The 56,280-nt window shown below is 71.1% G+C and carries 55 protein-coding genes and 1 tRNA gene (1 of these 56 only partly in view); 18 read left to right on the forward strand and 38 right to left on the reverse strand.

Translation table 11 applies throughout. From position 1 onward, the window contains the following. On the reverse strand, positions 1-668 hold a 668-nt coding region (locus tag ABZZ74_RS35825; protein WP_356772221.1), incomplete at its 3' end, for a phosphoenolpyruvate carboxylase. A 308-nt stretch (positions 669-976) separates the two neighbouring features. On the opposite strand from ABZZ74_RS35825, the gene ABZZ74_RS35830 reads away from it, so the two are divergent. Then, positions 977-1,984: a fatty acid desaturase gene (locus tag ABZZ74_RS35830; protein WP_356772223.1), complete on the forward strand. Its 1,008-nt coding sequence runs from the start codon at positions 977-979 to the stop codon at positions 1,982-1,984. Then, positions 1,981-2,658: a TetR/AcrR family transcriptional regulator gene (locus ABZZ74_RS35835; RefSeq protein ID WP_208781217.1), complete on the forward strand. Its 678-nt coding sequence runs from the start codon at positions 1,981-1,983 to the stop codon at positions 2,656-2,658. Before ABZZ74_RS35830 ends, ABZZ74_RS35835 begins: the two co-directional genes overlap by 4 nt. 30 nt (positions 2,659-2,688) lie before the next feature. On the opposite strand, the gene ABZZ74_RS35840 is transcribed toward ABZZ74_RS35835, so the two are convergent. The 3 genes from ABZZ74_RS35840 to ABZZ74_RS35850 are packed head-to-tail and all read right to left on the reverse strand — an operon-like array spanning position 2,689 to position 4,109. Then, positions 2,689-2,862, reverse strand: coding sequence for a CsbD family protein (locus ABZZ74_RS35840; RefSeq protein ID WP_208781218.1), 174 nt, complete (start codon positions 2,860-2,862; stop codon positions 2,689-2,691). 54 nt (positions 2,863-2,916) lie between these two features. Beyond that, positions 2,917-3,297, reverse strand: coding sequence for a VOC family protein (locus ABZZ74_RS35845; protein WP_356772225.1), 381 nt, complete (start codon positions 3,295-3,297; stop codon positions 2,917-2,919). Continuing rightward, positions 3,297-4,109 (reverse strand): trans-aconitate 2-methyltransferase, encoded by an 813-nt coding sequence (locus ABZZ74_RS35850; RefSeq protein WP_356772227.1) that lies wholly within the window; start codon positions 4,107-4,109, stop codon positions 3,297-3,299. Before ABZZ74_RS35850 ends, ABZZ74_RS35845 begins: the two co-directional genes overlap by 1 nt. Before the next feature lie 89 nt (positions 4,110-4,198). Between ABZZ74_RS35850 and tamR the strand changes: the two genes are divergently transcribed. After that, positions 4,199-4,696, forward strand: a complete 498-nt coding sequence (tamR, locus tag ABZZ74_RS35855) for a MarR family transcriptional regulator TamR (RefSeq protein WP_208781221.1) — start codon at positions 4,199-4,201, stop codon at positions 4,694-4,696. Here tamR and ABZZ74_RS35860 read toward each other — a convergent pair. Next, positions 4,655-5,422 (reverse strand): response regulator transcription factor, encoded by a 768-nt coding sequence (locus tag ABZZ74_RS35860; RefSeq protein ID WP_133045890.1) that lies wholly within the window; start codon positions 5,420-5,422, stop codon positions 4,655-4,657. The two genes, tamR and ABZZ74_RS35860, sit on opposite strands and share 42 nt — an antisense overlap. Positions 5,423-5,677: 255 nt before the next feature. Between ABZZ74_RS35860 and ABZZ74_RS35865 the strand changes: the two genes are divergently transcribed. Then, complete coding sequence (locus tag ABZZ74_RS35865; protein ID WP_356772351.1) at positions 5,678-6,133, forward strand: GNAT family N-acetyltransferase; 456 nt, start codon at positions 5,678-5,680, stop codon at positions 6,131-6,133. On the opposite strand, the gene galK is transcribed toward ABZZ74_RS35865, so the two are convergent. Genes galK through galT form a run of 3 tightly spaced genes read right to left on the reverse strand, consistent with a single transcriptional unit; the run spans position 6,126 to position 9,300 of the window. Next, positions 6,126-7,280: a galactokinase gene (galK, locus tag ABZZ74_RS35870; RefSeq protein ID WP_356772230.1), complete on the reverse strand. Its 1,155-nt coding sequence runs from the start codon at positions 7,278-7,280 to the stop codon at positions 6,126-6,128. The two genes, ABZZ74_RS35865 and galK, sit on opposite strands and share 8 nt — an antisense overlap. Further along, positions 7,280-8,242 (reverse strand): UDP-glucose 4-epimerase GalE, encoded by a 963-nt coding sequence (gene galE / locus ABZZ74_RS35875; RefSeq protein ID WP_356772232.1) that lies wholly within the window; start codon positions 8,240-8,242, stop codon positions 7,280-7,282. The genes galK and galE overlap by 1 nt, the downstream gene beginning before the upstream one ends. After that, positions 8,242-9,300 carry a galactose-1-phosphate uridylyltransferase gene (gene galT, locus ABZZ74_RS35880; protein WP_356772234.1) on the reverse strand — a complete coding sequence of 353 codons (1,059 nt, stop codon included), beginning with the start codon at positions 9,298-9,300 and terminating at the stop codon, positions 8,242-8,244. Before galT ends, galE begins: the two co-directional genes overlap by 1 nt. A gap of 122 nt (positions 9,301-9,422) precedes the next feature. On the opposite strand from galT, the gene ABZZ74_RS35885 reads away from it, so the two are divergent. Continuing rightward, complete coding sequence (locus ABZZ74_RS35885; protein ID WP_356772353.1) at positions 9,423-11,102, forward strand: sodium:solute symporter family protein; 1,680 nt, start codon at positions 9,423-9,425, stop codon at positions 11,100-11,102. Positions 11,103-11,123: 21 nt separating this feature from the next. Then, positions 11,124-11,480 carry a hypothetical protein gene (locus tag ABZZ74_RS35890; RefSeq protein WP_356772236.1) on the forward strand — a complete coding sequence of 119 codons (357 nt, stop codon included), beginning with the start codon at positions 11,124-11,126 and terminating at the stop codon, positions 11,478-11,480. 18 nt (positions 11,481-11,498) lie between these two features. Here ABZZ74_RS35890 and ABZZ74_RS35895 read toward each other — a convergent pair whose 3' ends face one another. The 11 genes from ABZZ74_RS35895 to rsmI form a co-directional block, all read right to left on the reverse strand. Then, the gene (locus ABZZ74_RS35895; protein ID WP_356772238.1) at positions 11,499-12,215 is read right to left on the reverse strand and encodes a response regulator transcription factor; all 717 of its coding nucleotides are present in this window, start codon (positions 12,213-12,215) and stop codon (positions 11,499-11,501) included. A 206-nt stretch (positions 12,216-12,421) separates the two neighbouring features. After that, positions 12,422-14,233, reverse strand: coding sequence for a PQQ-binding-like beta-propeller repeat protein (locus ABZZ74_RS35900; protein ID WP_356772240.1), 1,812 nt, complete (start codon positions 14,231-14,233; stop codon positions 12,422-12,424). A 65-nt stretch (positions 14,234-14,298) separates the two neighbouring features. Beyond that, positions 14,299-16,134: a PQQ-binding-like beta-propeller repeat protein gene (locus ABZZ74_RS35905; protein WP_356772242.1), complete on the reverse strand. Its 1,836-nt coding sequence runs from the start codon at positions 16,132-16,134 to the stop codon at positions 14,299-14,301. A gap of 183 nt (positions 16,135-16,317) precedes the next feature. Then, complete coding sequence (locus tag ABZZ74_RS35910; RefSeq protein WP_356772244.1) at positions 16,318-18,123, reverse strand: ABC-F family ATP-binding cassette domain-containing protein; 1,806 nt, start codon at positions 18,121-18,123, stop codon at positions 16,318-16,320. 131 nt (positions 18,124-18,254) lie between these two features. Continuing rightward, positions 18,255-19,448 carry a peptidoglycan recognition family protein gene (locus ABZZ74_RS35915; protein WP_356772246.1) on the reverse strand — a complete coding sequence of 398 codons (1,194 nt, stop codon included), beginning with the start codon at positions 19,446-19,448 and terminating at the stop codon, positions 18,255-18,257. A gap of 169 nt (positions 19,449-19,617) precedes the next feature. Beyond that, positions 19,618-20,517, reverse strand: coding sequence for a 4-(cytidine 5'-diphospho)-2-C-methyl-D-erythritol kinase (locus tag ABZZ74_RS35920; protein ID WP_356772248.1), 900 nt, complete (start codon positions 20,515-20,517; stop codon positions 19,618-19,620). Next, positions 20,514-21,464, reverse strand: coding sequence for a 16S rRNA (adenine(1518)-N(6)/adenine(1519)-N(6))-dimethyltransferase RsmA (gene rsmA / locus ABZZ74_RS35925; RefSeq protein ID WP_356772250.1), 951 nt, complete (start codon positions 21,462-21,464; stop codon positions 20,514-20,516). Before rsmA ends, ABZZ74_RS35920 begins: the two co-directional genes overlap by 4 nt. A gap of 28 nt (positions 21,465-21,492) precedes the next feature. After that, positions 21,493-22,911, reverse strand: coding sequence for a ubiquitin-like domain-containing protein (locus ABZZ74_RS35930; protein WP_356772252.1), 1,419 nt, complete (start codon positions 22,909-22,911; stop codon positions 21,493-21,495). A gap of 120 nt (positions 22,912-23,031) precedes the next feature. Beyond that, the gene (locus ABZZ74_RS35935; protein WP_356772254.1) at positions 23,032-23,934 is read right to left on the reverse strand and encodes a TatD family hydrolase; all 903 of its coding nucleotides are present in this window, start codon (positions 23,932-23,934) and stop codon (positions 23,032-23,034) included. 47 nt (positions 23,935-23,981) lie between these two features. Continuing rightward, a complete protein-coding gene (locus ABZZ74_RS35940) occupies positions 23,982-24,419 on the reverse strand; it encodes a hypothetical protein (protein ID WP_356772256.1) in 438 nt (145 codons plus the stop codon). 243 nt (positions 24,420-24,662) lie between these two features. After that, entirely contained in the window at positions 24,663-25,523 is an 861-nt protein-coding gene (gene rsmI / locus ABZZ74_RS35945) for a 16S rRNA (cytidine(1402)-2'-O)-methyltransferase (protein WP_356772258.1), read from the reverse strand. Between the two features lie 97 nt (positions 25,524-25,620). Between rsmI and ABZZ74_RS35950 the strand changes: the two genes are divergently transcribed. The 3 genes from ABZZ74_RS35950 (at position 25,621) to ABZZ74_RS35960 (ending at position 30,867) form a co-directional block, all read left to right on the forward strand. Next, entirely contained in the window at positions 25,621-27,360 is a 1,740-nt protein-coding gene (locus ABZZ74_RS35950; RefSeq protein ID WP_356772260.1) for a phospholipid carrier-dependent glycosyltransferase, read from the forward strand. A gap of 110 nt (positions 27,361-27,470) precedes the next feature. Beyond that, positions 27,471-29,096 carry a penicillin-binding transpeptidase domain-containing protein gene (locus ABZZ74_RS35955; RefSeq protein ID WP_356772262.1) on the forward strand — a complete coding sequence of 542 codons (1,626 nt, stop codon included), beginning with the start codon at positions 27,471-27,473 and terminating at the stop codon, positions 29,094-29,096. A 94-nt stretch (positions 29,097-29,190) separates the two neighbouring features. Then, entirely contained in the window at positions 29,191-30,867 is a 1,677-nt protein-coding gene (locus ABZZ74_RS35960) for a penicillin-binding transpeptidase domain-containing protein (RefSeq protein ID WP_356772264.1), read from the forward strand. A 73-nt stretch (positions 30,868-30,940) separates the two neighbouring features. On the opposite strand, the gene ABZZ74_RS35965 is transcribed toward ABZZ74_RS35960, so the two are convergent. Continuing rightward, a complete protein-coding gene (locus ABZZ74_RS35965) occupies positions 30,941-31,288 on the reverse strand; it encodes an SsgA family sporulation/cell division regulator (protein WP_356772266.1) in 348 nt (115 codons plus the stop codon). A gap of 181 nt (positions 31,289-31,469) precedes the next feature. Here ABZZ74_RS35965 and ABZZ74_RS35970 point away from each other — a divergent pair, with 181 nt between their 5' ends. The 6 genes from ABZZ74_RS35970 (at position 31,470) to ABZZ74_RS35995 (ending at position 36,355) form a co-directional block, all read left to right on the forward strand. After that, positions 31,470-32,528 carry an energy-coupling factor ABC transporter permease gene (locus tag ABZZ74_RS35970; protein WP_356772268.1) on the forward strand — a complete coding sequence of 353 codons (1,059 nt, stop codon included), beginning with the start codon at positions 31,470-31,472 and terminating at the stop codon, positions 32,526-32,528. A gap of 1 nt (position 32,529) precedes the next feature. After that, positions 32,530-33,291 (forward strand): cobalt ECF transporter T component CbiQ, encoded by a 762-nt coding sequence (gene cbiQ, locus ABZZ74_RS35975; RefSeq protein WP_356772270.1) that lies wholly within the window; start codon positions 32,530-32,532, stop codon positions 33,289-33,291. Between the two features lie 39 nt (positions 33,292-33,330). Next, a complete protein-coding gene (locus ABZZ74_RS35980) occupies positions 33,331-34,098 on the forward strand; it encodes an ABC transporter ATP-binding protein (protein WP_356772272.1) in 768 nt (255 codons plus the stop codon). Further along, a complete protein-coding gene (locus ABZZ74_RS35985; protein WP_356772274.1) occupies positions 34,095-34,550 on the forward strand; it encodes a MarR family transcriptional regulator in 456 nt (151 codons plus the stop codon). Before ABZZ74_RS35980 ends, ABZZ74_RS35985 begins: the two co-directional genes overlap by 4 nt. Positions 34,551-34,655: 105 nt before the next feature. Continuing rightward, positions 34,656-35,114, forward strand: a complete 459-nt coding sequence (locus ABZZ74_RS35990; protein WP_356772276.1) for an organic hydroperoxide resistance protein — start codon at positions 34,656-34,658, stop codon at positions 35,112-35,114. Positions 35,115-35,188: 74 nt separating this feature from the next. After that, complete coding sequence (locus ABZZ74_RS35995) at positions 35,189-36,355, forward strand: serine hydrolase domain-containing protein (RefSeq protein WP_356772278.1); 1,167 nt, start codon at positions 35,189-35,191, stop codon at positions 36,353-36,355. 43 nt (positions 36,356-36,398) lie between these two features. On the opposite strand, the gene ABZZ74_RS36000 is transcribed toward ABZZ74_RS35995, so the two are convergent. From ABZZ74_RS36000 to ABZZ74_RS36030, 7 genes are all read right to left on the reverse strand, one after another. Next, a complete protein-coding gene (locus tag ABZZ74_RS36000; protein ID WP_356772280.1) occupies positions 36,399-36,674 on the reverse strand; it encodes a DUF1876 domain-containing protein in 276 nt (91 codons plus the stop codon). Between the two features lie 93 nt (positions 36,675-36,767). Then, positions 36,768-37,613: a DMT family transporter gene (locus ABZZ74_RS36005; RefSeq protein WP_356772282.1), complete on the reverse strand. Its 846-nt coding sequence runs from the start codon at positions 37,611-37,613 to the stop codon at positions 36,768-36,770. Continuing rightward, a complete protein-coding gene (locus ABZZ74_RS36010) occupies positions 37,610-38,107 on the reverse strand; it encodes a YbaK/EbsC family protein (RefSeq protein ID WP_356772284.1) in 498 nt (165 codons plus the stop codon). Before ABZZ74_RS36010 ends, ABZZ74_RS36005 begins: the two co-directional genes overlap by 4 nt. A 42-nt stretch (positions 38,108-38,149) precedes the next feature. Beyond that, positions 38,150-38,710, reverse strand: a complete 561-nt coding sequence (locus tag ABZZ74_RS36015; protein ID WP_356772286.1) for an isochorismatase family protein — start codon at positions 38,708-38,710, stop codon at positions 38,150-38,152. 128 nt (positions 38,711-38,838) lie between these two features. Further along, positions 38,839-39,327 carry a hypothetical protein gene (locus ABZZ74_RS36020; RefSeq protein WP_356772288.1) on the reverse strand — a complete coding sequence of 163 codons (489 nt, stop codon included), beginning with the start codon at positions 39,325-39,327 and terminating at the stop codon, positions 38,839-38,841. A gap of 158 nt (positions 39,328-39,485) precedes the next feature. Next, on the reverse strand, positions 39,486-41,696 hold the full coding sequence (locus tag ABZZ74_RS36025) for an MMPL family transporter (RefSeq protein ID WP_356772290.1): 2,211 nt from the start codon (positions 41,694-41,696) through the stop codon (positions 39,486-39,488). 127 nt (positions 41,697-41,823) lie between these two features. Further along, the gene (locus ABZZ74_RS36030; RefSeq protein ID WP_208780143.1) at positions 41,824-42,417 is read right to left on the reverse strand and encodes a TetR/AcrR family transcriptional regulator; all 594 of its coding nucleotides are present in this window, start codon (positions 42,415-42,417) and stop codon (positions 41,824-41,826) included. Positions 42,418-42,581: 164 nt separating this feature from the next. On the opposite strand from ABZZ74_RS36030, the gene ABZZ74_RS36035 reads away from it, so the two are divergent. Next, entirely contained in the window at positions 42,582-45,809 is a 3,228-nt protein-coding gene (locus ABZZ74_RS36035; RefSeq protein WP_356772292.1) for a S41 family peptidase, read from the forward strand. 157 nt (positions 45,810-45,966) lie between these two features. Here ABZZ74_RS36035 and ABZZ74_RS36040 read toward each other — a convergent pair whose 3' ends face one another. The 4 genes from ABZZ74_RS36040 to ABZZ74_RS36055 form a co-directional block, all read right to left on the reverse strand. Next, the gene (locus tag ABZZ74_RS36040) at positions 45,967-46,203 is read right to left on the reverse strand and encodes a hypothetical protein (RefSeq protein WP_356772294.1); all 237 of its coding nucleotides are present in this window, start codon (positions 46,201-46,203) and stop codon (positions 45,967-45,969) included. A gap of 88 nt (positions 46,204-46,291) precedes the next feature. Continuing rightward, positions 46,292-47,176 (reverse strand): SDR family oxidoreductase, encoded by an 885-nt coding sequence (locus ABZZ74_RS36045; RefSeq protein WP_356772296.1) that lies wholly within the window; start codon positions 47,174-47,176, stop codon positions 46,292-46,294. Continuing rightward, positions 47,173-48,090: an alpha/beta hydrolase gene (locus ABZZ74_RS36050; RefSeq protein WP_356772298.1), complete on the reverse strand. Its 918-nt coding sequence runs from the start codon at positions 48,088-48,090 to the stop codon at positions 47,173-47,175. The genes ABZZ74_RS36045 and ABZZ74_RS36050 overlap by 4 nt, the downstream gene beginning before the upstream one ends. Next, positions 48,087-49,586: an NAD(P)/FAD-dependent oxidoreductase gene (locus tag ABZZ74_RS36055; RefSeq protein WP_356772300.1), complete on the reverse strand. Its 1,500-nt coding sequence runs from the start codon at positions 49,584-49,586 to the stop codon at positions 48,087-48,089. Before ABZZ74_RS36055 ends, ABZZ74_RS36050 begins: the two co-directional genes overlap by 4 nt. A gap of 159 nt (positions 49,587-49,745) precedes the next feature. On the opposite strand from ABZZ74_RS36055, the gene ABZZ74_RS36060 reads away from it, so the two are divergent. Next, positions 49,746-50,363 carry a MerR family transcriptional regulator gene (locus ABZZ74_RS36060; protein ID WP_356772355.1) on the forward strand — a complete coding sequence of 206 codons (618 nt, stop codon included), beginning with the start codon at positions 49,746-49,748 and terminating at the stop codon, positions 50,361-50,363. Positions 50,364-50,437: 74 nt separating this feature from the next. Here the strand turns inward: ABZZ74_RS36060 and ABZZ74_RS36065 are convergent, their stop codons facing one another. Continuing rightward, positions 50,438-51,244: an exodeoxyribonuclease III gene (locus ABZZ74_RS36065; protein ID WP_356772302.1), complete on the reverse strand. Its 807-nt coding sequence runs from the start codon at positions 51,242-51,244 to the stop codon at positions 50,438-50,440. A 68-nt stretch (positions 51,245-51,312) separates the two neighbouring features. Between ABZZ74_RS36065 and ABZZ74_RS36070 the strand changes: the two genes are divergently transcribed. After that, complete coding sequence (locus ABZZ74_RS36070) at positions 51,313-51,795, forward strand: GNAT family N-acetyltransferase (RefSeq protein ID WP_356772304.1); 483 nt, start codon at positions 51,313-51,315, stop codon at positions 51,793-51,795. 151 nt (positions 51,796-51,946) lie between these two features. Here ABZZ74_RS36070 and ABZZ74_RS36075 read toward each other — a convergent pair. The 6 genes from ABZZ74_RS36075 to glp form a co-directional block, all read right to left on the reverse strand. Next, positions 51,947-52,020 (reverse strand) — tRNA-Ala (locus tag ABZZ74_RS36075). 141 nt (positions 52,021-52,161) lie between these two features. Continuing rightward, entirely contained in the window at positions 52,162-53,319 is a 1,158-nt protein-coding gene (gene glpR / locus ABZZ74_RS36080; protein ID WP_356772306.1) for a gephyrin-like molybdotransferase receptor GlpR, read from the reverse strand. Between the two features lie 197 nt (positions 53,320-53,516). After that, the gene (locus ABZZ74_RS36085; RefSeq protein ID WP_356772308.1) at positions 53,517-54,173 is read right to left on the reverse strand and encodes a GNAT family protein; all 657 of its coding nucleotides are present in this window, start codon (positions 54,171-54,173) and stop codon (positions 53,517-53,519) included. A 20-nt stretch (positions 54,174-54,193) separates the two neighbouring features. Next, positions 54,194-54,736, reverse strand: a complete 543-nt coding sequence (locus ABZZ74_RS36090; protein ID WP_356772310.1) for a MogA/MoaB family molybdenum cofactor biosynthesis protein — start codon at positions 54,734-54,736, stop codon at positions 54,194-54,196. Beyond that, positions 54,733-55,245: a cyclic pyranopterin monophosphate synthase MoaC gene (moaC, locus tag ABZZ74_RS36095; RefSeq protein WP_133045849.1), complete on the reverse strand. Its 513-nt coding sequence runs from the start codon at positions 55,243-55,245 to the stop codon at positions 54,733-54,735. Before moaC ends, ABZZ74_RS36090 begins: the two co-directional genes overlap by 4 nt. 129 nt (positions 55,246-55,374) lie before the next feature. Next, positions 55,375-56,280, reverse strand: partial view of a gephyrin-like molybdotransferase Glp gene (glp, locus tag ABZZ74_RS36100; protein ID WP_356772313.1) — the 3' portion only. Its footprint extends 417 nt past the window's final position; the window shows 906 of its 1,323 coding nt (coding positions 418-1,323); its start codon lies beyond the right edge, outside the window — the gene reads right to left on this strand; it ends in the stop codon at positions 55,375-55,377.

Consider the following 56,280-nt stretch of genomic DNA (forward strand, 5'->3'; position numbering starts at 1 on the left):
TCCAGTTCGGCGGTGAGGTCCTCCAGGACGTCGCCGACGGCGCCGGCGTGGAGTTCGTCGAGGTAGTAGATGGCGTTGCGGGCCTCGTCGGCGGGCTCGGGGCGGACGACGCGCAGTTCGTCCGTCTGCCAGACGAGGTCGATGTTCTCGGCCAGCCGGGTGTCGTAGCGGCGGCGGTCGGCCTCGATGACCGGGGTCTCCAGGAGCGCGGCGATGCGCCGGAGCTTGTTGAGGACCGACCGGCGCGCGGCCTCGGTCGGGTGGGCGGTGAACACCGGGCGGACGTTGAGGTTGGCGACGGTCTGGCGCAGGTGCTCGGGGTCGGCGTCCTTGAGCCGGTCGGCGGTGCGGGCGAGCAGTCCGCCCTCGGCGGCACGCCGGGCGCGCAGCTCGCGGCCTCGGTGGACCTGTTCGGTGACGTTGGCCAGGTGGAAGTAGGTGGAGAAGGCGCGCACGAGCTTGGCGGCGGTCTCCAGTTCGGTGCCGCGCAGCAGCTCGGCGGCGGCCTCTCCGTCCTCGCGGGTGAGGCGGCGTACCTTCTCGACGAGTTCCAGCAGCTCGGGGCCCTCCTGGCGGACGAGGGTCTCGCCCAGGAGGTCGCCCAGCCGGCGGATGTCGGCACGCAGCTCGCTGCTGGTCGTCGGGTTCAGGTCGTCGGCACTGCTCACAGGTGCGGCTCCTTGCAGTGTTGAAGCTCGTCCGGGAGGGAACCCGGCGGCAGGGCCGCGCGGCGGGCGCCGCATACGGCCCATGCATCCGGGAAGGAATCAGAGCGGACCGCGCTGTCCGACCGACTCCAAGGATAGGTGTCCATGCGGACGCGCAGACTGTCGGGCTCTTGCCGCCGGGCAGCGCACTGCCATACTTACGATGCCGTAGGTTACGGAACCGTAGGGACCGTTGTAACGGTACCCGGGCATGGTTGCGGTAGCCGTCCGGTATCTGTCTCAACCCTCGAACCCCACAGGGGACGCCCATGACCACAAGTTCCGATGTGATCGATGACGCCCCGAAGGCGAACGACACCCCACTCGCCTCGGCCACCCTGGGTGGCGAGAAGAAGCACTCGATCGAGCAGATCGCTCTGCTGCTCTTCATCGTCGTCCCGTTCCTGGCGCTCGTAGCCGCGGTTCCGCTGGCCTGGGGGTGGGGCGTGAGCTGGCTCGACCTCGGGCTGATGGTCTTCTTCTACTACCTGGGCTGCCACGGCATCACGATCGGTTTCCACCGCTACTTCACCCATGGCTCGTTCAAGGCCAAGCGGCCGCTGCGGATCGCGCTGGCGATCGCCGGCTCGATGGCCGTCGAGGGCCCGATCGTGCGATGGGTGGCGGACCACCGCAAGCATCACAAGTTCTCGGACGCGGAGGGCGACCCGCACTCTCCGTGGCGATTCGGCGAGACGCTCCCGGCCCTGATGAAGGGACTGTGGTGGGCGCACATCGGGTGGATGTTCGACGAGGAGCAGACACCGCAGGACAAGTACGCGCCCGATCTGATCAAGGATCCGGCGATCCGCGCGATCTCCCGGCAGTTCATCTACTGGACGATCCTGTCGCTGGCCCTGCCCGCCGTGATCGGCGGCCTCGTCACGATGTCGTGGTGGGGCGCGTTCACCGGCTTCTTCTGGGGGTCCCTCGTTCGGGTGGCTCTGCTGCACCACGTGACCTGGTCGATCAACTCGATCTGCCACGCGGTCGGCAAGCGGCCCTTCAAGTCGCGGGACCGCTCGGGCAACGTGTGGTGGCTGGCCGTGCTCTCCTGCGGTGAGTCCTGGCACAACCTGCACCACGCCGACCCGACCTCGGCGCGGCACGGTGTGGAGCGCTGGCAGGTGGACTCCTCGGCCCGGATCATCCGCTGGTTCGAGGCGTTCGGCTGGGCGTACGACGTGCGCTGGCCGTCACGCTCGCGTATCGATTCGCGCCGGAAGACCGGGGAAGAGGGCTCCGAGCGCCGGAAGGAGACCGCCGAGGCGGCATGATTGACGCCGTGGCGACCGACTCCAGCAGCACCGAGAGCAACGACAAACCCCGGCGCGCACGGCGCACCCGGATGACCGGCGCCGAGCGCCGTCAGCAGCTGCTGGAGATCGGCCGCACCCTCTTCGCCGCGAAGGGTTTCGAGGGCACCTCGGTGGAGGAGATCGCGGCGAAGGCCGGGGTGTCCAAGCCGGTGGTGTACGAGCACTTCGGCGGCAAGGAGGGCCTGTACGCGGTGGTGGTGGACCGCGAGATGCGGCGGCTGCTGGACATGGTCACCAGTTCGCTGACGGCCGGTCATCCGCGGGAGCTGTGCGAGCAGGCCGCCTTCGCGCTCCTCGACTACATCGAGGAGTACACGGACGGCTTCCGCATCCTGGTCCGTGACTCCCCCATCCCCCAGTCGACCGGCACCTTCGCGTCCCTGATCTCGGACATCGCCACGCAGGTCGAGGACATCCTGGGCCGGGAGTTCAAGAGCCGCGGCTTCGACCCCAAGCTCGCCCCCCTGTACGCGCAGGCCCTGGTCGGCATGGTCGCGTTGACCGGCCAGTGGTGGCTGGACGTACGCCGTCCGAAGAAGGCGGAGGTCGCGGCCCACCTGGTGAACCTGGCGTGGCACGGGCTGGACGGGCTGGAGCAGAAGCCGCGGCTCATAGGACACCGCAAGAGCTGAGCGCTCCTGTGGCGTGCGTGTCAGTGTGTGTCAGTGCTTGAAGGCGTCCTTGGCCTTCTCCTTGGCCTGGCGGGCGTCGCCCTTGGACTGCTCCAGACGGCCCTCGGCCTCCATGCTCTCGTTGCCCACGGCCCGGCCGATCGTCTCCTTGGCCTTGCCCTTGGCCTGCTCGGTCTTGCCCTTGGCCTTCTGCTCGCCTGCCATGTGAAATCACTCCCAGTGACGAGAGACTGCATTCCTCGCGACACCGGGTAACCCTCACGGGGCCGTGCAAACACCCTCCAGCGGCTGAAGGAACTCCAGCCGGTTGCCCACCGGGTCCTCGGAGTAGAAGCGCCGGTGCCCCGGCAGCTCGCCGTCCCACACCACCCGCGCCCCGCCCGCCTCGAGCCGCGCGGCGTACGCCTCGATGTCCGTGACCCGCAGCCCCGGATGCGCCTTCTTCGCCGGCCTGAAGTCCGCTTCGATCCCGAGGTGCAGCTGGACGGCCCCCGCCCGGAACCAGCATCCTCCCCGCGCCGCGAGCACCGGCGGCTTGGGGATCTCGGCCATACCGAGGACGTCGACGTAGTAGGCGCGCAGCAGGTCCTCGCAGCCGGCCGGGGCGGCGAGCTGGACATGGTCGACGGCGGCGAGCATCAGGCCTCCTTGCGGGCCACGGCGAAGATACGGCGGAAGGGGAACGGCGTGCCGTGGCCAGTCGCCGGATACGCCTCCCGCAGGGCCGCCCGGTACTCGGCGAGGAACGCGTCCCGGGCCGCCGGGTCGTCGGCGAGGGCGGTCAGCACCGGCCGCAGCCCGGTCCCCTTCACCCAGTCCAGCACCGGGTCCTCGCCGGTCAGCAGATGGACGTACGTCGTCTCCCACACGTCTGCCTCACAGCCCAGGGAGGTCAGCCTCTCCAGGTAGGTCCGCGGGGCGAGGACGACGTCGTCGTGGCGGAGGACGTCGGCGAGGCGGTCCTTGAAGCGGGCGGAGTGGGCGAGTTCTCGCATCAGCTGGTGGCTGGGGGCGGAGAAGTTGCCCGGCACCTGGAAGGCGAAGGTGCCGCCGGGCCTGAGCCCCGCGATCCAGTCACCGAACCGATCGACGTGCCCGGGCACCCACTGCAGGGTGGCGTTGCTGACGATCAGGTCGTACGGCTGCGGGGGCGCCCAGGTGCGGACGTCGGCGTACGAGAAGTCCAGGCGCCCCCCGCCGGGCGTGGGCCCCTCGTGCTCGGTGAGGGCGCGGTCGAGCATGTCGGGCGAGTTGTCGTAGCCGGTGATGTGCGCGGTGGGCCAGCGGTCGGCGAGCAGGACGGTGACGTTGCCGGGGCCGCAGCCGAGGTCGGCGACGGCGGGCGTGGCGCTCGGCAGGTCGGGGACGCGGGCGAGGAGGTCGACGAAGGGGCGGGCGCGGTGGCCGGCGTGACGGAGGTACTGGGCCGGATCCCAGGCGGGAGTGCTCATGGCATCCACCTTCCCCGGGAAATTCTCTTGATGTCAAGAGACTTCACGTCAAGAGACTTCACATCGACACAACCACTACACTGATCGCCATGGAGGACGAGGTCGATCGGCTGGTCGCGGCATGGCGTCGGGAGCGCCCGGACCTCGATGTGGAACCGCTCGAGGTGCTCAGCCGGGTGAGCAGACTGGCCCGGCATCTGGACCGGGCCCGTCGGCTGGCCTTCGCCGAGCACGCCCTGGAGCCCTGGGAGTTCGACGTGCTGACCGCGCTCCGGCGCGCGGGCGCCCCCTACCAGCTCTCCCCCGGCCAGCTGCTGACCCAGACCCTGGTCACCTCGGGCACCATGACCAACCGCATCGACCGGCTCGCGAAGAAGGGCCTGGTGGAGCGGCTGCCCGACCCCAGCGACCGGCGCGGGGTGCTGGTGCGCCTGACGGACGAGGGCCGGGACCGCGCGGACCAGGCCCTCGCCGGACTGCTCGACCAGGAGCGGGCGATCCTCGCCGAGCTCTCCCGCGCCCAGCGCGGAGAACTCGCGGGACTGCTACGCCAGCTGACCGCCCCGTTCGACAACATCCCCGGCTAGGTCCACGGGCCCGACGCCGGCCCGGCGGGCGAGGGCGACGGCGGCCAGGGTGCTGTGCACGCCGAGCTTGCCCAGGACGTTCTGCATATGGGTGCGGACGGTGTGCGGGGAGAGGAACAGCCGCTCGGCGACCGCCTTGCGGCCCAGGCCCGCGACCATGCAGCGCAGCACCTCGCGCTCCCTCGGGGTGAGGGACTCCACCAGCCGCTCGCTCTCGGTGCGGTGCTTGCGGGCGGCCGTCAGCTCCCTGAGGACGCCGGTGAGCAGGGCGGGCGGCAGATGCGTCTCGTCGCGCAGGACGCCCCGGATGACGTTGAGCAGTCTGGACAGCGAACAGTCCTTGGCCACCCAGCCGGAGGCCCCGGCCTGCAGGGCGAGCGCGGCGCGCCGCGGATCGTCCTTCTCGGCGAGCACGACGATCCGTACGCCCGGCTGCGCGGTGCGCACCCCGGCGACCAGCGAGATGCCGTCGACCAGTCCGTCCTCGTCGTTGTCGTGGACGGGCACGGCGGGCCGCACGCCGGGCAGGTTGCCGCCCAGGTCGGAGTCGACGAGCAGGACGTCGAAACGGCGGCCCTCGGCGGCCGCGCGCTCCAGGCTGCGCAGCGCGGCGGGACCGCTGCCGGCGGCGGAGACGTCGACGTCGGGCTCGGCCGCCAGGGCTGCGGCGAGCGACTCGGCGAAGATGCGATGGTCGTCGACGACCAGGACTCGGATGCGAACCACGAAACCCCCTTCCCCAAGCTCCTTGAAGAGCAGGGGACCCCTTTGTCGGGAGACGGTACGGGCGCGGGTACGACGCCCGAAGCGCGATGGGCCGCCGCGGCCGCCGCCGTGCGGAACTGCTACCCCCACTTCGGGCGTCGAACCCGACTGTCTCGCCCCCTGATCGGCACCGGCCCCCACCGGTGCTGTTCATCAGGGTACGGCCGGGGGCCGGGAGGGGAAGGTAATTTGCAGAACTGGCTGTCCGGCACGTTTATCGTGAGCCGCATGTTTCGTCTTGAGACAGAAGTCGACAAGGCCCGGCGCGATCTTCTCCGAATCCGGCTCCGAGACACCAACACGGCGGCCTCCCCCGTGCTGCGCGCCCTGCGCGGAACCCCAGGTGAACGCGAACTTCCGCTCCACGTCTGGGCGTTGGACGAGGCGGGTGAGCTGGCGGGCGGACTGGTCGGCCACACGTGGACGACGTGGCTGCACGTGACCTATCTGTGGGTGGACGAACGCCATCGCGGCACGGGTCTGGGTTCGCAACTGCTCGCGACGGCGGAGGCCCTGGCGCGGGACGAACGCGGGTGCGCGTCCGCCCGGCTGGAGACGTGGGACTTCCAGGCGCCGGACTTCTACCGCAAGCAGGGGTATGACGTGGTGTGCGTGATCCCCGACTATCCGCCGGGGATCACGGAGTACACCCTGACGAAGCGGCTCAGCTGACCCTGCGGGCGCCCGCCGCCGGTACCGCCTCGAAGACCCGCGGTGCGGTGAAGCCGGCCGCCGCGAAGGACTCCTCGACCGCCTTGGTGATCGTGTCCACGTCGGCGGCCTCCGCCAGGACGATCGCCGAGCCGCCGAAGCCGCCGCCGGTCATCCGGGCGCCGAGCGCGCCGGCGGCCAGGGCGGTGTCGACGACCAGGTCCAGCTCCGGGCAGGAGATGCGGAAGTCGTCGCGCAGGGAGGCGTGCCCCGCGACCAGGACCGGGCCGATGGCGCGGGTCTCGCCCGAGCGCAGCAGGGCCACGGTCTGCTCCACCCGCTCGTCCTCCGTGACGACGTGGCGGACCAGGCGGACCGCCTCCTCGTCGTCACCGAGCCGCGCGAGGGCCTCGTCGAGGTCGGCGTAGGGGATGTCACGCAGGGCGTCGACGCCGAGCAGGGCCGCGCCCCGCTCGCAGCCGGCCCGGCGCTTGCCGTACTCGCCCTCGCTGTGGGCGTGCTTGACCTGGGTGTCCACCACCAGCAGACGCATGCCCTCGGCGGCCAGGTCGAAGGGGATCTGCTGCTGGGAGAGGTCCCGGGTGTCGAGGAAGAGGGCGTGGCCTTCCTCGCAGCAGGCGGACGCCGTCTGGTCCATGATGCCGGTCGGGGCGCCGACGTAGACGTTCTCGGCGCGCTGGCACAGCCGGGCCAGCTGCCAGCGCTGCAGACCCAGTTCGTACAGGTCGTTGAGGGCGAGCGCGATCACGACCTCCAGCGCCGCCGACGAGGACAGGCCGGCGCCCGAGGGGACCGTGGAGGCGAGGTGGACGTCGGCGCCGGTCACGGCGTGGCCGGCCTCGCGCAGGGCCCAGACCACGCCCGCCGGGTACGCCGTCCAGTTCCGGTCCGACTCGGGGGCCAGGTCGTCCAGGCGCAGCTCCGCGACGCCGCCCTCGACGTCCTCGGAGTGCAGGCGCAGGACGCCGTCCGTGCGCCGGGAGACGGCCGCCGTCGCCACGTGCGGCAGCGCGAAGGGCATCACGAAGCCGTCGTTGTAGTCGGTGTGCTCACCGATGAGGTTGACGCGTCCCGGCGCCGACCAGACACCCTCCGGCTCGGCCCCGTACAGCGCGGCGAAGCCTTCCCGGACCTGCTGTGCACCCACTACTGCTCCCTTGCGATGTGCTGAGCGAACTCCCAGGCGTCCGCGACGATGCCCGCGAGGTCCGCGCGGGACGGGTTCCAGCCGAGCTTCTCGCGGGCCGAGGCGGCCGAGGCCACCAGGACCGCCGGGTCGCCGCCCCGGCGCGGGGCCACGACCTCGGGGATCGGGTGCCCGGTGACCCGGCGGACGGTCTCGATCACCTCGCGGACCGAGAAGCCCTCGCCGTTGCCGAGGTTGCAGATCAGGTGCTCGCCGGGGGTGGCGGCCCCGAGGGCGAGCAGATGGGCCTCGGCGAGGTCCGCGACGTGGATGTAGTCGCGCACGCAGGTACCGTCCGGCGTCGGGTAGTCGTCGCCGTAGACGGAGATGGCCTCACGGCGGCCCTGCGCGACCTGGAGCACGAGCGGGATCAGGTGGGACTCGGGGTCGTGGCGCTCGCCGCAGGTGCCGTAGGCGCCGGCCACGTTGAAGTAGCGCAGGGAGACCGCGGCCAGGCCGTGGGCGTTCGCCTCGCCGGTGATCATGTGGTCGACGGCGAGCTTGGTGGCGCCGTAGGGGTTGGTCGGCCTGGTGGGCGCGGTCTCGACGATCGGGACCTGCTCGGGCTCGCCGTAGGTGGCCGCGGTGGAGGAGAAGACGAGCTTGCGCACGCCCGCGTCGCGCATCGCGCCGAGCAGGGCCATGGTGCCGCCGACGTTGTTGTCCCAGTACTTCTCGGGCTTCACGACCGACTCGCCGACCTGGGAGGAGGCGGCGAAGTGCAGGACCGCGTCGAAGGAGGAGTCCAGCCACTTCGCGGCGTCACGGATGTCGCCCTCGACGAACGCGGCCCCGGCGGGGACGCCCTCGCGGAAACCGGTCGTCAGGTTGTCGAGGACGACGACCTCGTGTCCGGCCTCCAGCAGGTGCTGGGCCACGACACTGCCGACGTAACCCGCGCCACCCGTCACCAGGTACTTCATCAACTCGCTACCTCTCGCAGTCGCTCGGCCGCGGCCTCCGGCCGGATGTCGTTGATGAACACACTCATGCCGGACTCGGAACCCGCGAGGAACTTCAGCTTGCCGGAGGTTCGGCGGATGGTGAAAAGCTCGAGGTGGAGCGCGAAGTCGTCCCGGTTGACGCCATCGAACTCCTCCAGGGCGCCGAAGGGCGCCTGGTGCCAGGCCGCGATGTACGGCGTCGGCGGCTCATTTTCACCGAAGATCCGGTCGAAGCGCCTCAAGAGTTCCAGGTACACCTTGGGGAACTCTGTGCGCGCGTCCTCGTCGAGTCCGAGCAGGTCGGGCACCCGGCGCTTGGGGTAGAGGTGGACCTCGTAGGGCCAGTGCGCCGCGTACGGCACGAAGGCCACCCAGTGTTCGCCCTCGAGGACGACGCGCTCGTCGGCGAGTTCACGCTCGAGAACATGATCGAAGAGGTTCTCCCCGCCGGTCGCCTCCTTGTGCTGGGCGAGTTGGCCCAGCATCAGTGCGGTGCGAGGGGTGGTGAAGGGGTACGCGTAGATCTGGCCGTGCGGATGTCCGAGGGTCACACCGATCTCCGCACCCCGGTTCTCGAAGCAGAACACCTGCGCCACGGAGGGGAGATGCGACAGCTCGGAGGTGCGGTCGGTCCACGCCTCCAGGACCAGGGCGGCCTGTTCCTCGGTGAGGTCCGCGAAGGAGGCGTTGTGGTCGGAGGTGAAGCAGACGACCTCACAGCGCCCGGAGTCGCCGGCCAGGGAGGGGAAACGGTTCTCGAAGACCACGACGTCGTACGAGGAGTCCGGGATCTCGCTCAGCCTGCCGTCCTTGGACGGACACAGGGGGCACTCGTCGGCCGGCGGGTGGTAGGTGCGTCCCTGCCGGTGCGAGGCGATGGCAACACTGTCGCCGAGCAGCGGATCACGGCGGATCTCGGAGGTGGTGTGGGTCCGCTCCAGCGGTCGCTTGTCCACCGCGTCGCGGACGTTGTCGTCGCGCAGGTCGTAGTAGATCAACTCGCGACCGTCGGCCAGGCGGGTCGAGGTCTTCTTCACTGCGACTCCCTATTCGAGCCACTCAATCTTCAAACAGAACCAAACACATCGAAACACAAGGCACCACCTGCGTCAACGTCACAATCAAACAAAGGACATCAGCAAAAGTGTTGAACAACCAGGTGCACATCCCCCCATACCTGGCGGCCGAGCTCCGACTCCCCACGAACGGGCTCGACTACACGATCCTCGCCATCTACTTCGCCGTCGTCCTCGGCATCGGCTTCGCCGCCCGCAGATCGGTGAAGACCAGCCTCGACTTCTTCCTCTCCGGCCGCTCCCTGCCCGCCTGGATCACCGGCCTCGCCTTCATCTCCGCCAATCTCGCCGCCACCGAGATTCTCGGCATGGCGGCCAACAGCGCCCAGTACGGCGCGTACACCGTGCACTGGTACTGGATCGGCGCCATTCCCGCCATGGTCTTCCTCGGCCTGGTGATGATGCCCTTCTACTACGGCAGCAAGGTCCGCTCGGTTCCCGAGATGCTGCTGCTGCGCTTCGACAAGGGCGCACACCTGCTCAGTTCGATCCTGTTCGCCTTCGCCGCCATTCTGATCGCCGGTGTGAACCTGTACGCGCTCGCGATCGTCGTGGAGGCCCTGCTGGGCTGGCCGCAGTGGGTGGCGATCGTGGTGGCGGGCGCCTTCGTGCTGGCGTACATCACCCTCGGCGGTCTCTCCTCCGCCATCTACAACGAGGTGCTGCAGTTCTTCGTGATCCTCGCGGCCCTCATCCCGATCCTCGTGCTGGGCCTGAAGAAGGTCGGCGGCTGGGGCGGCCTGACCGACAAGCTGACCGCGACCCACGGCGCGAACTTCACCACCGCCTGGGGCGGCACCGGGATCGGCAGCTCCAACCCGCTGGGCGCCAACTGGCTGACCATCGTGCTCGGCCTCGGCTTCGTGCTGTCCTTCGGCTACTGGACCACCAACTTCGCCGAGGTGCAGCGCGCCCTGTCCGCGAAGAACCTCTCCGCCGGCCAGCGCACCCCGCTGATCGCCGCCTACCCGAAGATCTTCATCGTCTTCCTCGTGATGATCCCGGGCCTGGTCGCCGCCGCGCTGATCCCCGGCTTCGGCACCGCCAAGTCCGGCTACCAGTACAACGACGCCATCCCCTACCTGATGTCGCAGCTGCTGCCCAACGGCGTCCTCGGCATCGCGGTGACCGGTCTGCTGGCCGCCTTCATGGCCGGCATGGCGGCCAACGTGTCCTCCTTCAACACGGTGTTCACCAACGACATCTGGGGCCGGTACGTGGTTCGGGGCCGCGAGGACGAGTACTACGTCCGCTTCGGCCGCCTGATCACGGTGATCGGCGTCTGCGCCTCCGTCGGCACGGCGTTCCTGGCCTCGTCGTTCTCCAACATCATGAGCTACCTGCAGACGCTGTTCTCCTTCTTCAACGTGCCGATGTTCGTCGTCTTCATCGTCGGCATGTTCTGGAAGCGCGCGTCCACGAAGTCCGGCTTCTGGGGGCTGCTCGCGGGCACCGTGGCCGCGATGGTGAACTACTTCGTGATCTACAAGAAGGGCATCATCGACATCCCCTCCGACCAGGGCGCCAACTTCGTCTCAGCGATCGTCGGCTTCGTCGCCGGCGCGGTGGTGATGGTCGCCGTGTCCCTGTTCACCAAGCCCAAGCCCGCCGAGGAGCTCCAGGGCCTGGTCTACGGCACCACCTCCCCCGGCATGACCGAGCCGCCCGCCCCCGGCGACGAGGCCTGGTACCGCAGGCCCGCCCTGCTGGGCTGGGGCGCGATCGTCATCGCGGCCGCCTGCTACATCCCGTTCTCGTTCTGACCGCGGGAGGATTGAGAGACCATGTCCGAGTTTTCCAGCCCCTCCGACCGCCCCGAGCGCCACGGGTACACCGAGCAGGACGTCCAGCGCGAGGTCACCGAGCTGCAGCAGAAGTCGGCGACCGCCGCCCGCATCTTCGACCTGCGGCGCATCATCGGCGGCCTGTTCGTCGTCTACGGCGTCATCGTCACCATCGCCGGCATCGCCGACGACCAGTCCGCCATCGACAAGGCCCAGGGCGTCAACATCAACCTGTGGACCGGGATCGGGATGCTGCTGCTGGGCATCTTCTTCCTGGTCTGGCTGAAGCTGCGCCCGACCCCTCCGACGGTCCCCGAGGTCACGCCCGAGGACCTGCCGGACAAGCCCGCCGCATGACGAGCACGGGGTCGGAGGCTACAGCGCCTCCGGCCCCGTCCCGCTCTCCGTCGGTGCCGCGTGCTGCGGCAGGGGTCCCGCCCGGTCGAGCAGGCCCGTGCGCGCGGCCAGGGCCGCCGCCTCCAGGCGGGAGCCGACGCCCAGTTTCATCAGGACCCGCTGGACATGGGTGCGCGCGGTGGACGGGGCGATGCCCATGCCGGCCGCGATCAGCCGGGTGTCCTCGCCTTCGGCGACCCGGACCAGGACCTCGACCTCCCTCGGGGTGAGCATCTGCAGCAGCCGCTGGCCCTCGTCGTCGGGCTGTGCGGCGGGATTGAGCAGCTCACTGAACGCGCCCTGGAGCAGCTGGGGCGCGACCGCCGCCTCGCCGGCCCGGGCCTTCATGATGGCCCGCTCGACCCCCTCGATGCGCTCGTCGTGGCGTACGTAGCCGGAGGCGCCCGCGGCGAAGGCCGCCGCGATGCCACGGGGGCTGGGCACCGGGCCCAGCACCAGGACCGCCACCTGCGGACGCTCCCGCTTGATCCGTACCACCGGGTCGAAGATGCCCGGCTCGGCCGGTGTAGCCGTCCCCAGCAGACACACCTCCGGCGCACGGGTGATCACCAGCTCCGCCGCGCCGGCGGCGGGCGCCGCGGCGGCGAGCACCCGGTGCCCCCGCAGCTTCAGCGCCGAGGCCAGCGCCTCGGCGAGCAGTCGGTGGTCGTCGACCACCATGAGCCGCACTCCCATCGAGCAACCCCCCAGTCCCCCCAATGGATCTCCATCGATGCCCCACTATGGATGCCCACTGGTCCGCGCGGACAGGAGCCCCCTCCCGGCTCCCCCGCTCTTCATGCCCCCGGAAGCTACACGCTTGTTCGACGTTGCGCTCCCCCTACCGGTGAGAAGTGCCCCGGATAGACGGAATATCTTGCATATCGTCGGGAACGCGGCGTTCAGCCTCCGGTACCGAACGCGAGCGCCAGATACTGCCTGCCGCCCGAACCCGACGGCTTGTCCGCGAAGACACCGGACATGTAGAGGTGGCCCTGGGAGTACAGGATCTCCGAGTAGTCCGGCGACATGCTCGTCTCCGCGTCCCGTACCGCCTCGGTGGACGGGTTCTCCAGCAGCTTGGTCTCCTTGAAGGTACCGCCGTCGATGCTGACGACCTGACCGCCCTTGTCGTACGGCGGCCGCTTGTACGCGATCACGTTGTCGCCGTCCATCCGCAGCGGGGTGATGGTGTAGCCGTCGCCGGCGTCGGCACGCTGGCCGGTCTGCTTGCCGGTGGTGAGGTCGAAGACGACGATCTCGTTGGTCCGGCTGTACTCGCCGGTGCCGTCGTGCTCCTCGGTGGGGATGTACAGCTTGCCGCCACCGACCGCGAGACCCGTGCAGTACTCGATCTTCGAGATGCCGTCGCAGCGGGCCGCGTACTGCTTGCCCGGTGCGGAGATCCTCGTGATGAGCCTGCCGGTCCTGTCGTCGATGGAGAAGAAGTCCGAGATACCGCTGCCGTCGCCCGCGCTGTCGCCGACGTCGGCCGCCACGACCAGGGGGTTCGTCGACACGATCGCCGCGTACTCGATGCCCTGGCTCATCTTGTACTCGGAGATCACCTTCCCGCTCTTCGGGTCGATGGTCTGGATGTGCAGCTGCCGCTGGCCGTAGGAGCCGCACTTGCGGACCGCGACCAGCTTCTTTCCGCCGCCGTACCCGGCGTCGTAGCAGGTGTCGGTGGCCTTCGGGGCCCACAGGGACTTGCCGCTGCCGATGTCGAAGGCGGCGCCGCCGCTGGTGCCGCCCGCGGCGACCGTCGTCCCGCTGACCGTGACGTTGTCGAAGTTGATCGGCTGGTCACCGGCGTCGACCGTCTTCGTCCACAGCTTCCTGCCCGCGTCGAGGTCGATCGCCGCGACCTGGCTGCAGCCCGCCGTACTGTTCTTGGGCGGCATCCTGGGCTGGAAGACGACGGCGGCCCTGTCGTCGTCCGTCGTGAACCTGCTCGTCGTGCAGACCGGGCCGGGCAGCTTGATCGTCCACAGCTTGGTGCCCTTGTCACGGTCGTAGCCGTTGATCTCGGCGACACCGCTCTTGACGTACGCCTTGTCGGTCAGCCACGAGCCGGAGACGACGGTGGTGTCGTCGACCTTGGGCATCGGGATCTGGTAGAGCACGTGCGAGCCGGTGTTCTCGGGCACCTTCTCTTCGCCCTTGGTGGAGGTGCCGCCGGTGCCCCTCTTGCCGTCGCTCCCGCCGGTACCGCCGCCCGTGGAGTTCGCGGTGTCGTCCTTCTTGCCGTCGCCCTTCCCGGAATGGGCGTACCAGATGCCACCGGTGACGATCAGCGCGATGGCGACGATCGCGGAGACGATGATGGCCACCTGCGCGTTGATCTTCCGCCCGCCGCCCGGCTGCCCGGACTGCGCCTGCAGGGGCACCGTCTGCTGCGGATAGCCGTAACCGGGCTGCTGGGCATAGGGGTTCGGCGGCTGGCCGTACGGCGGGGTGGGCTGGGCGTAGGGGTTCGGCTGCTGGCCCGGGTAGCCGTACGGCTGCTGCGGGGGCTGTCCCTGCGGCGGCTGCCCGTACGGGGGCTGCGGGGCCTGCGGGTAGCCGTAGCCGGGCGGCTGCGCGGGCGGGGTGTGCGGGGCCTGGGGGTGGCCCTGGCCCGGCTGGGCGGGCGGCTGCGGGGGCTGTTGCGGGGCGCCGAAACCGGGCTGCTGCGGGGGCTCGTTGGGCGGTGGGGGCGGCGGCTGGGTCATGGTGTGGGTACCTCGTGAGCGGCGGTGGGGACGACGGACGGCAGGGGCCGGGGCGGGGAAGCGCGCTACTTGCCGAAGGCGAGCATCAGCTTCTCCTTCGCGTCGTCGTTGCCGGTCAGCCGGGTGGTCGAGAGGTAGAAGCGGCCGTCGACCCAGTCGAAGTCCTTGGAGAAGAAGCCGTTCTCGATCTGGGCCGTGGACGCCGGGTTCTGCAGCAGCTTCACCGGCTTGTGGTCCGAACCGGCGGTCGGGATCGACACGACCTCGCCGCCCGCGTCGTACGACGGCTGCACATACGCGAGGAGCCTGCCGCCCTCGACCTTCATCGGCAGCATCGACTCGTCCGCCGGGGACTTCACCCGCCACTTCGCCTTGCCGGTGGCGAGGTTGACCGCGACGACCTCGTTCGCCCCGCCGCTCGCCTCCGTCGGCAGGTACAGCGTGGTCGCGTCGGAGGCGACACCCTTGCAGCCCTGCAGGTCACGGGAGAGGATCGCCCAGCCGCACTGCGGCGCGAAGTCCTCGTCGAAGCCGACCTGCGAGCGGAAGGTGCCGTTCGCGTTGAAGGCGGAGATGTTCCACGCCTTCTTGTCCTCGTTCGTGCTGTACACGACGAGCGGGTCGACGGAGTACGTCCGCGCGACCGTCCAGCCCTTGTCGAACTTCCGTGTCCACCGGACCTTTCCGGTCCTCGGGTCGAGCTCCTGCATCTCGTCGTGCTCGTCGGACCCGCCGGCGCCGCAGGAGGCGACGGAGATCAGCCTGCCGCCGCCCGCGAAGGCGGTCGGGAAGCAGGCGCTGCCGTACTTGGTCTTGTCGAACAGCTTCTTGCCGCTGTCGATGTCGAGCGCGACGCCGGACTGCGAGCGGCCCACCATCACCGTCCGGCCGGTGACGGACATGCTGATGCTGATGGTGCTGTCGAACAGCGCGCCGTCGGCGAGCGTGGTGCTCCAGCCCTTGGCGCCGGTGTTCAGGTCCAGCTGCTGGAGCTTGTTGCACTTGGCGCGGTCGCTGGTGCCGCTCTCGTAGGCGACCACGATCTTGTCGTCCGCCGACTTCTCGGGCGTGACCGCGCAGATCTTCTGCGGGAAGCCGACGGTCCCCCAGGCCGGCGTGCCGTCACCGACCTTGAAGGCGAACACCTGCTTGTACGCGGCCTTCACCGCGGCCTTGCCGGTGATCCACATGCCGGGCGCGTCGGCGCCCGCGCCGGGCGCGTCCGGTGCCGACTTGTACCAGAGGACCTTCGCCTCACCGGCCTGGCGGCCCTCGTTGAGGTTCTCCGGGTCCGCGCCGCCGTCGCCGCTGCCGTCGCCCTGGTCGACCGGAGTGTCGGAGGCGGACGGCTTCGGATCGTCGCTCTTGTGCGCGACCGGCTTCTTGTCGTCCGAGCCGCCGCTGGTCACCGCGTAGACGGTGCCGCCGATGACGGCCAGCGCGGCGACCGCCGCCGCGATCACGACACCGGTCCTGCCCTTGAAGCGGCCTCCGGAGCCCGGGGGCGGGGTGCCGGGGGCGCCCGGGTACTGGGGCTGCGGCGGGTAGCCGTAACCGGGCTGCTGTCCGTACGGCCCGGGCTGCTGCGGCTGCCCGTAGGGGCCGGGCTGTCCGTAGGGACCGGGCTGCGCGTACGGGCCCGGCTGGGCGTAGGGGCCCGACTGCTGGGCGTACGGGCCCTGTTGCTGGGGTGGCTGCGGGGGCTGCGGTGTCTGGGGGTGGCCGTAACCGGGCTCGGGCGGGCTCTGGGGAGGCGGTGGCGTCTGCGGCGGGCCCTGCGGGGGCGGTGGCGCTCCGAAGGCGCCCTGCGGCGGCTGGGGCTGCTGCTGCGGTTGGTGCGGCGGCTGGTCTTGCGGTGCTCCGAAGCCGCCCTGCGGCGGCTGACTGGGCGGCTGAGCCATCAGCGCCTCTCCCCCGTTCGATCACTGATTTCCGGCCACGCCCTGACGTACGCGGTGACCCGGCGTCGTACTCAGAAAACTCTCAGGCGGCCCTTTCTATCACCCGCCACCGACAACGCACGGGGCCGGTTCATCCCCTGTTCCCAAGGGACGACCGGCCCGTGATACCCCTGTTACGCGCCTTCACGCGTCGTCGGCGAGTTCCAGCCAGCGCAGCTCCAGTTCCTCGCGCTGACCTCCCAACTCCCGCAGCTCGGCGTCCAGTTCGGCCACCTTCGCGAAGTCCGTGGCGTTCTCGGCGATCTGGGCGTGCAGCTTGGTCTCCCGCTCGGAGATCTTGTCCAACTGCCGCTCGATCTTCTGGAGTTCCTTCTTGGCGGCGCGCTGGTCGGCTGCGCTCCGCTCGGGCGCCGGCTTCTCGGCGGCGGGCGTCGCGGCCGCCGCGACCGCCTCCTCCATCCGCCGCCGGCGCTCCAGGTACTCGTCGATGCCGCGCGGCAGCATCCGCAGGGTGGCGTCGCCGAGGAGGGCGAACACACGGTCCGTGGTGCGCTCGACGAAGAACCGGTCGTGGGAGATGACGATCATCGAGCCGGGCCAGCCGTCGAGGAGGTCCTCGAGCTGGGTGAGGGTCTCGATGTCGAGGTCGTTGGTGGGCTCGTCGAGGAAGAGGACGTTGGGCTCGTCCATCAGCAGGCGCAGCAACTGCAGTCGGCGGCGCTCACCGCCGGAGAGGTCGCCGACCGGCGTCCACTGCTTCTCCTTGTTGAAGCCGAACGTCTCGCACAGCTGACCGGCGGTCATCTCCCGCCCCTTGCCGAGGTCGACGCGCTCGCGCACCTGCTGGACGGCTTCCAGGACCCGGGTGTTCGGGTTCAGCTCGGCGACCTCCTGGGAGAGGTAGGCGAGCTTGACGGTCTTGCCGACGGTGACGCGGCCACCGGCGGGCTGCGTCTCGCCCTCGCTGCGGGCCGCGTCCGCCATCGCCCGCAGCAGGGAGGTCTTGCCGGCGCCGTTGACACCGACCAGGCCGATGCGGTCGCCGGGGCCGAGCTGCCAGGTCACGTGCTTGAGCAACACCTTGGGGCCGGCCTGCACGGTGACGTCCTCGAGGTCGAAGACCGTCTTGCCGAGCCGCGAGGACGCGAACTTCATCAGCTCACTGCTGTCCCGGGGCGGCGGCACGTCCTTGATGAGCTCGTTGGCGGCCTCGACACGGAAGCGCGGCTTGGACGTACGTGCGGGTGCCCCGCGCCGCAGCCAGGCCAGCTCCTTGCGGACCAGGTTCTGCCGCTTGACCTCCTCGGTCGCGGCGATGCGCTCCCGCTCGGCACGCGCGAAGACGTAGTCCGAGTAGCCGCCCTCGTACTCGTAGACGTCGCCCTTCTGCACGTCCCACATGCGCGTGCAGACCTGGTCGAGGAACCAGCGGTCGTGCGTGACGCAGACCAGCGCGGAGCGGCGCTCGCGCAGATGCTTCGCCAGCCAGGCGATGCCCTCCACGTCCAGGTGGTTGGTGGGCTCGTCGAGGACGACCAGGTCCTGCTCCTCGATGAGCAGCTTGGCCAGCGCGATACGGCGCCGCTCACCACCGGACAGGGGTGCGATGACGGTGTCGAGCCCCTGCGGGAACCCGGGGAGGTCGAGCCCGCCGAAGAGCCCGGTGAGCACGTCCCGGATCTTGGCGTTGCCCGCCCACTCGTGGTCGGCCATGTCCCGGATGACCTCGTGCCGCACGGTGGCGGTGGGGTCGAGGGAGTCGTGCTGCGTGAGCACGCCCAGCCGCAGCCCGCCGGAGTGCGTCACGCGCCCGGTGTCGGCCTCCTCCAGCTTGGCCAGCATCCGGATCAGCGTCGTCTTGCCGTCGCCGTTGCGGCCCACCACCCCGATCCGGTCGCCTTCGGAGACGCCGAGGGAGACGCCGTCGAGGAGGGCACGAGTGCCGTACACCTTGCTGACGTTCTCGACATTGACCAGATTGACGGCCATTTCTCTCCTGCCCGGGGGGATCGATCAGCCTCCCAGCGTAGTGCGCACCGGTCGGTGACCGATCCCGAGCGGGGTGGCCTGTGGAAAACCTCGGGGCTGTGGAGAACCTCGGGGTGTGGAAACCCCCGGGGTCAGCGGGACGCGGCCGTGCGGACCTCGTCCAGGAGGTCGTACATCGTCTGGCCGGGGCAGTCGGTCTGGAGCCAGTCGCGGTGGCCGCTGACCGTGGTGACGTCCTTGGTGACGCCGTTGACCGGGTTGGTGTAGGTGATCCTCGCCTGCGGGTCGAGGCCCTTGAAGCGGGCGATCACCTTGATCAGCCGGGTCAGCGAGGCCTTGGCGGCGTCCGTGGGGCCCTGGTCGACAAGGCTGCCGATGAGGGCGATCCCGAGATTGCCGGAGTTGAAGCCCGCGGTGTGGAAGGCGGTGACGACGTCGCCGTCGGGGTCGAAGGCCGGGATGCCGTCGTCGCCGGAGTAACGGCCCTCGTAGACGTCGCCGGCCTCGTCGATCAGGAAGTGGTAGCCGATGTCGCCCCAGTCCAGGGTGACCGCGTGGTACTCGTAGATCGCGCGGACGGTCGCCGCCGGGTCCGGGTCGTTGTTCGGGGTGTCGGTGTGGTGCACCGTGATCGACTGCAACGCGTAGTACTTCTCCGGCGAGTTGACCTGGCCGTCCTTGTACCGCTTGGACTCGTCGGCGCCCCAGGCCGGCCGCGACAGATACCGCACGCCACGCACGCGCGTGGGCTCGCTCGGCACCTCGACGCTGCGGTCCGGGCCGCGCAGGGTGTCGATCGCGAGCGAGCGCACCTGAGTCGTCCCGTCCGGCGCCTTGACGTCGTAGGTCTTGGCGTTGCCGGCCGCCACCAGGGCCGTACCACCGCCGGCGACGGTCGCGCAGCCGCCGCCGAGCGTCCGGAAGGAGGCGTCGCCCGGGAAGCGGATGCCCGCGCCGTCGGCGGCCCCGCTCCAGCGGACGCCGATGTAGGTGGCGGCGAAGGAGGTGGTGGCCGTACCGGGGCCGGTCGCGGCGGCGGTACGGGTGGCCGGGAACGTCTCCGGCTTCGTCGCGGATCCGGCGTTCCCGGAGTCGGTGCTACCGGAGTCGGTGGTACCGGAGTCGGCGGCGCCGGAGTCGGTGGCCGCGAACACCACCGGTGTCAGCGCGGCCCCGCCGGCCACTGCCGTGGCACCGGCGATGACACCACGACGGGAGAGGGAACGCTTCCTGCGGTGCGAGGAGGTGGGGGGCGTGGAGGGCGTGGGGGAGGTAGGGGAGGTGGGGGCCGTAGGGGACGTGGAGGGCGTGGGGGGCTGGGGCACGAACTCGATCCTTCGGTCGACCAGGCGCTTGAAGTATCAACGGACCCTAGCCGCCCCATCCGTCACCCACGTACCGCGGTCGCAGTACATCCCTGTGGAGATCGGGCGAAGATCGCCGGTCGGGTACGACGTGGTCGTCGCAGCCCGACCACGGCAGCGCGGACCGCCGTCAGCCCTTGACCACGGTCGCTCCCGGCGCCGGGCCCGTGGCCGTGCGGACCGTGGCGCAGGTGCCCGAACTCCGCAGTGCCTCCGCCACCTTGGCCGCCGACTCGGGGTCGCGGGCGAGGAACGCGGTCGTCGGGCCCGAGCCGGAGACCAGTGCGGCAAGCGCGCCGGCCGTGCGGCCCGCCGCGAGGGTGTCGGCGAGTTCGGGGAAGAGGGAGATCGCCGCGGGCTGCAGGTCGTTGGAGACGGCGGCGGCGAGCGCGTCCGGGTCGCCCTTGGCGAGGGCGTCGAGCAGCGGCTGCGAGGCCACCGGCTCCGGGATGTCGCGGCCCTCCGCCAGGCGGTCGAACTCCCGGAACACGGCCGGCGTCGACAGCCCCCTCCCGGCCATCGCGAACACCCAGTGGAAGCTCCCGCCGACCTCCAGCGCCGTCAGCCGCTCCCCGCGCCCGGTACCGAGCGCCGCCCCGCCCACCAGGCTGAACGGCACGTCACTGCCCAACTCGGCACAGATGGAGAGCAGTTCGGCACGCGAGGCGCCGGTCCGCCACAACGCGTCGCAGGCCAGCAGCGCGCCGGCCCCGTCCGCGCTGCCGCCCGCCATGCCGCCGGCGACCGGGATGTCCTTGGCGATGTGGATGTGCACGGCCGCCTCGATGCCGCGCCGCTCCGCCAGCGCGAGGGCCGCCCGGGCCGCCAGGTTCGTACGGTCCAGGGGTACCTGGTCGGCGTCCGGCCCCTCGCAGGTGACCCGCAACTCCTCGGCGGGCGTCACGGTCGCCTCGTCGTAGAGCCCGACCGCCAGGAAGACATTGGCCAGGTCGTGAAATCCGTCGGCGCGCGCGGCACCCACCGCGAGCTGGACGTTGACCTTGGCGGGAACGCGAACGGTGACGCTCACTGGAGACCGGACTCCTCGGTGTCGGCGCTGTCGACGCTGTCGGCGGGGCGGGCCTGCCGGTTCTCCGCGATGCGCGCGAACTCCTCGACCGTGAGGGATTCTCCGCGGGCCTGCGGGGACACACCGGCGGCGACCAGGGCCGCTTCCGCCGCCGCCGCCGAACCGGCCCACCCGGCGAGCGCCGCGCGCAGCGTCTTGCGCCGCTGGGCGAACGCCGCGTCCACGACGGCGAAGACCTCGCGCTTCGAGGCCGTGGTCTTCACCGGCTCGGTTCTGCGCGTCAGCGCCACCAGCCCGCTGTCGACGTTGGGCGCGGGCCAGAACACGTTCCGCCCGATCGCTCCGGCCCGCTTGACCTCGGCGTACCAGTTGGCCTTCACGGACGGGACGCCGTAGACCTTCGAGCCGGGTGCTGCGGCGAGCCGGTCGGCGACCTCCGACTGCACCATGACGAGGGTGCGCTCGATGCCCGGGAAGGTGTCGAGCATGTGCAGCAGCACGGGCACGGCGACGTTGTACGGCAGGTTGGCGACCAGCGCGGTCGGGGCGGGGCCTGGCAGTTCGGTCACGTGCATCGCGTCGGAGTGCACCAGCGCGAAACGTCCGGCGCGCTCCGGCATGCGCGCCGCGATGGTCGCGGGCAGCGCGGACGCCAGTACGTCGTCGATCTCGACGGCGGTGACGCGGTCGGCGACCTCCAGCAGCGCGAGGGTGAGCGAGCCGAGCCCGGGACCGACCTCCACCACCACGTCGTCCGGCCGGACCTCCGCGGTGCGCACGATACGGCGCACGGTGTTCGCGTCGATCACGAAGTTCTGCCCGCGCTGCTTGGTGGGGCGCACCCCGAGGGCGGCCGCGAGCTCACGGACGTCGGCGGGCCCGAGGAGGGCGTCTGAGGAGGGAGTACTGCTCACGGCGACAAGGGTACGGGGAGCGACCGCGGCCATCGCGCCCCCCGTGGCCGCGGGCAGGCGCTCACCCGTGCAGCCGCGCCCCGCAGTGCGGCCAGGGGGTGGCCCCCCGGCGCACGTACAGCTTCTTCGCCCGGAGCGTCTGCTCCGCCGCCGGCGCGTCCTGCGGCCGCCCGCTCCCCCCGAGGCTGTGCCAGGTCCGGGCGTCGAACTGGTAGAGCCCTCCGTACGTCCCCGACGGATCCACCGCGTTCGGGCGCCCGCCCGACTCACAGGCGGCAAGCCCGTGCCAGTTCAGCCCGTCGGCCCGGGAGACGGACGCCGGCAACGGCTTCGTGCCCACCTTCACGATCTGCTTCCGCGGCCGCCGCACCACCTCGGAGCCGTCCTTGCGGGGCTTCTGCCTGACCCCGTTGACGATCCGCAGCGAGTACGTGATCCGCCGCAGCCCCGGCTGTCCCACCTGCTCGACGACCTCCGTGCCCTTGAACAGCGAGGGGTCGTCCTTCCGCTCCGTCCGGAACGGGATCGTCTCCTCCCGCACTTCCCGGGTGCCGGTCACCCGCAGCACGGTCACCGTCTGCCCGTCGCGCGGGAAGCTGTCCCCCGGCACGGACGTGGTGTCCTCGCCGTGCAGACTGACACCGGCCTGCTCGATGACCTCGCGCACGGTCGCCGCGTTCGTCCGCACCATCCGCGCACGCCCGTCGGCCATGACGGTCACCGCGCGCTCGGTGCGCACGTCGAGCGCGAGCCCGGCGCGTCCGATGGGTTGGGAGCGCGAAGTGGACAGGTACGCCCCCTCCGCGCGCACCCCCAGTTGGTCGAGCGCCTCCTCGACCGTGTGCGCCGTCGTCCACACCGCGTACCGCTGCCCGTCGATCGTGAGCCGGACCGGGCGCCCGTAGTGCACGGCGACCTCGTCACCGCTGGTGAGCGCCGTGCCGGGGGCGGGCGCCACCACGTCGTGCGCCCCCACCTCGACGCCCTCCTCCGCCAGCAGTTCCTCCACGTCGTCGGCGAAGGTGTGCAGGGTGCGCGGCTCGCCGTCGACGGTCAGCTCGATCGCCTTGTCCTTGGCGACGAAGGCGGTGGTGCCGCCGGCGAGGAAGGCGACGACCAGCGCCTGCGGCAGCAGACGGCGCACGGGCCCGTCCGAGCGCTCCGCGGAGCGCGCCCTGCGCCGGCGCTCACCCCGACCCCCCGTGCCGTCCCTCACCTCCTGGCGCGGAAGCGCCGGCAGGGTGGCGTCGTGGTCGCCGTGAGCCTCGTGCGCCCCGTCCGCCTCGTACGCGGGACGGTAGGTGTCCGGGTACGGCACCGGCGCCGCGTACACCCCGTACGCCAGCGTCTCGGCGGCGTGCAGGTCCGTGTGGGGCTCCGTGGGGAGCTCCGCGTGCGGACCGGTGGGGAGGTCGGGCCGCGGCTCGGGGACCGGTCGCGTGCCGTACGGCTCGTACGTCTGGTGCTGCGAGTTGCTCATGCCGACACGCTCCAGGGGCCGGAGGGGTCCGGAAAAGGGCCCCCAGAACCTAGCGGAGGGACCGTCACTCTCCAAAGCGGCGCGGCTACCCAGAGTTGTGTTCGGATGAGTCGGTGCGGGTCAGTACCCGAAGGCGCGTGCGGTGTTGGCGGCGAGCGCCGAGGCCAGCGCGTCCTCGTCGACGCCGCGCACGGCGGCCATGGCACGCACCGTGACCGGAATGAGATACGGCGCGTTGGGCCGTCCGCGGTACGGCGCCGGCGTCAGGAAGGGCGCGTCCGTCTCCACCAGGAGCAGCTCGGCCGGGGCCACCGCGACCGCGTCCCGCAGGTTCTGCGCGTTCTTGAAGGTGACGTTGCCGGCGAAGGACATGAAGTACCCGGCGCTCGCGCACACCTCGGCCATCTCGGCGTCGCCGGAGTAGCAGTGGAAGACGGTGCGCTCGGGGGCGCCCTCCTCCTTGAGCACGCGCAGCACGTCCGCGTGGGCGTCGCGGTCGTGGATGACGAGCGCCTTGCCGTGCCGCTTGGCGATCTCGATGTGGGCGCGGAAGGAGCGCTCCTGCGCCTCGTTGCCCTCGGGCCCGGTGCGGAAGTAGTCGAGGCCGGTCTCGCCGACGCCCTTGACCTGGGGAAGCGCGGCCAGGCGGTCGATCTCGGCGAGCGCCTCGTCGAGCGCCCGCGCGCCCCCCGCCTCGCGCGCGCCCTGCCGGGACCAGCCGTCGGGGTCTCCGTGCACGATGCGCGGCGCCTCGTTGGGATGCAGGGCGACCGTCGCGTGGACGGCGTCGTACGCCGCCGCGGTCTCGGCGGCCCACCGTGAGCCGCGGATGTCGCAGCCGACCTGCACGACCGTCGTCACACCCACCGCGGCGGCCTTGGCGAGTCCCTCCTCCACCGTGCCGGACTGCATGTCGAGGTGGGTGTGGGAGTCGGCGACGGGCACCCGGAGGGGCTCCGGGAGCGGCGGCGCCGCGTTCTTGTCGCCGCGGGAGGTGGAGCCGCGGGAGGTGGAGGAAGGCATGCCCCGATCCTACGAAAGGGGGCATGCCCGCCCGGCTCGGGGAGCGGTCAGCTCGCCTTGCGGTGGAAGGGGTGCAGGAGGTCCGACAGGTGCCAGTGGTGGTCGCGCTGCCCGGCCTCCGCGCCCTCCGCGCCCTCGGCCGCCGTCTCTGCCGCCGTCTCGGGAGCCTCTACCGGCCCGGCCTGCGGCGCCCGGTGCTGATGACGGTGCGCCGCCTCGCGCACCGACGAGACCTGGCCCGGCCGCATGATCCGTACCACGTGGCCGTCGCAGTTGAGGCAGGTCGGCTTGGACAGCGGAGAGGGCACGACCTGTCCGCCCGCCACGTACATCACGAACTCGTGGCCATCGGCGTCCGTGTGGTGCTCTATCTCGTACGACTGCTCCCAGCCGTGCCCGCAGCGCATGCAGGCGAAGGAATACGACTCGTGCACGACTGCGCTCGCCGCGCCACGGAGGCCGGTCTGCCCCGCGATCTCACTCATGCCAGCTCCTCTTGTCCGCTGGACAAAGGGACGGGTGCGTCCCTTCACCCAGTGGACGCTTCTGCCGGCGTGAATGCACCAGGCCTGTCGACTGTTGGAGTCGATTTGGACTTTCCTTGCCAAAGCGGCCCCGCCCACCCCCTGGACTTTGCTTTTCACGACAGTCCTTTGCCTGGCTGTGGGGCGCGCGCTCAGCGGAGATGCGCCCTGCTCAGAGGGGGTGTGGCGCAGTTCACGAGCATCTCAGGAACCACTCGCCGTAGCGGCGTTCTTCGCGGCCACAACCGCGTCGAACACCTCCCTCTTGGGCAACCCCGCCTCCACCGCGACGGCCGCGATCGCCTCCTTGCGGCGCTCGCCGGCCTCCTCGCGCAGGCGCACGCGGCGCACGAGCTCCTCGGCGCTCACGTCCTGCGCGCCCCGCTCGGGCGCCCCCTCCACCACCACGGTGATCTCCCCGCGCACCCCCTGCGCCGCCCACTCCGCCAGCTCCCCCAGCGGACCGCGCCTGACCTCCTCGTACGTCTTCGTCAGTTCCCGGCACACCGCCGCGCGCCGCTCGGTCCCGAACACCTCGGCCATGGCGGCGAGGGTGTCGTCGAGCCGGTGCGGGGCCTCGAAGTAGACGAGCGTGCGCCGCTCCTCGGCGACCTCGCGCAGTCGCCCGAGCCGTTCGCCCGCCTTGCGCGGCAGGAAGCCCTCGAAGCAGAACCGGTCCACGGGCAGCCCCGACAGCGCGAGCGCGGTGAGCACGGCGGACGGGCCGGGCACGGCGGTGACCCGGACGTCCCGTTCGACGGCGGCGGCGACCAGCCGGTAGCCGGGGTCCGACACCGACGGCATGCCGGCGTCGGTCACGAGCAGCACGCGTGCGCCGCCCACGAGTTCCTCGACCAGTTCGGGCGTCCGGGCGGACTCGTTGCCCTCGAAGTACGACACCACGCGCCCCTTGGGCGTCACGCCCAGCGCCTGTGTCAGGCGCCTGAGGCGCCGGGTGTCCTCGGCGGCCACCACGTCCGCCCCGGCCAGTTCCTCCGCCAGCCGGGGAGGAGCGTCCGCGATGTCGCCGATGGGGGTGCCCGCAAGGACAAGGGTTCCAGTCACGCCCCCCATCCTCCCAGGAGCGGCCGGAAGGGAACGCGTTCGAGCCCTTACCTGCCATGCACGGGACTCACACAGAACGGTTCCCTACGATGGCGCGGTGACCAGTACCGCGTCCTCCCCGGACACCCGGCAAGGCCAGAGCCCGCAGGACCAGCGGCCGTCGTGGCAGCAGCGGCTGCGCCGTTTCGGCTATGCCGCGCCGCCCAGAAGCGATGTCCGCGAGCGCCTGGTGCCGCCGTACGTCCAGCCCAGCCCGCGGCTGTGGCAGGTCCTCGGGGTGCCGCCGGTGCTCGCCGGGCGGATCGCGCGCTGGTCGGGCTGGGGCGGTCCGCTGCTGGTCACGCTGATGGCGGGCGTGCTGCGGTTCTGGAACCTGGGCAGCCCGAAGGCGGTGATATTCGACGAGACGTACTACGCCAAGGACTCCTGGGCGCTCGTCCACCGCGGCTTCGAGGTCAACTGGGACAAGAACGCCAACGACCTGATCCTGTCCTCGCACGGGCACGTCACCATCCCGGCGGACGCCGCGTACGTGGTCCACCCGCCGGTCGGCAAGTACGTGATCGGGCTGGGCGAGCTGATGTTCGGCTTCAACCCGTTCGGCTGGCGGTTCATGACCGCGCTGCTCGGCACGCTGTCGGTGCTGATGCTGTGCCGGATCGGCCGCCGCATCTTCCGCTCGACCTTCCTCGGCTGCCTGGCCGGCGGTCTGATGGCCGTGGACGGCCTGCACTACGTCATGAGCCGCACCTCGCTCCTCGACGGCGTGCTGATGTTCTTCGTGCTGGCGGCGTTCGGCTGCCTGGTGATCGACCGGGACAAGGCACGGGAGAAACTCGCGGCGGCGCTCCAGCCGGACGCCGAGGGGCATGTCCGCCCGGACGCGCACATCGCCGAGACCACGTGGCTGGGGCTGCGCCCCTGGCGCTGGGCGGCGGCCCTGCTGATGGGACTCGCCATCGGCACCAAGTGGAACGCGATGTACATCCTGGCCGCGTTCATCGTGCTCACCGTTTTGTGGGACGTCGGCTCCCGCAAGGTGGCGGGGGCCCGGCACCGCCTGTCCCGGATGTTCGTCGCCGAGTCGCTCATCTCGTGGACGGTGATGTCCACGGTCGCCGTCGTGACCTACGTCGCCTCCTGGACCGCCTGGATCCTCTCCCCCACCGACGGCTCCGGCGGCTACTTCCGCAACTGGGCCGCCACCGACGGCAAGGGCGGCAACTGGACCTTCCTGCCGGACTGGCTGCGCAGCCTGTGGCACTACGAGCACGAGGTCTACGAGTTCCACGTCAACCTGCATTCGCCGCACACGTACATGTCCAACCCCTGGAGCTGGATCGTCGACGGCCGCCCGGTGTCGTTCTTCTACGAGTCCCCCTCGCCCGGCCAGGACGGCTGCCCCGCCGACGCCGGCCAGAAGTGCGCCCGTGAGGTCCTCGCGATCGGCACGCCGCTGCTGTGGTGGGTGGCCGCGTTCGCGCTGCTGTACGTGCTGTGGCGCTGGTTCTTCCGTCGCGACTGGCGGGCCGGCGCCATCGCCTGCGGGGTAGCGGCCGGCTGGCTGCCCTGGTTCATGTACCAGGACCGGACGATCTTCTTCTTCTACGCCGTCGTGTTCGTGCCGTTCCTGTGCCTGGCGGTGGCGATGCTGCTGGGCGCGATCGTCGGCCCACCCGGCTCCAGCGACACCCGACGGGTGGCGGGCGCGACGGGCGCGGGCGTACTGGTCCTGCTGATCACCTGGAACTTCATCTACTTCTGGCCCCTCTACACCGGAACCGCAATCCCGATCGACGACTGGCGTTCACGTATGTGGCTGGATACCTGGGTATAGCGGACCTTCCGCCTCCCTGACCGGACAACATACGGAAACCTCCCTCACAGCTCCCCCTCCTGCCCCATACAGTGCGAGAACCGCAACGGGGAAACGGGGAGGGACCTTTCATGCCCAAGGGGGTCAAGGCCGCGGTCATAGGCGGCGTGTTCGCGGTGATGGTCGGCGGCGCGGGATACGCCGGCTACAACATCGTGTCCGCGCTGAACGACGACGGGGGTTCGGGGGCGGCGAGCGTGAAGACGGGACCGCCGAGCGCCGACGAGATCAAGGAGGCGTCGGCCAAGTTCTTCGCGGCCTGGGAGAAGGGACAGGCGGCGCAGGCGGCGACGTACACGAACAACCAGACGGCGGCCGAACCGCTGCTGACGGCCTACGGCGAGACCGCACACATCGGGGACTTGAAGATCACGCCCGGCGCGGCGACCGGCGCGACGGTGCCGTTCACGGTGAAGGCGACGGTGTCGTACGAGAACAAGTCCAAGCCGCTGACGTACAAGAGCGAGCTGACGGTGGTGCGCGGGAAGACCACCGGGCGGGCGCTGGTGGACTGGCGGCCGTCGGTCCTCCATCCGCAGCTGAAGGCGGGCGACACCCTGGTCACCGGCCGGTCGGCGAGCCCCGAGATCGAGGCGGTGGACCGCAACGGTGCCGTGCTGACCAAGGAGAAGTACCCCTCGCTCGGGGTGATCCTCGACACCCTGCGCCAGCGTTACGGCGACAAGGTGGGCGGCACGCCCGGGATCGAACTGGCGATCCACCACCAGGCCGAGGGCGTGGCCGACACCTCGCTGCTGACCCTCGCCAAGGGCAGGGCGGGCGAGCTGCGGACCACGATCAGCGCCGGCGCGCAGGCGGCGGCAGAGAAGGCGGTGAAGAAGTTCGCCCAGTCGTCGGTGGTGGCCGTCAAGCCCAGCACCGGTGAGGTGCTGGCGGTGGCCAACAACCGCAAGGACCAGTTCAACGCGGCCTTCGAGGGCGAGGTCGCGCCGGGCTCCACGATGAAGATCATCACGGCCGCGATGCTCATCGACAACGGCGTGACCTCGATGAACGGCCCGGCGCCCTGTCCGCCCTCCGCCACCTGGCAGAGCCAGACCTTCACCAACCTCAAGGGGCTTCAGCCCAACGAGAACGCCACGCTCGCCAACAGCTTCATGCGCTCGTGCAACACGGCCTTCATCAAGCTCATCGACGAGAAGCCGCTCACCGACTCCTCGCTCACGCAGGAGGCCCAGGACCGGTTCGGGCTCGGGCAGAACAACTGGAAGACGGGCATCGTCTCCTTCGACGGCAAGATCCCGACGGTCAGCGGCCCGGACCGGGCGGCGAACGCGATCGGCCAGGGGCAGGTGCAGATGAGCCCGTTGAACATGGCCTCGGTCACGGCGACCGCCGTCACGGGCACCTTCCGCCAGCCCTACCTGGTCTCCCCCAAGCTCGACGACCGCGAACTCGCCACCGCCAAGGGTCTGTCCGCGAGCACGTCGTCCCAGCTCAAGCAGATGATGCGGCTCACCGCGACGCAGGGGACGGCCGCACAGGCGATGGCCGGGCTCGGCGGCGACATCGGCGCGAAGACCGGTTCCGCCGAGGTCGACGGACAGGCCGTGTCGAACAGTTGGTTCACCGGTTTCCGCAACGACGTCGCCGCGGCGGCCATGACCGAGGAGGGCGGCCACGGCGGGACGGCGGCCGGTCCGATTGTCGCAGCTGTGCTACGGAGTGCCGGCTGACGTCACCCGCGCAGGACGGGACTCTAGGCTGTTGTCGTCGTTGGGATGGATGAGGGCAACGGGGACCCTGGGAATTCTCGGAGGAACGGGAACAGTGGGCAACAGAAGGCGCGTCGCCGAGCGACGGAAGACCAGGCCCGCCGTCGTCGGCGGGATGATCGCCGTGGTCGTCGGCGGCGCCGCCTTCGGCGTCTACGCGCTGTGGGGCGGCGGGGCGGCGGCCGACGACCGGGCGGGCTCGTCCTCCTCGGGCGCCGACCACAAGGCCGTCAAGACCGGCCCCCTGTCCGCGGTCGAGGTCCAGACGACCGCCACGACGTTCCTCAGCTCCTGGCAGCAGGGGAAGGCCGCGCAGGCCGCCGCCGTCACGAACGACGCCACCGCGGCCGGCTCGCTGCTGACCGGCTACACCAAGGACGCCCACATCACGGGCGTCACGCTCACCCCCGGCACGCGCGTCGGTGACAAGGTGCCCTTCTCCGTGAAGGGCACGGTGTCCTACAAGGGCACCAGCAAGCCGCTCGCCTACCAGAGCGCGCTGACGGTCGTACGGAACAAGGCGGACGGCAAGCCGCTGGTCGACTGGCACGCCTCGGTCGTCCACCCCGACCTCGAGGACGGCGACAAGCTGGTCACCGGCGAGTCCGGGACCCCGCCGGTCAAGGCGTACGACCGTGACGGCGGCGAGCTGACCACCGCCAAATACCCGTCGCTGGGGCCCGTCCTGGACGGCCTGCGCGAGAAGTACGGCAAGATCGCCGGCGGCAAGGCGGGCGTCGAGCTGGACGTGGTGCGGGGTGCGGCGTCCAAGAAGGCCAAGCTGTCCGACAAGACGCTGCTGACGCTGACCAAGGGCACGCCGGGTTCGGTGAAGACGACGCTCAGCCCGACGTTCCAGGCCGCGGCCGAGGAGCAGGTGACCAAGCAGGCGAAGTCGTCGGTGGTGGTGATGCGCCCGTCGACGGGTGAGATCCTCGCCGTCGCGAACGCCTCCCACGGCTTCAACGTGGCCTTCCAAGGCTCGCTGGCGCCCGGCTCCACGATGAAGATCGTGACCTCGACGATGCTGTTCGAGAAGAACCTGATCACCCCGGACGCCTCGCATCCCTGCCCCAAGACGTACAAGCTCGCCGGGTGGACCTTCCACAACGACGACGACTCAGAGATCAAGCAGGGCTCCTTCAAGCTGGCCTTCGGCGCCTCCTGCAACAACGCCTTCATCAACTTCGCCCCGAAGCTGACCAACAGCTCCCTGACGGAGGAGGCCCAGCAGGTCTACGGCCTCGGCATGAACAACTGGGCGATCGGCGTCCCGACCTTCGACGGCTCCATCCCGGTGCAGAGCGGCGCGCAGATGGGCGCCTCGCTGATCGGGCAGGGCGGGGTCCGGATGAACCCGCTGAACATGGCCTCGGTGGCGGCCACGGTCGAGTCGGGCGTCTTCCGCCAGCCGTACCTGGTCTCCCCGAGCGTCGACCACCGGACCCTGGCGAAGGCCTCGCGCACGATGTCCGCGCAGACGCAGGCCGAGCTGAAGGAGGTCATGCAGTACACGGCGGCGTACGGCACGGCCGCCAAGGCGATGGCGGGTCTCGGCCCGAACTACGGCGCCAAGACGGGCTCCGCGGAGGTCGACGGCCAGAAGAAGCCGAACGGCTGGTTCACCGCGTACCGCGGCGACCTCGTCGGGGCGGGTGTGGTCCAGGCGGGCGGCCACGGCGGCGACACGGCGGGACCGATGGTGGCGGCGCTGCTGAGGATGGGCGGCTGACCGGCCGCCTTCAGCGGATGACCGGCCGCCTTCAGCGGATGACCGGCCGCCTTCGGCGGGTGACCGGCAGCAGTCAGCGGGTGACCGGCGCCGTCGCCAGGTAGGTGCGGCGCAGGAACCTCATCAGGGTCTTGGTCTCGAACTGCACGACCGAGACGCCCTGGGCGGAGTGCAGTTCCACGACGGCCTGCACCCGCCCGCACGGCCAGACGCGGACCTCGCCGCTGCCGACCGGGGCTCGCAGACCCTGTTCGAGGAGGGAGCGCGAGAACGTCCACTCGTGTGTCCCGGGGAGCCTGACCCGCACCGAGCGCGGGTCGGAGTCGGGGTCGTAGCGCAGGACGACGGGAATCGTCTCGTCCTCCGGTATCGCGGCGTCCGTGACGATGTGGGCTCGTGCGTACTGTTCGACTACGGACATCGTGACGGCCCTCTCACGCTGCGTTACCTGTGGGGAAGCTGTGCGTCCACCCCCTCTCCAATGTCCCATATTTTCCCGATCGCGCCCCTTGACGTCGGACATCTCACAAGCACGGCCACCGCCCGATCCACGATATCCTGGCTCTTGCAAAGGGTTCGCAATAACCCTCTATGATCGAACGGTGCATGTACCTGACGGATTCATCGACGCCCCCACCTCCGTCGCGACCGGCGTGGTCGCCGCCGCCGCGGTCGCGGTGAGCCTGCGCGGTGCGCGCCGGGAACTGGACGAGCGCACGGCACCGCTGGCCGGACTGGTCGCCGCGTTCATCTTCGCCGTACAGATGCTGAACTTCCCAGTCGCCGCGGGGACCAGCGGCCATCTGCTGGGAGGTGCGCTGGCCGCGATCCTCGTGGGGCCCTTCACCGGGGTGCTGTGCGTGTCCGTGGTGCTGCTCATGCAGGGCATCCTCTTCGCGGACGGCGGACTGACCGCGCTCGGCGTGAACATCACCGACATGGCGATCGTCACGACCGTCGTCTCGTACGCCGTCTTCCGCGTCCTGGCGAAGGTGCTCCCGCGCGGGCGGCGCTCGGTCACGGTCGCGTCCTTCGTCGCCGCGCTGGTCTCCGTGCCGGCCGCCGCGGTCGCCTTCACGCTGATCTACGCCGTCGGCGGCACCACCGACGTCTCCCTCGGCAAGGTCGCCACCGCGATGATCGGCGTGCATGTGCTGATCGGCGTCGGCGAGGCGGTCATCACGGCGCTCACGGTGGGCGCGGTGATCGCCGTGCGCCCGGATCTCGTGCACGGCGCGCGCGGCCTGCGACAGCGACTGAAACTGCGGGTGGACGGCGCGCTGGTCGACGTGCCCGCGCCCGAGGGAGCGCGCACGGCGCCCGTCGCGGCGCGCACCTCCCGCCGCGCGCTGTGGATCACCGGCCTCGCCACCTCCCTCGTCCTCGCCGGCGTCGTCAGCTTCTACGCCTCCTCCAACCCCGACGGCCTGGAGAAGGTCGCCCATGACAAGGGGCTCGACAGCAAGACCGAGCAGCACGCGTCGGCGGACTCACCGCTCGCCGACTACGGGGTGAAGGACGTCGAGAACGCCCGCCTGTCCGGGGGGCTGGCGGGCGTGATCGGCGTGGGCGTGACCGTGGTCGCGGGGAGCGCGGTGTTCTGGGTCGTGCGCCGGCGGCGTACGCCGGACGTCTCGCCGACGAGCACGGGCGCCGTCTGACATGGGCGCGGGACACGCGCACCGGCTCTACCGGCACGTGCACTCCCCCGTGCACGCCCTACCGCCCCACACCAAGCTGGCCGCCGCCTTCGGGTTCGTGGTGGTCGTGGTGTCGACCCCGCGCGAGGCGATGTGGGTGTTCGGCGTGTACGCCGTCCTGCTGGGCGTCGTCGCACACCACGCGCGCGTGCCGGCCGGGTTCCTGCTGAAGCGGCTGCTGATCGAGGTGCCGTTCGTGGCCTTCGCGGTGCTGATGCCGTTCGTGGCGGAGGGCGAACGGGTGGACGTCCTCGGGCTGTCCCTGAGCGTGAACGGCCTGTGGGGCGCGTGGAACGTGCTCGCCAAGGGCACGCTGGGCGTCGCCGCGTCCGTGCTCCTGGCGTCCACCACCGAACTGCGCGAACTCCTCCTCGGCCTGCAGCGGCTGAAGCTCCCGCCGCTGCTGGTCCAGATCGCGTCCTTCATGATCCGTTATGGCGACGTCATCACGGACGAGATGCGGCGGATGCGGATCGCGCGGGAGTCGCGCGGGTTCGAGGCACGGGGCGTGCGGCACTGGGGGGTGCTCGCGAAGAGCGCGGGCGCCCTGTTCATTCGCTCCTACGAGCGCGGGGAGCGCGTGCATCTGGCCATGGTCAGCCGCGGGTATGCCGGTGCGATGCCGGTCATCGACGAGGTGACCGCGTCCCGCGCGCAGTGGTCGTACGCCCTCACGCTGCCCTTCACCGCCCTTGTCGTCTGCCTGCTGGGATGGACCCTGTGACCACTGCTCCGGGATGGACCCTGTGACCACTGCTCCGGGATGGACCCTGTGACCGCTGCTCCCGCCTCCCTGGAGGTCTCCGGCCTCGCCTTCGCCTATCCCGACGGCCATCAGGCCCTGTTCGGCGTGGACTTCACCGTCGCGCGCGGCGAACGGGTCGCGCTGCTCGGCCCGAACGGCGCCGGCAAGACCACCCTCGTCCTGCACCTCAACGGCATCCTGACCGGCGGCGCGGGCACGGTGACGGTCGCCGGACTGCCCGTAGGCAAGCGGCACATGGCGGAGATCCGGCGCCGGGTCGGCATCGTCTTCCAGGACCCGGACGACCAGCTCTTCATGCCGACGGTCCGCGAGGACGTGGCCTTCGGGCCCGCGGCGGCCGGGGTCAAGGGCGCGGAACTCGAGGCACGCGTGCGTGCTGCGCTGGAAAAGGTCAGCATGGGGGACTTCGCGGACCGGCCGCCGCACCACCTCTCCTTCGGGCAGCGCCGCCGGGTCGCGGTGGCGACCGTCCTCGCGATGGAACCGGAGATCCTCGTCCTGGACGAGCCCTCCTCCAACCTCGACCCCGCCTCCCGCCGCGAACTGGCCGACATCCTGCGCGCGTTGGACGTCACCGTCCTCATGGTCACGCACGACCTGCCGTACGCCCTGGAGCTGTGCCCGCGCTCCCTGATCCTCAGCGACGGCGTCATCGCCGCGGACGGCCCCACCGGCGCAATCCTCTCCGACGAGGCCCTCATGCGCGCCCACCGCCTGGAACTGCCCTTCGGCTTCGACCCGCGGTCCGTGACAATGGGCGCGTGACGAACCAGGACGAGGACGAACTCGCCGCCGGGTCGCTGCTCCTCGACGACCAGCTGTGCTTCGCGCTGTACGCCGCCCAGCGCGCCGTGACGGCCGCGTACCGCCCGGTGCTGGAGGAACTCGGCCTCACCTACCCGCAGTACCTCGTCCTGCTCGTGCTGTGGGAGCGCGGCGAGACGACGGTGAAGGAGCTCGCCGACGCGCTGCGCCTCGACTACGGCACGGTGTCGCCGTTGCTCAAGCGGCTCGAGAGCGCCGGGGTTGTGCGCCGGGAGCGCGCGGCCCATGACGAGCGCTCGGTGCTCGTCGCGTGCACGGGGCGTGGAGAGGAGCTGAGGGAGCGCGCGGCGCGCGTGCCCGGCGCACTCCTTACGGCCACCGGTCTGGACACCGCGGGGGTCGCGAGGTTGCGCGAGGAGTTGTGGCGGCTCGCCCGAACCGTCACCCCCTGACCTCGGGTTACCCCCGGTCGCTACCCCCCGGTAACCCACCCCCGACCTACCGGCCAGTACCTTGTGCACGATGTACTCGCGCGCACTTGATGTGGGGGGCCAGCCATGAGTGACGACACCGGCGTCGACACAGCCGTCGACACCCGTCCGACAAAGATCATGTACGTCGCCGAGGCGACCGCCCACGGCGGCCGGGACGGCTTTGTCACCAGTCAGGACGGCCAGATCGAGCTGAAGGTCGCGATGCCGCCGCAGCTCGGCGGGGACGGCAACGGCACCAACCCCGAGCAGCTCTTCGCGGCCGGCTACAGCTCCTGCTTCCACAACGCGCTGATCCTGGTCGGCAACCGCGAGGGCTACGACCTGACCGGTTCGACCGTCGCCGCGAAGGTCGGCATCGGCCCGAACAAGCACCGCGGCTACGGCCTCGCGGTCGCCCTCAGCGTCTCGCTCCCCGTCCTGGACCCCGGCATCGCCGCGAAGCTGGTGGACGCGGCGCACGAGGTGTGCCCGTACTCGAACGCGACGCGCGGCAACATCGACGTAACGATCGTGTTGGGTTAGCGACACCGGGGAATCGCAGGCTGTGCAGGGGTGTTGACCCCACAGTCGCAGGTGATCCGGAGGGAAGTGCGGGCGTGGACGTGAACGGCGCGGTCACCGGGGGCTTCGAGCCGGTCCGGGAAGCGTTCGTCCGGAACTTCGAGGTGCTCGGGGACCGGGGCGCGGCGGTCGCCGTGTACCGGGACGGGCACAAGGTCGTCGACCTGTGGGGCGGCACGAAGGACGTGGACGGCGCCGAGCCGTGGGAGCACGGCACCGCGCAGATCGTGCGCTCGGCGACCAAGGGCGTCGCCGCCGCCGTACTCCTGCTGCTGCACCAGCGGGGAGAGCTGGACCTGGACGCGCCCGTCGGGGAGTACTGGCCGGAGTTCAAGGCGGCAGGGAAGGAGCGCACGCGTGTGTGGCACCTTCTGGCGCACCGGGCCGGCGTTCCCGTGCTGGACCACCCGCTGACGCCCGCCCAGGCCGCGGACCCGGCGCTCGGCGCGGAGGCGGTCGCGGCGCAGGCGCCGGTGTGGGAGCCGGGGGCGGAGCACGGCTATCACGCGCAGACGTACAGCTGGCTGACCGGTGAGCTGGTGCGGCGGATCACCGGCCGGGAGATCGGCGAGTGGATCGCCGCCGAGGTCGCGGGCCCGGTCGGCGCGGACCTCTGGCTCGGCCTGCCGGCCGGTCAGGAGACCCGGGTGGGCCGCGTGGGCGAGGCCGATCCCCCGGCGGAGGCGGCCGGTGTGCTGCGGACCCGCCCCAAGCGGGCCGTCGCCGACGCCTACGCCGACCCCGACTCCCTCACCCGCCGCGCCTTCGCCGCCATCACCCCGCTCCCCGACGAGAACGACCCCGGCTACCGCGCCGCCGTCCTCCCCGCCTCCAACGGCATCGCGACGGCGGAAGGGCTGGCCCGTTTCTACGCGTCGCTGACCGGCGAAGTGGACGGCGGCACACGGCTGTTCACCCCGGAGACGACGGAACTCGCCCGCGCCGAGCGCAGCGCCGGGCCCGACCGTGTGCTGGTCGTGAACACCCGCTTCGGCCTCGGCTACATGCTGCACGGCGCCGCGTCCCCGCTCCTGACCCCCTCCTCCTTCGGTCATCCCGGCCGCGGCGGCGCCCTCGGCTTCGCCGACCCGGAGACCGGCATCGCCTTCGGCTATGTGACCAACGGCTTCAGGAAGAGCGTGACGGCCGATCCCAGGGCGCAGGCGCTGGTACGGGCGGTACGGGACGTCGTAACGGCGTAGGGGCCAGGAAGCTCACGGCCGACGCGCCGTCACCTATCGCCCCTCACACATGGATCGGATGCGACGTCCGCCCCGAAGCCGAGTCGATCTCCCCGTGCGCCTTGGTCAACAGTTGCATCGCGATCTCGTTCAACGCCCGCGCACCGGCGATCTCCTCACCCACCCTCGGCTGACGGGGGTCGGTGTGGTGGCGGGTCGCGTGTCCGTGGGCCCGTACCTCGCTCCCGTCCGGCAGCCGGACCAGCGCGACCGCCTCGGTGTGCAGATCGTCCTCCCTGAACTCCAGCTCGACATGCCATCCCACAGTGGTGTGCATCATGACGATCACCTCCGGAACACCTGCTTCCAGAGTGCTCCTCGCAGAGCCCGAACGCACCACACTCCGCCATTCCCCGACCGCCCCGCTCACGCGTCAACCGGCCCGCAGCATCAACCCGATCCCCGCCACCAGCAACACCGCCGCCGCCATCCGGGGCGCGCCGAAGCGTTCTTTGAAGAACACCGCGCCGATGGCGGCGCCGACGATGATCGACGACTCGCGCAGGGCCGCGATCGGGGCCAGTTCCGCCTTCGTCTGGGCCCACAGGACCAGCCCGTAGGCGAGCACGGACAGCGCGGCACCGAGCAGGCCGACCGCGGCGAACGGCCGTAGGACGGTGGTGAACTGTCCGCGCAGGCGGTACAGGGCGTACGCGGGGATCGCCACGCCCTCCACCGCCATCAGCCAGGCGATGTAGCCGAGGGAGGAGCCGGAGGCGCGCACGCCGAGGCCGTCGACGACCGTGTACCCGGCGATGGTCAGGCCGGTGGCGAGGGCCGCGCCGATCGCCGCCCAGTTGGGCCGGCTGCCGCGCAGGCCCCACAGGGCGACCCCGGTCAGGCCCGCGCTGGACAGGGCGATGCCGGCCGCGGCCCAGCCGTCCGGCACCTCGTGCGCGAAGGCGGCGGCGAGCAGCGTGACCACCAGGGGCGCGGTGCCGCGGGCGATCGGGTACGCCTGTCCGAAGTCACCGAGGCGGAAGGACTTCATCAGCAGCGTGTAGTAGGCGAGGTGGATGACGGCCGAGACGGCCAGGTAGGGCCAGGCGCCCGCCGCCGGGACCGGGACGAACGGCATCATCGCCAGCCCGATCAGCGATCCGCCGCCCGCGATCAGGGTGAAGCCGACCAGCTTGTCGGTGATGCGGTGGGCGATCGCGTTCCAGCTGGCGTGCGTGACCGCGGCGGCCAGGACGGCCGAGGCGACCAGCGGCGTCACGAGCTGGGCTCGCGCACGTCCACGAGGGTGGCGCCGGCGTGGGCGACGAGGTCCTTTGGTTCCATCGGGAAGACGCTGTACGGCGTCCCGGCCGCCGCCCACACCACGTCGTGCGCGAGCAGTGAACGGTCCGCCAGTACCCGCGTCCTGGTCAGGTGCCCGAAGGGCGGCACACCGCCGATCGCGTACCCGGTGGTCTCCCGTACGACGTCCGCCCTGGCCCGCGTCACCTTCCCGGCGCCGAGTTCCGCGCGCACCAGCTCGACGTCGACCCGGGACGCCCCGTCCATCAGGACCAGCACCGGCACCCCGTCCGCCGCGAAGATCAGCGACTTGCAGATCTGGCTCAGCTCGCACCCGATCGCCTCGGCGGCCTCCGCCGCGGTACGGGTCGCCTCCGGGAAGCGGCGGACGCGGGCGTTGAGGTCGTCGAGGCCGAGTTCCTTCAGAGCCGCGGCGAAACGTGGATGGGCTGCCGATTCCAAAGCCGTCATGAACGGCACGCTAGCGGTACGTGTATGCGGCAGGCGACCGGGTTAGCCGAGCGGACCGAACGTCACGGCCTTCGTCTCGGTCACCGCCGCCGTCCGCCCCGGCGCCCCCTGCCAGCGCCAGTACAGGTTCGTGTAGGCGATGACCTGGTCCGGCGGCGGCGCGCCCCACTGCCGCTGGTCGTTGGCGGTGTGCGCGTCGGCGACGAGGGTGACGTCGTAGCCCCGGACGAACGCCCCGTGGATCGTGGAGCGTATGCACGCGTCCGTCTCCGCACCCGTGACGACGACGTGGCCGACCCCCGCGTCGGCGAGGACCCGCTCCAGATCGGTGGCCTCGAAGGAGTCTCCGTAGTTCTTGTGCACCAGGGGCTCGGAGTCGCCGCGCGGCAGCTCGGGCACGTACTGCCAGTCGTCGCTGCCCTTTTCGAGCCCTTCGTCGGAGTGCTGGACCCAGACGACCGGGACGTCCTCGGCGCGGGCCTTGTCGACGAGGGCGGCGATGTTGGCGACGACGGTGTCCCGCTCGTGTGCGGACGCCACGACGCCCTGCTGGACGTCGATCACCAGCAGGGCGGTGTTGGGCCGTTCCTGAAGTGTGGTCATGGGGGTCACGCTAGACGGGGCCACTGACAATCGCCCCCATCGGGCCCCCATCAGGCCCCTCGACTCCGGCCCACGGCTCAGGCCACGACTCAAGCCCACGGCTCCAGTTCACAGCCCAGGCCCACGACTCAGGCCCACGGAGCGTCCACGGCCGCCGTCTCCCCCGCCGCCGTCTCCCCCGCCGCCGTCTCCCCCGCCGCCGTCTCCCGCGCCGCCTGCGCCCGCGCCCGGCGTCCCGCGACCAGGCCGCCCGCCGCGCCCACGGAGACCAGGCCCATCATCGCGGCGGCGAGGATGCCCTTGACGCCGTCCATCGTGAAGTACAGCGCCACGGCCGTCGCTCCGTTGAAGAGGAACAGGAACCACAGGGTGCCGGGGCGGCCCAGGAACGCCTTGATGCGCGGCTTCTTCGCGAGGCGCGAGCCCGCCAGCAGGGCGACGACCGCCCCGGCCCCGCTCACGGCGTTCTTGGCGGTGCCGTCGAACGCCGCCCCGGCCGCCGTGCTCGCGGCGAGGCCGGCCAGGAAGAAGCCCCACAGCAGGACGTCGGCGAAGGCCTTGCGGACGGTGGCGGCGAAGGAAGTGGTCACGGACGTCGTGGACCGGGCGTGCTGCATGGGAGGGGCCTTTCGGGAAGGGGGTCCGCCGGCTGATCCGCCGACGTGATCCACGATCCCGTCCGGCGCCCCGCGCAACGAGGGAGCGGCCTCCCGAACCCGGGGTGTAGCGCACTACACCCCGCAGCTCAGGAGGCCGCCGCCGGCTCCCGGAAGGCTCAGGCCCGTACCAGCTCCCGCTCCTCGTCCGGGTCGATGTCCTTCGTCCCGTCCAGGGTCTTCAGGCCCTCGCCCTCGACGTCCACGTTGGGCAGCGCCCGGTCCAGCCACTTCGGCAGCCACCAGGCCCTGCGGCCGAGCAGCGCCAGCACCGCCGGGACGATCGCCATGCGGACGACGAACGCGTCGAAGAAGACCGCGATCGCGAGGCCGAAGCCGATCATCTTGATCATGGACTCGCTGGAGCTGATGAACCCTCCGAAGACGGCCATCATGATGACCGCGGCGGCGGCCACCACCCGGGCGCTGTGCCGGAACCCGGTGACCACGGCCTGGCCGGGCGTCTCGCCGTGGACGTACGCCTCCCGCATCCGCGTCACGAGAAACACCTCGTAGTCCATCGCGAGACCGAAGACCACGCCCACCATGAAGATCGGCATCATCGACATGACCGGGCCGGTCTGTTCGACCCCGAGGAGCCCGCCGAGCCAGCCCCACTGGAAGACCGCGACCACGGCGCCGAGCGCGGCGAGCACGCTGAGCAGGAAGCCGAGGGCCGCCTTCAGCGGGACCAGGATCGAGCGGAAGACCACGATCAGCAGCAGGAAGGCGAGCCCCACCACCAGGCCCAGATACGGGATCAGGGCGTCGTTGAGCTTCTGCGAGAAGTCGATGTTCATCGCCGTGGTGCCGGTGACCAGCACCTTCGCGTCCGTGTCGGCCTTGATGTCCGCGCCCTTGTCACGGATGGCGTGGACGAGGTCCTCGGTCTGCGTCGAGGACGGCTTGGACTTGGGGACGACAGTGATCATCGCGGTGTCGCCGGCGTCGTTGAACTGTGCCGGGGTCACCGCAGCGACGTCCCCGAGGCCCTTGATGGCGTCGGTCACCCGGGAGGCCGCCGCCTTGGGGTCGGCGCTGTCCTTGGCGTCGGTGACGATCAGCAGAGGCCCGTTGAAGCCCGGCCCGAAGCCCTCCGACAGCACGTCGTAGGCGCGGCGCTGGGTGGTGGAGGTCGGCTGGGAGCCGTCGTCGGGCAGGCCCAGTTCGAGCTGGGTGGCGGGTACGGCGACGGCACCGAGGCCCACCACGCCGAGCAGCAGGACCGCGGCGGGACGGCGTACGACGAAGCTCGCCCAGCGCTCGCCGAGACCGGGCTTGCCGGGCGCGTCGGAGGCCTTCTTGCGCCGCTTCTCGCCCGCCGCCCGTACCCGTCGGCCCGCGTATCCGAGCAGCGCCGGGATCATGGTGAGGGCGATGAGGACGGCCACCACGACCGTGCCCGCCGCCGCGAGGCCCATCTTGGTCAGCATCGGGACGCCGACGACCGACAGGCCCGCCAGCGCGATCACGACGGTGAGGCCCGCGAAGACCACTGCCGAGCCCGAGGTGCCCACGGCGCGGCCGACCGCCTCCTCGCGGTCGCGGCCCTCGGCCAGCTCGCCGCGGTAGCGGGAGACGATGAACAGGGCGTAGTCGATGCCGACCGCCAGGCCGATCATCAGCGCCAGCGTGGAGGTGGTGTCGCCGAGGTCGAGGGCCTTGGCGAGCGCGGTGATGGTCGAGACGCCGATGCCGACGCCGATGATCGCCGTCAGCAGCGGCAGTCCGGCCGCGACGAGCGAGCCCAGGGTGATGACGAGGACGATCGCGGCGATGACGAGGCCGACGACCTCGCCGGCCGCCCCGGCCTCGGCCCCGGACTGCAGCGCGTCACCGCCGACCTCGACGGTCAGCCCGGCGTTGCGCGCCTGCTGGGCGGTGTCCTCAAGGGCGGTGCGGGAGGCGTCCTTGAGCTCCATCCCGGATTTGTCGTAGCGCACGGAGGCGTAGGCGACCGTGCCCTCCTTGCTGACGGCGTGCTTTTTGAAGGGGTCGTCGACGGAGGTGACCTCGGAGCCGTCGGCCAGCTCCTTCACCGTCTTCTCGACGGTCGCCTTGTTGCCGGCGTCGGTCATCTTCTCGCCGGCCGGCGCCTTGAAGACGACCCGCGCGGTGGCGCCGTCGGAGCTCGTGCCGGGGAAGCGCTGGTCCAGCAGGTCGAAGGCCTTCTGCGCTTCGGTGCCGGGGATCGAGAAGGAGGTGGAGCCGGCGGAGGGGGCGCTGGCCGCAGCGACCCCCGCCAGGGTCAGCAGGGCCACCCAGAACAGGGCGACGAAATGCCGTCGCCGGAAGGCGAAACGGCCGAGTCGATAAAGGAACGTGGCCACGGAGGCGTACTCCCGGTCAGGTCGTGGGGTCTTTCAGGGCAGGGGTGATCACCGGCGGGGAGGCAGGGGTGATCGTCCCGACGACTTGAGCGGTGACGTCAGGTGCTGGGGAGGGTGCGGGGAGGGGTCAGGCGCCGAGGGCGGGGAGCACCACGGCGTCGATGTACGACAGGAGGAAGGCCTGCGTCGGCGGCCGTTCGTCGATCAGCGTGCGGGCGGCGAACCCACCGATCATCATGTGCATCACGTAGTCGATCGCGGGGTTGTCCGCACGGACCTCGCCCCGGTCGATCGCCCGTTGCAGCACCTGGCGGAACTCCGCCATCTCGGGCTCGATCAGATACTCCTTGAACGCCTTCAGCAGGTCCGGGTTGCCATGGATGGCCATGGCCAGACCTCGCATCAGGGCGGAGTTCTGCTCCATCTCGCAGTCGTCCGACGCCATCGTGAGCGCGTGCAGGTCACCCCTGAGCGAGCCGGTGTCCACCGAACCGCCCGCCGCGCCCGGCTTGTTGTGCCGCACGGCCTTCGCCACCAGCTCGGCCTTGCCGCCCCACTGGCGGTAGAGCGTGGCCTTGCTGGACTTGGTGCGCGCGGCCACGGCGTCCATGGTGAGGGCGTCGTAGCCGACCTCCCTGAGCAGGTCGAGCACGGCCGCGTACAACTCGGCCTCGCGCTCGGGCGTGATCCGACTGCGACGCGCGGTCGCGACCTCAGTCATGCCACTCACCTTTCCGCTCGGGGGGTGCCTTCCTCGTACACCATGAACATACCCTGAGAACGAGCGAAACGAAACCGTTTCGTACGTGTGCTGGCTCACGTGTGTGAAGGAACCGTAAGTATCCACAAGTTGCCCTGCCCCATCCAGGGGAAAAGCATGGGGAGGTGAGCTATCTGCGCCTGCCGCACCTGAGCGGCGACCTGTTGACCTTCGTGGCCGAGGACGACCTCTGGCTGGCCCCCCTCGACGGCCCGGGCCGCGCCTGGCGCCTCACCGTGGACCGTACCAAGACCGGCCACCCCCGCTTCTCGCCCGACGGCACCACGATCGCGTACACGAGCTGGCGCAGCCTGGTCCCCGAGATCCACGTCGTGCCGGTGGACGGCGGCCCCGGACGGCAGCTCACGTACTGGGGCTCGCCCGACACCCAGGTCTGCGGCTGGGACCCCGGCGGCACGGTCCTCGCCGTCGCCTCCCACGGCGAGCCCTTCTCCTACTTCACCTGGGCCTACAAGGTCACCCCCGACGGCTCCCCCGGCCGCAAGCTCCCCTGGGGCCCGGTCTCCGACATCCAGGTCGCCGACATCGCCGGCGAGCGCAGAACGCTCCTGCTCACCGGCACCCCGCCGCACGAACCGGCCGCCTGGAAGCGCTACCGGGGCGGCGCCACGGGCCGCCTGTGGCTGCACGGCGAACGCCTGCTCGCCGACCTCGACGGCCACCTCCACTCCCCCATGTTCGTCGGCGGCCGGATCGCCTTCCTCTCCGACCACGAGGGCATCGGCAACCTCTACTCCTGCGCGTACGACGGCTCCGACCTGCGCCGGCACACCGACCACGACGCCTTCTACGCCCGGCACGCCTCCAGCGACGGCACACGCGTGGTGTACCAGTGCGCCGGGGACCTGTGGATCGTCGACGACCTCGCCGGCGAGCCGCGAAAGCTCGACGTACGGCTGAGCGGGCCGCGCGCGGGACGCCGTACGTACCAGGTGCCCGCGGGCCAGCACGTGGACGGCATCTCGGTCGACGAGACGGGCCGGGCCAGCGCGGTCGTCGTGCGCGGCAGCCTGTACTGGCTGACCCACCGGGACGGCCCCGCCCGCACCCTCACCGACACCCCGGGCGTACGGGTCCGGCTGCCCGAAATGCTGGGCTCGAGCGGCCAGGTCGCCTACGTGACCGACGCCGAGGGCGAGGACGCGATCGAGATCGCCTATCTGCCGAGGGCGACGGGAGACCGCGAGCCGCGCCGACTCGCCTCCGGGCAACTGGGCCGGGCCCTGGAACTGGTCTCCGATCCGCAGGGCGAGCGCCTCGCCATCGCCTCGCACGACGGACGGCTCCTCCTCCTCGACGCGAGCGAGGACTCCAACGGCGAGGTGACCGAGCTGATCCACTCGGTCAACGGCCCGGTCCGCGACCTCGCCTTCTCCCCCGACGGGGCATGGCTGACCTGGTCGCACCCCGGGATCGGGCGGACCCTGCGCCAGATCAAGATGGCCCGCATAAGAGACCGCCACGTCATCGACGTCACCGACGGCCGCTTCGAGGACGAGGGCCCGGTCTTCACCCGGGACGGCCGCTATCTGGCGTTCCTGTCCTGGCGCGGCTTCGACCCGGTGTACGACGTCCACACCGGGGACCTGTCCTTCCCGCTCGGCTGCCGCCCCTACCTGGTGCCCCTGTCCTCGGCCACCCCCTCTCCCTTCGCGCTGAACCCGGAGGGCCGGCCGGCCGCCGGGGGCCTGGACCCGGTGGAGGAGGACGAGGGCGACGGCGCCGTGACCGTGGAGGTGGAGGGCCTGGAGAGCCGGGTCACCCCGTTCCCGGTCGCCGCCTCCAAGTACTCGGCGCTGTACCCGGTCGCGGGCGGCGGGCTGGTCTGGCTGCGCTGGCCGATCTCCGGCGCGCTGGGCGAGACCTTCGCCAACCCGGACGACACCACCGGCCGCCCCACCCTCGAGCACTTCAACATCAGCAAGGCGAAGAAGTCCGAACTCGTCGAGCACCTCGACTGGTTCGCGGTCAGCGGCGACGGCACCCGGCTGGTCGTGGTCGACGAGGGCGACCTGCGGGCGGTCCCCTCCACCGAGTCCGGTGACGGTGACTCCACGGTCTGGATCGACCTGCGCCGCATCCTGCACCAGGTCGATCCGGCCGCCGAGTGGCGCCAGTCCTACGAGGAGGCGGGCCGGCTGATCCCCGCGTACTTCTGGGACCCGGGGATGTGCGGCGTCGACTGGAAGGGGGTCCTGGAGCAGTACCGCCCGCTGGTCGAACGGGTCGCCTCCCCCGACGAGTTCGCGGACCTGCTCAGCGAGGTGCTCGGCGAACTCGGCACCTCCCACGCCTATGTCACGGCCGCCCGCCGCAACGAGGGCCCGCCGCACTACCAGCGATGGCAGGGCCTGCTCGGCGCCAACTTCGTGCACCGGGACGAGGGTTGGGTGGTCAAGCGGATCCTCCCCGGCGACTCCTCGGACTCCAAGGCACGTTCGCCGCTGGCCGGCACCGGCATCCGCGAGGGCGCGGTCCTCACCCACGTCGACGGCCGCCCCGTGGACCCGCTGACCGGCCCGTACCCGCTGCTCGCGGGCGCCGGCGGCACGACCGTGGAGCTGACGTTCACCCCCGCGGAGGGCGAGGCGGGCCGCTCCCGCCGGGTCGCCGTGGTCCCCCTGATCGACGAACGCCCCCTGCGCTATCAGGACTGGGTCGCCAAACGCCGTGCCGTCGTACGGGAGTTGAGCGCCGGACGGTGCGGCTATCTGCACATCCCGGACATGGGCGGTTCGGGCTGGGCCCAGTTCAACCGCGACCTGCGCATGGAGGTCTCCCGCCCCGCGCTCATCGTCGACGTGCGCGGCAACGCGGGCGGCCACATCAGCGAACTGGTCGTGGAGAAACTGACCCGCACCATCCTCGGCTGGGACCTGACGAGAAACGCCCAGCCCGTGTCGTACGCCTCGAACGCCCCGCGCGGCCCGGTGGTCGCCCTCGCCGACGAGGCGACCTCCTCCGACGGCGACATGATCACGGCCGCCTTCAAACTCCTGAAGCTGGGCCCCGTCGTGGGCCAGCGCACCTGGGGCGGAGTGGTCGGCATGACCGGGCGCCACCGCCTGGGCGACGGTACGGTGATCACCGTACCGATGAACGCGGCCTGGTTCGACGCGTACGGCTGGGGCGTCGAAAACAGGGGCGTCACCCCCGACTTGGAGATCCTCCGCACCCCGCTGGACTGGGCGGAGGGCCGCCACGCCCAACTGGACGACGCCGTACAACTGGCCGTGGACCTCCTGGAGACCAACCCCCCGGCAACACCCCCGGACTACAGCAACGTCCCAGACCGTTCACGTCCCAAACTTCCGCCCAGATCAGGTGCTTGAGGGGCGCGGGGCTGTATCGATGTGCGGCTCCGCCGCGTGGGCGCGATCAGCCCCCACCGGTCCGCACCCGACAACGCACCCATACAGCAACCCAAAAGTGGGGCGCCCCAAAAAACACAGGGCACCCCACCTTGTCGACTAAAGCCAAGCGCAGCGGCTACGCCTCGAAGTCCTCGAGCCGGTCCTCCTCGTGCCGCATGCGGTCCGACTCCTCGTGCCGCATGCGGTCCGACTCCTCGTCCCGCATCCGGTCACGGTCACGGCCCTGACCCGGGCCTTGGCCCTGGCCCTGCTGACGGCCACGCTGACCCTGCTCACGGGCCTGCTGGGCCTTCTGCTTGGCCTGCTCCTGCCGCTGCTGAGACTTGTCCTGGAACTGGTCCTTCATACCCATGTGGGTTCACTCCCATTGAGGGTGAGGGGAAAGGCCCTTGATCGGGCCTCGACCAGATTCACACGCCCCGACAACCCTCGCATTTCGATCAGTTACGCTGCGTAGCGCGCGCCGCCTCGTCCGCAGCCCCACCTGCGCCGACGAGCCCGCCGCGCATGCCCTCCAGCCGTGACCCGAACCGCCGCATCTCCCGCTGCCCGACGGTCCCGATGATGCCCGGCAGGTATCCGCGCACGCCCTGCATCCCGCGCAGCCACCACTGCCCGTACACATGGCTCGACCGCCGCTCGATCCCGGCCACGAGCCGGTCCACGGCCGGCCCCAGCGGGTAGGTCTTGTTGGACGGCCACGGCAGCCGCTGCCGCAACTCCCGCATGACCTCGTCCTGGTCGGCGCCGCGCACCATGTCCGTGTCGGTCCAGGACAGATACCCGACGCCGACCCGTACGCCCTTGTGGCCGACCTCGGCCCGCAGACTGTGCGCGTACGCCTCCACACCGGACTTGGAGGCGCAGTACGCCGTCATCATCGGCGCCGGGGTGATCGCCGCGAGGGACGCGATCTGCAGCAGATAGCCGCGGCTCTCCATCAACACCGGCAGGAACGCCCGTGCAGTGACGGCCGATCCGATGAGGTTGACCTCGATCACCCGCCGCCAGGCCTCCGGATCGGAGTCGACGAAGGGACCGCCGGTGGCGACGCCCGCGTTGGCGACGACGATGTCGACCTTCCCGAACCGCTCCTTGACCTCGGCGGCCACCCGGCTCATCGCCTCGTGGTCGGTGACGTCGGCGTACCAGTGGTCGCTGTCGCTGTGCAGCCGCCCGGAGACCTGCTTGAGGGCGTCCGGTTCCAGTCCGACCAGCGCCACCTTGACCCCGCGCGCCGACAGTTTGCGCGCGAGCAGTTCGCCGACTCCCCGCGCGGCGCCGGTGACGACCGCGACCTGTCCCTCCAGGCTCACCCTGCTCATGCACCCTCCTTGATCGTCACGTACGTCGTCACCAGGTCCCTGATCCGGGCCGTGACCAGCTCCGGCGCCTCCACCGGAGTCATGTGGCCGAGCCCCGGCAGCTCGGTCAGGCCCACACAGTCGGGCAGCGCGGCGACCAGCGCTCGCGCCTGCACGGGCGGTGTGAGCCGGTCGGCGGTCCCGACGACGACGGCCGTCGGCACCCTCAACTCCCGTACGGCGTGGTCGAGATCGAGCAGATCCAGCACCTGCGACCAGGCATGGCGCACCTTGCGCGGGCAGGCGTGCACGATCCGCGCGCACGCCTCCACCATGTGCGGTGCCGAACCCGGCCCCATCGTCCCGTACTTGAGGATCCGGCGCGCGAGGGGCGTGACCGGTCCGAGCGGCGCGCGCGAGCCGAGGATGTGCTTGGTCAGCCAGGTCCGCAGCGCCCCGGCCCCGATCGGTACGACGGTCGACTCGGCGACCAGCCGGGAGGATCCGGTGCTGCACAGCAGGACGGCGGCGACATGCTCCCGGAACCCGGGCCGCCCGCTCGCGGCCATCACGGTCATGCCGCCCATGGAGTGCCCGGCGACCACCGCCCTCTCACCGGGCTTCAGGGTCGCCTCCAGTACGGCCTCGAGGTCGTCCGCGAGGGCCTCCGTGCTGCACGCCGGGCTCGCCGGGCTGCGTCCGTGGCCGCGCTGGTCGTAGGCGATGACGCGGTGGTCGACGGCGAGGTCCCGGATCTGGGCCGCCCAGAAGGCGGTCGAGCAGGTCCAGCCGTGGGCGAGGACGACGGCGGGGGCGCCGTCCGGGCCGTGGATCTCCACGTGCAGCCGGGCGCCGTCGGCGGAGACGGCGATGAGCTCACTGGTCGGGGCGGGCGGGGCGTACGGCCCGGAGGCCACGGCGGTCAGGCGGCTCACGCGCCCACCTCCGCGGCCGACGCGGCGGGAACGCGCAGGAGTTCGTACTCGGCGAGATCGACCCGTCGGGTGGCCCGCCGGAACTCGGTCGTGGTCCCGGGCCAGATGGTGGTGTTACGGCCGCTGGGGTCGAGGTACCAGCTCGTGCAGCCACCGGTGTTCCACACCGTCCGTCGCATCCGCTCCTGCACCCGGCGGTTCCAGGCGGCGACCGCGCCCGGCCGGGCGTCCAGGGCCGCTCGGCCACCGAGGACGTCGAGCTGTCGCAGGAAGTCCGCCATGTAGGTGAGCTGGGACTCGATCATCAGGATCATCGACGAGTTGCCCAGCCCGGTGTTGGGCCCGATGATCGTCAGCCAGTTCGGGAACCCGGCGGCGGACGCCCCGCGCAGGGCCTCCATCCCGCCCTTCCAGGCCTCGGCGAGGGTCTTGCCCTCGGCGCCCACGACCCGTTCGGCGATGGGCATGTCGGTGACGTGGAACCCCGTACCGAAGATGATCGCGTCCACCTCGGCCTCGCTCCCGTCGGCGGCGACGACCGTGGAACCGCGGATCTCGCTCAACCCGCTCGCCACGACATCGACGTTGGGCCGCGCGAGCGCCGGGTAGTACTCACTGCTGAGCAGGATCCGCTTGCAGCCGATGCGGTAGTCGGGGGTCAACTTGGCGCGCAGGACAGGGTCCTTGATGGCGCGGCCCATGTTCCGCTTGGCCAACTGCTCCACGAAACCGAGCTCGTCGGGGTGCTTGGTGAACGCCTGGACCTGCAACTCCCGGATGCCCCACAGCAGTCCGCGCCGGGCCTTGGCGGTGAAGGGCAGCGCGCGGTGCAGCGCCCGTTCAGGCCCGGTGATGGCGCGGTCGACGCGGGGCAGCACCCAGGGCGGGGTGCGCTGGAAGAGGGTGAGGTGGCCGACCAGCGGCTGGATCGCCGGCACGATCTGGATGGCGGAGGCGCCCGTCCCGACCATCGCGACGCGCTTGCCGCGCAGGTCGTAGTCGTGGTCCCAGCGGGCGGAGTGGAAAACCTTGCCGGGGAATGAGTCCAGCCCCGGCACCTCGGGGATCTTCGGGTCGGACAGCGGCCCGGTGGCGGAGACGACGACGTCCGCGGAGAGCGACCCGGAGCTGGTCTCGATGTCCCACCGGAGCTTCGCGCCGTTCCAGGTCATCATCTTGACCTCGGAGTCGAAGCGGAGGTGCGGGCGCAGTCCGAAGACGTCCGTCACATGCTCCAGATAGGCGCGGATGTGCTCCTGCCCGGAGAAGGTGCGCGGCCAGTCGGGATGGGGCGCGAAGGAGAACGAGTACAGGTGGGACGGCACGTCGCAGGCGCACCCGGGATAGCTGTTGTCCCGCCAGGTGCCGCCCACGCTCCCGGCCCGCTCCAGCACGACGAAGTCGGTGACACCCTCGCGCCGCAGCCGTACGGCGGCCCCGAGCCCGCCGAACCCGGACCCGATCACCGCCACCCGCACATGCTCGTGTTCGGCCATGCCGTCGCCCTTCCTCCACAACTCCGCCAGTGAACACTGGCGCAATGGGAGGGTAGAGCAGCTCCGTACCGATGGGTAGGGGGTGCGGAAGGGAAAGTTACCGGCGGTACAACATAGGCTGCGGGCGTGACAGGGGCTGACGGACGACGCGAGTACCGCATGGAGGAGCTGGCGCGGCTGGCCGGCATCACGGTGCGCACCCTGCGCTTCTACCGCGAGCGCAAGCTGATCGCACCGCCCCGCCGCGAGGGCCGTATCGCCTGGTACGACGACCACCACCTGGCCCGGCTGCGCACCATCGCGGCGCTCCTGGAACGCGGCCACACCCTCACCGGCATCGCCGAACTGGCGGAGGCGCTGGACCACGGCCGCGACGTGGCCGACGTCCTCGGCGTCGCCCCCACCGAGGAGGAGCCGGTCCGCCTCACCCCCGAGGAACTCGCCGCCCGCTTCGAGGGCCAGGTCACCCCCGAGAACCTCGCCGCCGCCCTCGACCTCGGCTACCTGGGCACGGACGGCGACGAGATCGTCCACATCAGCCGCCGCCTCCTGGACGTCTCCTCCGCCCTCGTCCGCGAGGGCATCCCCCTCGCCGAGGTCCTGGCAGCGGGCGCCCGCGTCCGCGAACACGTCGACGAACTCGCCGAGATGTTCGCGGTCCTGGTCCTCCGCCACGGCACCGAGGACGACCTCCACCGCCTGCGCCCCCTGGCCCGCAGCGTGGTGGAGGCGGAACTGTCACTGGCGCTGGACCGGCGGTTGCGGAAGCGGGAGTGACTGGGGTCCGTCCCTTACCGGAGGTCGTGGACGACCGGGGAACCTTACCGGAGGTCGTGGACGGCCAGGGTGCCTTACCGGAGGTCGTAGACGACGGTCACGGGCGCGTGGTCCGACCAGCGCTCGTCATGCGTGGCCACCCGCTCGACGTACCCCTTCACGGCCTTGGCGGCCAGCCCGGGCGTCGAGACGTGGTAGTCGATGCGCCAACCGCTGTCGTTGTCGAAGGCCCGTCCGCGGTAGGACCACCAGGTGTACGGGCCCTCCGCGTCCGGGTGCAGGGCGCGTACGACGTCCACATAGCCACCGTCGGCCGGGTCGAACACCTGGGTGAGCCACTCCCGCTCCTCCGGGAGGAAGCCGGAGTTCTTCTGGTTGCCGCGCCAGTTCTTGAGGTCGGCCGGCTGGTGGGCGATGTTCCAGTCGCCGCAGACGACGACCTCGCGCCCGTCGGCGGCGGCCCGCTCGCGCAGCGACTTCAGGTGGACGAGGAACTCGGCCATGAAGCGGACCTTCTCGTCCTGCCGCTCGGTGCCGACCTCGCCGGAGGGGAGGTAGAGGGAGGCGACGGTGACCCCGGGCAGGTCGGCCTCGACGTACCGCCCGGTGGTGTCGAACTCGGCCGAGCCGAAGCCGACCCGGACGCGGTCGGGCTCACGGCGGGCGTAGAGGGAGACGCCGGCGCGGCCCTTGGCGGCGGACGGCGCGTGCACGACGTGCCACCCGTCCGGCATGCGCACCTCCTCGGGCAGCTGCTGCGGCTCGGCCCGCACCTCCTGCAGGCACAGCACATCGGCGGAGGTCCCGGCGAGCCACTCGACGAAGCCCTTCTTCGCGGCGGCACGCAGTCCATTGACGTTGACGGAGGTCACAGTGAACACGCCGGAACCCTACCGGCACACTGGACACAGTCCAGATCCGGTCTACGCACAGGTGTACGGTCCCCAGCATGAACATTCGCCGCGTCCCCTTCGACCACCCGGACGCCGTCAAGCTCAACGACGAGGTCCAGGCCGAGTACCACGTCCGCTACGGCGACGGTGGAGACGCCACCCCGCTCGACCCGTCCGACTTCGAGCCCCCGAACGGCGTCTACCTGATCGCGTACGACGAGTACGACAGCCCGGTCGCGACCGGCGGCTGGCGCGCGCAGGACGCCAACGGGGAGGGCAACCGCGACGGCGACGCCGAGCTCAAGCGCATGTTCGTGGTGGCCTCGGCCCGCGGCCGCGGCCTCGCCCGCCACATCCTGGCCGCCCTGGAGGAGGACGCGCGGGCGGCGGGACGCGCCCGGATGGTCCTGGAGACCGGCCTGAAGCAGCCGGAGGCCATCGCCCTGTACACGTCCAGTGGCTACGAGCCGTGCGAGAAGTTCGGCTACTACCGCTTCCACGAGAGCAGCCGCTGCTTCGCGAAGCCGCTGGGATCCTGAACCGTCCGTACCGGGAGCCGGCCGTCCCGCTCGGCTGACGCGCTGTCAGCCGGGCGTCGCGTCTGCAGGCGCACAACAAAGATCCCGCCCGATCTTCCGATCGGACGGGATCTCATCAACTGCCCCAGGTTTCCCTGACCAGTTGTTGCGGTGGACCTGAGGGGATTTGAACCCCTGGCCCCCTCGATGCGAACGAGGTGCGCTACCGGACTGCGCCACAGGCCCTTGCAACGAGTGAAACTCTAGCACCCCGATCCGCGTGCTTGGAAATCCGTTCCCGGGCGGGCGAGGAGGGCAGCGGCACAGGTGGGACGGGCGGGAGACCCGGCGCGGGTCGAGGGGCGACGACGGCTCGGGGGCCGCCGGCTACTCGTTGGCGGCCTTCGGCCGGTCCCCGTCCTCGTACTGGTCGAACAACGGCGTACGTCCCCGCTCCCGCGCCCGCCGAGCGGAGGCCGCTCGCCGGGCGTCACTGCGCCCGTCGTCCTCGGCCCTCTCCTCCGCGTCGGCCTCCGGCGCCTCCGAACCGTCCCGGCGCTCGGCCGTGGCGGCGTCCTGCGCCTCCTGGTCCCGGGCCACGGAACTCGACCGCGCCGAGCTCCAGGCGTCCGGCGCCCCGAGGTCCACGTCCGCGGTCGCCCGCGGAGCGACCGGCGCGGTCACGTACGTCGGCAACGGCACCGGTACCGGATCCCAGCTGTCCCCGTGCCCCGGCCGCCGCTGCCGCTCGCGCTGCTGGTCGACCCACTCGGCGTGGTCGGTCTGCTCGACGAGGGCGCGCCGGTCGGCGGCCAGCGCGGACAGCCCGGGGTCGGCCTCCGGCTCCGGGCCCTCCTCGGGCTCGTCGACCTGTGACTCGACGGTGGGGCGGCGGCGCGGTTGGCGGGCGCGTTCGCGCAGGTGCTGCGCGGCGGCCTCGGCCCGGCGCCGGTCCATCTGGAAGGCGAAGCGCCGGCGCTCCTGGGCGCGCAGGTAGGCGATGTACCCACTGAGCAGTACGGCGGGAACGCCGGGTGCCCACAGGAACGCGAGGCCTCCGACGGCGGCGACGATCGCGCCGAGTGTGAAGGCGAGGAAGAGCATCACGGTGGTGCGCCGACGGCGCGCGAGCACCTTCGTACGCCGGGCACGCGCGGCGGCGGCTTCCTGCGAGGGCGTGCGCCGTGCGCCAGGCGCGTCGGACTTGTCGCGCGCCGGTTGCGCACGCCCCGACGCCTGCGCCTGCACCTCCGCGCGCGCCTGCGGGCGCGTCGGAGGCATGGCGAAGGCCCGGACGTCCACCGAGTCGGTGATCCCGTCCGGAGCGTCCGCGCCGGGCTCCCCCTCTTCGGTGGAGCGCGCGCGCAGGTCCCTGGCGTACCGACGCTCCATGCCCGCTCGTCCGGACAGCAACCGGATGGCGGTGCTGAAGCGTTCCGTCGGACGGGCCTCGTTCAGCTCGTCCTGCCTACGGAGCCACATCGGCACCAAGTAGGCGGCCCAGGCCCCGACAATGACTGCGTAGATGAGGCCGCTGCTGCTCACGCCTCACACGGTAGAGGGGTTTGCGTGAGGCCATCTGCCAATTGGGCCGGTGTGTCGCACGATCTGGCTGATATTTCGAACTTTTTTTGTGACCGATGCGATCAGCCACCCGCAGAGGCCTCGAATTTAATGCTTCGAGACGGTCACCGTGCGATCAATTTCGAACAAGTATTCAATTACCTCGACACCTGCGGCGACTATGCGGGATTCCCCGGAGTGTTGTGGGCGTTCCGGGGGGTCGTGCGCGGCGCGTCCTGCGAGGCCCGCCGAGATGCTGCCCGCTTCCAACGGCTGAGCAACCCGTCCGGGACCTCTTCCGCGGTGAGCGCGAACACGAGATGGTCGCGCCAGGCTCCGTCGATGTGGAGATAACGCGGCCTGAGTCCCTCCTCGCGGAATCCGAGTTTCTCCACGACCCGCCGGCTCGGCCCGTTCTCGGGGCGAATGCAGACCTCGATGCGGTGCAGACCGACGGCCCGGAAACAGTGGTCCACGACCAGTGCCACGGACGTCGGCATGACTCCGCGGCCGGCCACCGCCTCGTCCACCCAGTAACCGATGTGCCCGGAACACATGGAGCCCCAGGTGATGCCGGCGACCGTCAACTGCCCGACGAGCCGCCCCTGGTACTCGATGACGAACGGCAGCATCCGGCCCGCGTTCGCTTCCGAGCGCAGGTGCCGGACCATCTGACGGTAGGTCGGCCGGTGCGCGATCGGGCCGCTGGGCGTGGGCGGCGGAATGGTCGCCTCCCAGGGGCGCAACCAATCCCGGTTGCGCCGGTTGACCTCGCGCCACGCCCGCTGGTCGCGCAGTTTTATCGGCCTCAGGACGATGTCGCCGTCCGTCAGCACGACGGGCCAGGATGGGCTGTTCAGCTCGCACCCCCACTGGTGGAGCCGGGTCTGGGGTGGTCGCCGCCGCGGATCTGGTCGACGGCGTGGACCAGCAGGGGTTCCAGGACGGCCAGCCCGTCCCGGACCCCGCCGGTGGAACCCGGCAGATTGACGATCAGCGTGCGCCCCGCGACCCCGGCCAGACCCCGGGAGAGCGCGGCGGTCGGCACCTTCTCCCGTCCGAACGCCCTGACGGCTTCCGCGATGCCCGGCACCTCGTAGTCGATCACCTTGCGCGTCGCCTCGGGAGTGCGGTCGGTGGGCGAGATGCCGGTGCCGCCGGTGGTCACGATCACGTCGTAGCCGGCGTCGGCCCCCGCACGCAGGGCAGCCTCCACGGGGTCGCCGTCGGGGACGATCCGCGGGCCGTCGACGGCGAACCCGAAGCCTTTGAGTCCCTCGGCGATCAGCGGGCCACCCTTGTCCTCGTAGACACCGGCGGCGGCGCGGTTGGAGGCCGTGACGACGAGCGCGCTGTACGGGGCGAGCAGCGCACCGCCGATCCCGGCATCGAGCGTCATGTCCGGCTCCAATGGCCCGACTTGCCGCCCGTCTTCTCCTCCACGCGCACGTCCGTGATGACCGCTCCCTTGTCGACCGCCTTGACCATGTCGATCACGGTGAGCGCGGCGACGGAGACGGCGGTGAGGGCCTCCATCTCGACGCCCGTGCGGTCCGTGGTCTTCACGGTGGCCCGGATCTCCACGGCGTCGTCCGCGACCGACAGATCCAGTTTCACACCCGACACCGACAGCGGATGGCACAGCGGGATGAGATCCGGGGTGCGCTTGGCGCCCATGATCCCGGCGATGCGCGCGGTGGCCAGGGCGTCTCCCTTGGGCACTCCCTCACCGCGCAGCAGTTCGATCACGCGTGGGGAGACGAGGACCCGGCCGCTGGCGCGGGCGGTGCGCGCGGTCACGTCCTTGCCGGACACGTCGACCATGCGGGCAGCGCCCGCCTCGTCGATGTGTGTCAGGCGGTCCTGCACAGACGGTCCGGGGGTCTCCCCCCGGGAAGGCACGGTCATGGTGTGTGACGCTCCCGGTCCGGGCCCCTCGCGGTGCGGCGCGTGGGCCTGCTGTGCGCGACACGGTACGCCAAGTCGGCGCGGGCGACGGAGCGGGACCGTCCCATGAGCGGCTCACGCGCGCGTGGGTCAACCGAGCAGCACGACCTCGACCTCGCTGCCCGGCTCGACGGACTCCACGTCCTCGGGTACGACGATCAGTGCGTCGGCGTGCGCGAGGGCCGCGACCAGGTGCGATCCGGCGCCGCCGACGGGGCTGACGGAGCCGTCGGCGTACGTGCCCCGCAGGAACTGTCTGCGGCCCTTCGGCGAGGTCAGCGCCTTGCCGGTGGTGAGAGTGGCCCTCGTGCGCGGCCGGTGGACGTCGTCGAGCCCCATCAGGGTGCGGATCGCGGGTCGGACGAACAGCTCGAAGGAGACGTACGACGAGACGGGGTTGCCCGGGAGGGCGAGCAGCGGGACGTGGTCGGGGCCGATGGTGCCGAAGCCCTGGGGTTTGCCGGGCTGCATGGCGAGCTTGCGGAACTCGATGCCGCCGCCCGCCTCGTCCTCGTCGCCGACGTACGACAGGGCTTCCTTGACGACGTCATACGCCCCGACGCTCACGCCACCCGTGGTGACCATGAGGTCGGCTCGCACGAGCTGGTCCTCGATGGTGGCGCGCAGGGTCTCGGCGTCGTCGGCGACGGCGCCCACGCGGTAGGCGATGGCGCCGGCGTCGCGGGCGGCGGCGGTGAGGGCGAAGCTGTTGGAGTCGTAGATCTGGCCGCTGCCCAGTTCCTCGTCGGGCTGGACGAGTTCGCTGCCGGTGGAGACGACGACCACGCGCGGGCGCGGGCGCACGCGAACCGTGCCGCGGCCGATGGCGGCGAGCAGGGCGATCTGCGGCGGCCCGAGGACGGTGCCGGCCTCGAGGGCCCGGTCCCCGGCCTTCACATCGCTGCCCTTGGCGCGCACGTGCGCGCGTGCGTCGGCCGACCGGTACACGTGCACGTGCCCCTCGGCGCCCTCGGGGCCGAGGCTGCGGGCGCGCAT

The organism is Streptomyces sp. NPDC006476, from assembly GCF_040612015.1.
GTDB lineage: Bacteria > Actinomycetota > Actinomycetes > Streptomycetales > Streptomycetaceae > Streptomyces > Streptomyces griseorubiginosus_B.

Bases quoted from the DNA above. Each gene is read 5' to 3' on its own strand.
- ABZZ74_RS35830 (WP_356772223.1), top strand. From the start codon at position 977: ATGACCACAAGTTCCGATGTGATCGATGACGCCCCGAAGGCGAACGAC.
- ABZZ74_RS35835 (WP_208781217.1), top strand. From the start codon at position 1,981: ATGATTGACGCCGTGGCGACCGACTCCAGCAGCACCGAGAGCAACGAC.
- ABZZ74_RS35840 (WP_208781218.1), bottom strand. From the start codon at position 2,862: ATGGCAGGCGAGCAGAAGGCCAAGGGCAAGACCGAGCAGGCCAAGGGC.
- ABZZ74_RS35845 (WP_356772225.1), bottom strand. From the start codon at position 3,297: ATGCTCGCCGCCGTCGACCATGTCCAGCTCGCCGCCCCGGCCGGCTGC.
- ABZZ74_RS35850 (WP_356772227.1), bottom strand. From the start codon at position 4,109: ATGAGCACTCCCGCCTGGGATCCGGCCCAGTACCTCCGTCACGCCGGC.
- tamR (WP_208781221.1), top strand. From the start codon at position 4,199: ATGGAGGACGAGGTCGATCGGCTGGTCGCGGCATGGCGTCGGGAGCGC.
- galE (WP_356772232.1), bottom strand. From the start codon at position 8,242: ATGAAGTACCTGGTGACGGGTGGCGCGGGTTACGTCGGCAGTGTCGTG.
- ABZZ74_RS35890 (WP_356772236.1), top strand. From the start codon at position 11,124: ATGTCCGAGTTTTCCAGCCCCTCCGACCGCCCCGAGCGCCACGGGTAC.
- ABZZ74_RS35895 (WP_356772238.1), bottom strand. From the start codon at position 12,215: ATGGGAGTGCGGCTCATGGTGGTCGACGACCACCGACTGCTCGCCGAG.
- ABZZ74_RS35900 (WP_356772240.1), bottom strand. From the start codon at position 14,233: ATGACCCAGCCGCCGCCCCCACCGCCCAACGAGCCCCCGCAGCAGCCC.
- ABZZ74_RS35905 (WP_356772242.1), bottom strand. From the start codon at position 16,134: ATGGCTCAGCCGCCCAGTCAGCCGCCGCAGGGCGGCTTCGGAGCACCG.
- ABZZ74_RS35910 (WP_356772244.1), bottom strand. From the start codon at position 18,123: ATGGCCGTCAATCTGGTCAATGTCGAGAACGTCAGCAAGGTGTACGGC.
- rsmA (WP_356772250.1), bottom strand. From the start codon at position 21,464: ATGGCCGCGGTCGCTCCCCGTACCCTTGTCGCCGTGAGCAGTACTCCC.
- ABZZ74_RS35930 (WP_356772252.1), bottom strand. From the start codon at position 22,911: ATGAGCAACTCGCAGCACCAGACGTACGAGCCGTACGGCACGCGACCG.
- ABZZ74_RS35935 (WP_356772254.1), bottom strand. From the start codon at position 23,934: ATGCCTTCCTCCACCTCCCGCGGCTCCACCTCCCGCGGCGACAAGAAC.
- ABZZ74_RS35940 (WP_356772256.1), bottom strand. From the start codon at position 24,419: ATGAGTGAGATCGCGGGGCAGACCGGCCTCCGTGGCGCGGCGAGCGCA.
- ABZZ74_RS35955 (WP_356772262.1), top strand. From the start codon at position 27,471: ATGCCCAAGGGGGTCAAGGCCGCGGTCATAGGCGGCGTGTTCGCGGTG.
- ABZZ74_RS35965 (WP_356772266.1), bottom strand. From the start codon at position 31,288: ATGTCCGTAGTCGAACAGTACGCACGAGCCCACATCGTCACGGACGCC.
- cbiQ (WP_356772270.1), top strand. From the start codon at position 32,530: ATGGGCGCGGGACACGCGCACCGGCTCTACCGGCACGTGCACTCCCCC.
- ABZZ74_RS35980 (WP_356772272.1), top strand. From the start codon at position 33,331: ATGGACCCTGTGACCGCTGCTCCCGCCTCCCTGGAGGTCTCCGGCCTC.
- ABZZ74_RS35990 (WP_356772276.1), top strand. From the start codon at position 34,656: ATGAGTGACGACACCGGCGTCGACACAGCCGTCGACACCCGTCCGACA.
- ABZZ74_RS36000 (WP_356772280.1), bottom strand. From the start codon at position 36,674: ATGATGCACACCACTGTGGGATGGCATGTCGAGCTGGAGTTCAGGGAG.
- ABZZ74_RS36010 (WP_356772284.1), bottom strand. From the start codon at position 38,107: ATGACGGCTTTGGAATCGGCAGCCCATCCACGTTTCGCCGCGGCTCTG.
- ABZZ74_RS36015 (WP_356772286.1), bottom strand. From the start codon at position 38,710: ATGACCACACTTCAGGAACGGCCCAACACCGCCCTGCTGGTGATCGAC.
- ABZZ74_RS36020 (WP_356772288.1), bottom strand. From the start codon at position 39,327: ATGCAGCACGCCCGGTCCACGACGTCCGTGACCACTTCCTTCGCCGCC.
- ABZZ74_RS36030 (WP_208780143.1), bottom strand. From the start codon at position 42,417: ATGACTGAGGTCGCGACCGCGCGTCGCAGTCGGATCACGCCCGAGCGC.
- ABZZ74_RS36040 (WP_356772294.1), bottom strand. From the start codon at position 46,203: ATGGGTATGAAGGACCAGTTCCAGGACAAGTCTCAGCAGCGGCAGGAG.
- ABZZ74_RS36045 (WP_356772296.1), bottom strand. From the start codon at position 47,176: ATGAGCAGGGTGAGCCTGGAGGGACAGGTCGCGGTCGTCACCGGCGCC.
- ABZZ74_RS36055 (WP_356772300.1), bottom strand. From the start codon at position 49,586: ATGGCCGAACACGAGCATGTGCGGGTGGCGGTGATCGGGTCCGGGTTC.
- ABZZ74_RS36060 (WP_356772355.1), top strand. From the start codon at position 49,746: ATGGAGGAGCTGGCGCGGCTGGCCGGCATCACGGTGCGCACCCTGCGC.
- ABZZ74_RS36070 (WP_356772304.1), top strand. From the start codon at position 51,313: ATGAACATTCGCCGCGTCCCCTTCGACCACCCGGACGCCGTCAAGCTC.
- ABZZ74_RS36090 (WP_356772310.1), bottom strand. From the start codon at position 54,736: ATGACGCTCGATGCCGGGATCGGCGGTGCGCTGCTCGCCCCGTACAGC.
- moaC (WP_133045849.1), bottom strand. From the start codon at position 55,245: ATGACCGTGCCTTCCCGGGGGGAGACCCCCGGACCGTCTGTGCAGGAC.